This window comes from Brevundimonas aurantiaca (assembly GCF_014199955.1).
GTDB lineage: Bacteria > Pseudomonadota > Alphaproteobacteria > Caulobacterales > Caulobacteraceae > Brevundimonas > Brevundimonas aurantiaca.
The window spans coordinates 55,161-109,808 of the sequence record NZ_JACHOQ010000006.1; the positions used below are offsets into that span (position 1 = coordinate 55,161).

At 69.1% G+C, this 54,648-nt stretch carries 59 protein-coding genes (2 of these 59 running past the window's edge); 19 read left to right on the forward strand and 40 right to left on the reverse strand.

Going from position 1 to position 54,648, the window contains the following annotated elements; genetic code table 11:
- The 4 genes from GGQ93_RS12240 to GGQ93_RS12255 all read right to left on the reverse strand — a co-directional run.
- Positions 1-1,140, reverse strand: the 5' portion of a protein-coding gene (locus GGQ93_RS12240; RefSeq protein ID WP_183217320.1) for an efflux RND transporter permease subunit. The gene continues 2,010 nt to the left of window position 1, outside the view; 1,140 of the gene's 3,150 nt are visible here — the first part of the coding sequence; it begins with the start codon at positions 1,138-1,140; its stop codon lies off the left edge, out of view.
- Complete coding sequence (locus tag GGQ93_RS12245) at positions 1,137-2,471, reverse strand: efflux RND transporter periplasmic adaptor subunit (RefSeq protein WP_082854040.1); 1,335 nt, start codon at positions 2,469-2,471, stop codon at positions 1,137-1,139. Before GGQ93_RS12245 ends, GGQ93_RS12240 begins: the two co-directional genes overlap by 4 nt.
- Positions 2,468-3,799, reverse strand: coding sequence for a TolC family protein (locus GGQ93_RS12250; protein ID WP_153921617.1), 1,332 nt, complete (start codon positions 3,797-3,799; stop codon positions 2,468-2,470). The genes GGQ93_RS12245 and GGQ93_RS12250 overlap by 4 nt, the downstream gene beginning before the upstream one ends.
- Before the next feature lie 112 nt (positions 3,800-3,911).
- Entirely contained in the window at positions 3,912-4,274 is a 363-nt protein-coding gene (locus GGQ93_RS12255; protein ID WP_153921614.1) for a hypothetical protein, read from the reverse strand.
- 334 nt (positions 4,275-4,608) lie between these two features.
- Between GGQ93_RS12255 and GGQ93_RS12260 the strand changes: the two genes are divergently transcribed.
- Entirely contained in the window at positions 4,609-5,754 is a 1,146-nt protein-coding gene (locus GGQ93_RS12260; RefSeq protein ID WP_221233700.1) for a type II restriction enzyme NmeDI-related protein, read from the forward strand.
- Between the two features lie 42 nt (positions 5,755-5,796).
- Here GGQ93_RS12260 and GGQ93_RS12265 read toward each other — a convergent pair whose 3' ends face one another.
- The 4 genes from GGQ93_RS12265 to GGQ93_RS12280 all read right to left on the reverse strand — a co-directional run bounded on the left by GGQ93_RS12265 (position 5,797) and on the right by GGQ93_RS12280 (position 8,273).
- Entirely contained in the window at positions 5,797-6,525 is a 729-nt protein-coding gene (locus GGQ93_RS12265) for a PepSY domain-containing protein (RefSeq protein WP_183217324.1), read from the reverse strand.
- 13 nt (positions 6,526-6,538) lie between these two features.
- Positions 6,539-6,967: a DUF411 domain-containing protein gene (locus tag GGQ93_RS12270; RefSeq protein WP_183217326.1), complete on the reverse strand. Its 429-nt coding sequence runs from the start codon at positions 6,965-6,967 to the stop codon at positions 6,539-6,541.
- Positions 6,968-7,065: 98 nt separating this feature from the next.
- The gene (locus tag GGQ93_RS12275; protein ID WP_183217328.1) at positions 7,066-7,533 is read right to left on the reverse strand and encodes a YybH family protein; all 468 of its coding nucleotides are present in this window, start codon (positions 7,531-7,533) and stop codon (positions 7,066-7,068) included.
- 89 nt (positions 7,534-7,622) lie between these two features.
- The gene (locus tag GGQ93_RS12280; protein ID WP_183217330.1) at positions 7,623-8,273 is read right to left on the reverse strand and encodes a DUF2231 domain-containing protein; all 651 of its coding nucleotides are present in this window, start codon (positions 8,271-8,273) and stop codon (positions 7,623-7,625) included.
- Positions 8,274-8,390: 117 nt separating this feature from the next.
- On the opposite strand from GGQ93_RS12280, the gene GGQ93_RS12285 reads away from it, so the two are divergent.
- From GGQ93_RS12285 to GGQ93_RS12305, 5 genes are all read left to right on the forward strand, one after another.
- On the forward strand, positions 8,391-8,672 hold the full coding sequence (locus GGQ93_RS12285) for a hypothetical protein (RefSeq protein WP_224764324.1): 282 nt from the start codon (positions 8,391-8,393) through the stop codon (positions 8,670-8,672).
- Complete coding sequence (locus GGQ93_RS12290) at positions 8,672-9,109, forward strand: Spy/CpxP family protein refolding chaperone (protein WP_221233702.1); 438 nt, start codon at positions 8,672-8,674, stop codon at positions 9,107-9,109. The genes GGQ93_RS12285 and GGQ93_RS12290 overlap by 1 nt, the downstream gene beginning before the upstream one ends.
- Before the next feature lie 74 nt (positions 9,110-9,183).
- Complete coding sequence (locus tag GGQ93_RS12295; RefSeq protein WP_183217334.1) at positions 9,184-9,696, forward strand: RNA polymerase sigma factor; 513 nt, start codon at positions 9,184-9,186, stop codon at positions 9,694-9,696.
- Positions 9,697-9,804: 108 nt separating this feature from the next.
- On the forward strand, positions 9,805-10,146 hold the full coding sequence (locus GGQ93_RS12300) for a hypothetical protein (RefSeq protein WP_183217336.1): 342 nt from the start codon (positions 9,805-9,807) through the stop codon (positions 10,144-10,146).
- A gap of 25 nt (positions 10,147-10,171) precedes the next feature.
- Complete coding sequence (locus GGQ93_RS12305; protein WP_066551038.1) at positions 10,172-10,582, forward strand: copper resistance CopC family protein; 411 nt, start codon at positions 10,172-10,174, stop codon at positions 10,580-10,582.
- 160 nt (positions 10,583-10,742) lie between these two features.
- On the opposite strand, the gene GGQ93_RS12310 is transcribed toward GGQ93_RS12305, so the two are convergent.
- The 6 genes from GGQ93_RS12310 to GGQ93_RS12335 form a co-directional block, all read right to left on the reverse strand.
- Positions 10,743-11,480 (reverse strand): HAD family hydrolase, encoded by a 738-nt coding sequence (locus tag GGQ93_RS12310; RefSeq protein ID WP_183217338.1) that lies wholly within the window; start codon positions 11,478-11,480, stop codon positions 10,743-10,745.
- Between the two features lie 139 nt (positions 11,481-11,619).
- Positions 11,620-13,143: a copper resistance protein B gene (locus GGQ93_RS12315; RefSeq protein WP_183217340.1), complete on the reverse strand. Its 1,524-nt coding sequence runs from the start codon at positions 13,141-13,143 to the stop codon at positions 11,620-11,622.
- Positions 13,140-14,942 carry a copper resistance system multicopper oxidase gene (locus tag GGQ93_RS12320; RefSeq protein WP_153921608.1) on the reverse strand — a complete coding sequence of 601 codons (1,803 nt, stop codon included), beginning with the start codon at positions 14,940-14,942 and terminating at the stop codon, positions 13,140-13,142. Before GGQ93_RS12320 ends, GGQ93_RS12315 begins: the two co-directional genes overlap by 4 nt.
- Positions 14,943-15,079: 137 nt before the next feature.
- The gene (locus GGQ93_RS12325; RefSeq protein ID WP_224761373.1) at positions 15,080-15,571 is read right to left on the reverse strand and encodes a DUF305 domain-containing protein; all 492 of its coding nucleotides are present in this window, start codon (positions 15,569-15,571) and stop codon (positions 15,080-15,082) included.
- Positions 15,572-15,620: 49 nt separating this feature from the next.
- Complete coding sequence (locus GGQ93_RS12330; protein ID WP_054765328.1) at positions 15,621-16,301, reverse strand: DUF305 domain-containing protein; 681 nt, start codon at positions 16,299-16,301, stop codon at positions 15,621-15,623.
- Positions 16,302-16,574: 273 nt separating this feature from the next.
- Entirely contained in the window at positions 16,575-18,929 is a 2,355-nt protein-coding gene (locus GGQ93_RS12335; protein WP_153921602.1) for a heavy metal translocating P-type ATPase, read from the reverse strand.
- A 98-nt stretch (positions 18,930-19,027) separates the two neighbouring features.
- Here GGQ93_RS12335 and GGQ93_RS12340 point away from each other — a divergent pair, with 98 nt between their 5' ends.
- Together GGQ93_RS12340 and GGQ93_RS12345 are read left to right on the forward strand one after the other, a co-directional pair.
- Positions 19,028-19,303 (forward strand): metal-sensitive transcriptional regulator, encoded by a 276-nt coding sequence (locus GGQ93_RS12340; RefSeq protein WP_153921599.1) that lies wholly within the window; start codon positions 19,028-19,030, stop codon positions 19,301-19,303.
- 290 nt (positions 19,304-19,593) lie between these two features.
- Positions 19,594-20,754, forward strand: a complete 1,161-nt coding sequence (locus GGQ93_RS12345) for an acyltransferase family protein (RefSeq protein ID WP_183217342.1) — start codon at positions 19,594-19,596, stop codon at positions 20,752-20,754.
- Here GGQ93_RS12345 and GGQ93_RS12350 read toward each other — a convergent pair.
- Positions 20,717-21,103, reverse strand: coding sequence for a DUF7662 domain-containing protein (locus GGQ93_RS12350; protein ID WP_183217344.1), 387 nt, complete (start codon positions 21,101-21,103; stop codon positions 20,717-20,719). The genes GGQ93_RS12345 and GGQ93_RS12350 overlap by 38 nt on opposite strands.
- A gap of 162 nt (positions 21,104-21,265) precedes the next feature.
- On the opposite strand from GGQ93_RS12350, the gene GGQ93_RS12355 reads away from it, so the two are divergent.
- The 3 genes from GGQ93_RS12355 to GGQ93_RS12365 all read left to right on the forward strand — a co-directional run bounded on the left by GGQ93_RS12355 (position 21,266) and on the right by GGQ93_RS12365 (position 25,769).
- The gene (locus tag GGQ93_RS12355) at positions 21,266-23,398 is read left to right on the forward strand and encodes a TonB-dependent receptor (protein ID WP_152950399.1); all 2,133 of its coding nucleotides are present in this window, start codon (positions 21,266-21,268) and stop codon (positions 23,396-23,398) included.
- A 7-nt stretch (positions 23,399-23,405) separates the two neighbouring features.
- Positions 23,406-24,449 (forward strand): PepSY-associated TM helix domain-containing protein, encoded by a 1,044-nt coding sequence (locus GGQ93_RS12360; protein ID WP_183217346.1) that lies wholly within the window; start codon positions 23,406-23,408, stop codon positions 24,447-24,449.
- 183 nt (positions 24,450-24,632) lie between these two features.
- Positions 24,633-25,769 carry an acyltransferase family protein gene (locus GGQ93_RS12365; RefSeq protein WP_183217348.1) on the forward strand — a complete coding sequence of 379 codons (1,137 nt, stop codon included), beginning with the start codon at positions 24,633-24,635 and terminating at the stop codon, positions 25,767-25,769.
- Between the two features lie 29 nt (positions 25,770-25,798).
- On the opposite strand, the gene copD is transcribed toward GGQ93_RS12365, so the two are convergent.
- The 3 genes from copD to GGQ93_RS12380 form a co-directional block, all read right to left on the reverse strand.
- Entirely contained in the window at positions 25,799-26,719 is a 921-nt protein-coding gene (gene copD, locus GGQ93_RS12370) for a copper homeostasis membrane protein CopD (protein WP_153921584.1), read from the reverse strand.
- A 4-nt stretch (positions 26,720-26,723) separates the two neighbouring features.
- On the reverse strand, positions 26,724-27,086 hold the full coding sequence (gene copC / locus GGQ93_RS12375; protein ID WP_066551017.1) for a copper homeostasis periplasmic binding protein CopC: 363 nt from the start codon (positions 27,084-27,086) through the stop codon (positions 26,724-26,726).
- Positions 27,087-27,431: 345 nt separating this feature from the next.
- Positions 27,432-28,193, reverse strand: a complete 762-nt coding sequence (locus GGQ93_RS12380; protein ID WP_183217350.1) for a glutaredoxin family protein — start codon at positions 28,191-28,193, stop codon at positions 27,432-27,434.
- 69 nt (positions 28,194-28,262) lie between these two features.
- On the opposite strand from GGQ93_RS12380, the gene GGQ93_RS12385 reads away from it, so the two are divergent.
- The 7 genes from GGQ93_RS12385 to GGQ93_RS12415 all read left to right on the forward strand — a co-directional run bounded on the left by GGQ93_RS12385 (position 28,263) and on the right by GGQ93_RS12415 (position 34,501).
- Positions 28,263-28,673: a MerR family transcriptional regulator gene (locus GGQ93_RS12385; RefSeq protein WP_183217353.1), complete on the forward strand. Its 411-nt coding sequence runs from the start codon at positions 28,263-28,265 to the stop codon at positions 28,671-28,673.
- A 146-nt stretch (positions 28,674-28,819) separates the two neighbouring features.
- The gene (locus GGQ93_RS12390) at positions 28,820-28,951 is read left to right on the forward strand and encodes a metal-sensitive transcriptional regulator (RefSeq protein ID WP_183217355.1); all 132 of its coding nucleotides are present in this window, start codon (positions 28,820-28,822) and stop codon (positions 28,949-28,951) included.
- 8 nt (positions 28,952-28,959) lie between these two features.
- Positions 28,960-29,889 (forward strand): CDF family Co(II)/Ni(II) efflux transporter DmeF, encoded by a 930-nt coding sequence (gene dmeF / locus GGQ93_RS12395; protein ID WP_183217364.1) that lies wholly within the window; start codon positions 28,960-28,962, stop codon positions 29,887-29,889.
- An 82-nt stretch (positions 29,890-29,971) separates the two neighbouring features.
- Positions 29,972-31,909, forward strand: a complete 1,938-nt coding sequence (locus GGQ93_RS12400; protein ID WP_183217366.1) for an FTR1 family protein — start codon at positions 29,972-29,974, stop codon at positions 31,907-31,909.
- Positions 31,910-31,969: 60 nt separating this feature from the next.
- Positions 31,970-32,704, forward strand: a complete 735-nt coding sequence (locus GGQ93_RS12405) for a class I SAM-dependent methyltransferase (RefSeq protein ID WP_224764321.1) — start codon at positions 31,970-31,972, stop codon at positions 32,702-32,704.
- The gene (lspA, locus tag GGQ93_RS12410; protein WP_183217368.1) at positions 32,697-33,251 is read left to right on the forward strand and encodes a signal peptidase II; all 555 of its coding nucleotides are present in this window, start codon (positions 32,697-32,699) and stop codon (positions 33,249-33,251) included. The genes GGQ93_RS12405 and lspA overlap by 8 nt, the downstream gene beginning before the upstream one ends.
- A complete protein-coding gene (locus GGQ93_RS12415; protein WP_224764320.1) occupies positions 33,248-34,501 on the forward strand; it encodes a cytochrome P450 in 1,254 nt (417 codons plus the stop codon). The genes lspA and GGQ93_RS12415 overlap by 4 nt, the downstream gene beginning before the upstream one ends.
- Before the next feature lie 319 nt (positions 34,502-34,820).
- Here the strand turns inward: GGQ93_RS12415 and GGQ93_RS12420 are convergent, their stop codons facing one another.
- The 6 genes from GGQ93_RS12420 to GGQ93_RS12445 all read right to left on the reverse strand — a co-directional run bounded on the left by GGQ93_RS12420 (position 34,821) and on the right by GGQ93_RS12445 (position 42,256).
- A complete protein-coding gene (locus tag GGQ93_RS12420) occupies positions 34,821-35,420 on the reverse strand; it encodes a cation efflux transmembrane domain-containing protein (protein ID WP_221233708.1) in 600 nt (199 codons plus the stop codon).
- Complete coding sequence (locus GGQ93_RS12425) at positions 35,420-38,641, reverse strand: efflux RND transporter permease subunit (RefSeq protein ID WP_183217370.1); 3,222 nt, start codon at positions 38,639-38,641, stop codon at positions 35,420-35,422. Before GGQ93_RS12425 ends, GGQ93_RS12420 begins: the two co-directional genes overlap by 1 nt.
- A gap of 12 nt (positions 38,642-38,653) precedes the next feature.
- Positions 38,654-39,841, reverse strand: coding sequence for an efflux RND transporter periplasmic adaptor subunit (locus GGQ93_RS12430; protein WP_183217372.1), 1,188 nt, complete (start codon positions 39,839-39,841; stop codon positions 38,654-38,656).
- The gene (locus tag GGQ93_RS12435; RefSeq protein ID WP_183217374.1) at positions 39,838-41,091 is read right to left on the reverse strand and encodes a TolC family protein; all 1,254 of its coding nucleotides are present in this window, start codon (positions 41,089-41,091) and stop codon (positions 39,838-39,840) included. The genes GGQ93_RS12430 and GGQ93_RS12435 overlap by 4 nt, the downstream gene beginning before the upstream one ends.
- Positions 41,092-41,144: 53 nt before the next feature.
- Positions 41,145-41,495 (reverse strand): hypothetical protein, encoded by a 351-nt coding sequence (locus GGQ93_RS12440; protein WP_183217376.1) that lies wholly within the window; start codon positions 41,493-41,495, stop codon positions 41,145-41,147.
- A gap of 110 nt (positions 41,496-41,605) precedes the next feature.
- A complete protein-coding gene (locus GGQ93_RS12445) occupies positions 41,606-42,256 on the reverse strand; it encodes a cation efflux transmembrane domain-containing protein (protein WP_183217377.1) in 651 nt (216 codons plus the stop codon).
- Between the two features lie 76 nt (positions 42,257-42,332).
- Between GGQ93_RS12445 and GGQ93_RS12450 the strand changes: the two genes are divergently transcribed.
- Positions 42,333-42,797: a MerR family transcriptional regulator gene (locus tag GGQ93_RS12450; RefSeq protein WP_183217379.1), complete on the forward strand. Its 465-nt coding sequence runs from the start codon at positions 42,333-42,335 to the stop codon at positions 42,795-42,797.
- A gap of 101 nt (positions 42,798-42,898) precedes the next feature.
- Here GGQ93_RS12450 and GGQ93_RS12455 read toward each other — a convergent pair whose 3' ends face one another.
- The 16 genes from GGQ93_RS12455 to GGQ93_RS12530 form a co-directional block, all read right to left on the reverse strand.
- Entirely contained in the window at positions 42,899-43,312 is a 414-nt protein-coding gene (locus GGQ93_RS12455) for a helix-turn-helix transcriptional regulator (protein WP_183217381.1), read from the reverse strand.
- Complete coding sequence (locus GGQ93_RS12460) at positions 43,309-43,488, reverse strand: hypothetical protein (protein ID WP_183217382.1); 180 nt, start codon at positions 43,486-43,488, stop codon at positions 43,309-43,311. Before GGQ93_RS12460 ends, GGQ93_RS12455 begins: the two co-directional genes overlap by 4 nt.
- A 10-nt stretch (positions 43,489-43,498) precedes the next feature.
- On the reverse strand, positions 43,499-43,783 hold the full coding sequence (locus GGQ93_RS12465; protein ID WP_260171212.1) for a hypothetical protein: 285 nt from the start codon (positions 43,781-43,783) through the stop codon (positions 43,499-43,501).
- Positions 43,780-44,394: a lytic transglycosylase domain-containing protein gene (locus GGQ93_RS12470; RefSeq protein ID WP_183217384.1), complete on the reverse strand. Its 615-nt coding sequence runs from the start codon at positions 44,392-44,394 to the stop codon at positions 43,780-43,782. Before GGQ93_RS12470 ends, GGQ93_RS12465 begins: the two co-directional genes overlap by 4 nt.
- The gene (locus GGQ93_RS12475; protein ID WP_183217386.1) at positions 44,388-44,897 is read right to left on the reverse strand and encodes a S26 family signal peptidase; all 510 of its coding nucleotides are present in this window, start codon (positions 44,895-44,897) and stop codon (positions 44,388-44,390) included. The genes GGQ93_RS12470 and GGQ93_RS12475 overlap by 7 nt, the downstream gene beginning before the upstream one ends.
- Positions 44,894-46,069, reverse strand: coding sequence for a TraB/TrbI/VirB10 family type IV secretion system protein (locus tag GGQ93_RS12480; RefSeq protein WP_183217388.1), 1,176 nt, complete (start codon positions 46,067-46,069; stop codon positions 44,894-44,896). Before GGQ93_RS12480 ends, GGQ93_RS12475 begins: the two co-directional genes overlap by 4 nt.
- Positions 46,066-47,070 carry a TrbG/VirB9 family P-type conjugative transfer protein gene (locus GGQ93_RS12485; RefSeq protein WP_183217390.1) on the reverse strand — a complete coding sequence of 335 codons (1,005 nt, stop codon included), beginning with the start codon at positions 47,068-47,070 and terminating at the stop codon, positions 46,066-46,068. Before GGQ93_RS12485 ends, GGQ93_RS12480 begins: the two co-directional genes overlap by 4 nt.
- The gene (trbF, locus tag GGQ93_RS12490) at positions 47,049-47,702 is read right to left on the reverse strand and encodes a conjugal transfer protein TrbF (RefSeq protein WP_260171213.1); all 654 of its coding nucleotides are present in this window, start codon (positions 47,700-47,702) and stop codon (positions 47,049-47,051) included. The genes GGQ93_RS12485 and trbF overlap by 22 nt, the downstream gene beginning before the upstream one ends.
- A 31-nt stretch (positions 47,703-47,733) precedes the next feature.
- Entirely contained in the window at positions 47,734-49,152 is a 1,419-nt protein-coding gene (gene trbL, locus GGQ93_RS12495; protein ID WP_311734609.1) for a P-type conjugative transfer protein TrbL, read from the reverse strand.
- A 5-nt stretch (positions 49,153-49,157) separates the two neighbouring features.
- Positions 49,158-49,895, reverse strand: a complete 738-nt coding sequence (locus GGQ93_RS12500) for a TrbJ/VirB5 family protein (RefSeq protein WP_183217394.1) — start codon at positions 49,893-49,895, stop codon at positions 49,158-49,160.
- Positions 49,846-52,269 (reverse strand): conjugal transfer protein TrbE, encoded by a 2,424-nt coding sequence (trbE, locus tag GGQ93_RS12505; protein ID WP_183217396.1) that lies wholly within the window; start codon positions 52,267-52,269, stop codon positions 49,846-49,848. Before trbE ends, GGQ93_RS12500 begins: the two co-directional genes overlap by 50 nt.
- 7 nt (positions 52,270-52,276) lie before the next feature.
- Complete coding sequence (locus GGQ93_RS12510) at positions 52,277-52,555, reverse strand: VirB3 family type IV secretion system protein (protein ID WP_183217398.1); 279 nt, start codon at positions 52,553-52,555, stop codon at positions 52,277-52,279.
- On the reverse strand, positions 52,555-52,875 hold the full coding sequence (locus GGQ93_RS12515) for a TrbC/VirB2 family type IV secretion system protein (RefSeq protein ID WP_183217400.1): 321 nt from the start codon (positions 52,873-52,875) through the stop codon (positions 52,555-52,557). Before GGQ93_RS12515 ends, GGQ93_RS12510 begins: the two co-directional genes overlap by 1 nt.
- Before the next feature lie 271 nt (positions 52,876-53,146).
- Entirely contained in the window at positions 53,147-54,103 is a 957-nt protein-coding gene (gene trbB / locus GGQ93_RS12520) for a P-type conjugative transfer ATPase TrbB (protein ID WP_183217402.1), read from the reverse strand.
- Position 54,104: 1 nt separating this feature from the next.
- The gene (locus tag GGQ93_RS12525; RefSeq protein ID WP_224764446.1) at positions 54,105-54,515 is read right to left on the reverse strand and encodes a hypothetical protein; all 411 of its coding nucleotides are present in this window, start codon (positions 54,513-54,515) and stop codon (positions 54,105-54,107) included.
- A 10-nt stretch (positions 54,516-54,525) separates the two neighbouring features.
- Positions 54,526-54,648, reverse strand: partial view of a type IV secretory system conjugative DNA transfer family protein gene (locus GGQ93_RS12530; RefSeq protein ID WP_183217404.1) — the end only. Its footprint extends 1,752 nt past the window's final position; 123 of the gene's 1,875 nt are visible here — the last part of the coding sequence; its start codon lies off the right edge, out of view; the stop codon is at positions 54,526-54,528.

The window sequence follows — 54,648 nt, forward strand, 5'->3', positions numbered from 1 at the left end:
GATCAGGAAGGCCGCCAGCACGCCCAGCGGCAGGGTCAGGATGGCGACCAACGCCGACCGGGCGTGCCAGAGGAACAGGCCGCAGACCAGGGCGACGACAATGAACTCCTCGATCAACTTGCCGCTCAGATTGTCGATCGCCCGGTCGATGAGCTGCGAGCGATCGTAGGTCGTCACCACTTCGACCCCCGGCGGCAATCCGGCTTTGAGCGTCTGGAGTTTCTCGGCGACAGCCGCGATCGTGGCGCGGGCGTTTGCGCCGGATCGCAGGATGACGACGCCGCCGGCGACCTCGCCTTCGCCATTCAGCTCCGCTATGCCGCGCCGCATCTCCGGGCCGATCTGGATGGTCGCGACGTCCCCGAGGCTGATCGGCACGCCTCCAGCCGCCGTGCGGAGCGGCACGGCCCGGAAGTCGTCGAGCTCGGTCAGATAGCCGTTGGCGCGCACCATGTATTCGGCCTCGGCGAGCTGGAGCACCGAGCCGCCCGTCTCGCCGTTGGCGCGCTGGAGAGCTTCGACCACCACCTGATGGGTGACGCCGTAGGACGCGAGCCTGACGGGGTCGAGCACCACCTGGTATTGCCGCACCATGCCGCCCAGACTGGCGACTTCGGCAACACCCGGCACGGTCTTCAACTCATAGCGGAGGAACCAGTCCTGCAGACTGCGCAACTGGGCCAGATCGTTTCGGCCACTGCGGTCGACCAAGGCGTACTCATAAACCCAGCCTACGCCGGTGGCGTCCGGACCAAGTGCCGGTTGGGCGGTCGCGGGAAGTCGCGCCTGCACCTGGCTCAGATATTCGAGGACCCGGGAACGGGCCCAGTAGAGGTCCGTCCCATCCTCGAACAGCACATAGACGAAGCTGTCGCCGAAGAAGGAGTAGCCCCGAACCGTTCGCGCGCCGGGCACCGACAGCATGGTGGTCGCCAGAGGATAGGTGACCTGGTTCTCGACGATCTGGGGGGCCTGCCCCGGATAGCTGGTGCGGATGATGACCTGTACGTCCGACAGGTCCGGCAGGGCGTCGATCGGCGTGCTGCGAACCGCAAACAGGCCGGCGGCCAGCAGAGCGAGCGCGGCCATAAGGACGAGAAAACGTCCCTTGACCGAGGCGCGTATGATCGCGGCGATCATTGCCCCGACCTCTCGCGCGGCGCGGGCGCGGCCATGGATGCGCCCGTCTGGGCGGCGGCGGGCCGGCCGGCCGTCGGCGACGCCGGGGCGCGTGCGGGTCCGGAAGTTTGGCCGATCGGCCGCGCCGTGACGCCTGACAAGCTGGCTTCGGAATCGATCAGGAACTGCCCCGACGCGACGATTCGTTCGCCTTCCCTGAGACCGGCGAGGATCTCGGTCTGTCCGCCGGCTTCCCGTCCGATGCGGACCTCGGCCGGTTGATAGCGGCCCTCCGGCAGGGCGAGCATGACGATGTCACGTTCTCCGGTCCGGATCACCGCCTCGGTCGGCACGAGCAGAGCCGAAGTCGAACCGCCGCCGAAGGTGATCCGGCCGAACATGCCCGGCCTGAGACGCCCTCCCCGATTGGCCATTTCGATCCGCGCGGTGATCGTGCGACTGTCGCCGACGAGCTCCGGCAACAGGGCGGTCAGGCGACCCGTGAACCGCTCGCCCGGGAACGCGGCCAGGGCCACCTCGACGGACTGCCCGGCTCTCAGCTGGTTCGCGAGCGCCTCCGGGATGGCGGCGTTGACCCAGACGGTCGACAGGCCGTTGATCTCGGCCAGGGTCATGCCCTGGGCGACGCTCATGCCGGCGCGCACGCTCAGCGTCTTGATCACGCCGCCAGTGGGCGTCGAGATCGTGATCGTGTTCCGCGCCCGCCCGCTGCGTTCCACAGAAGCGATTACGCCCTCGGACATGCCCAACAGCACCAGTCGCTGCCGCGCCGCCTGGATCAGGGGCGTATTGCCGGTGCGTCGCACGGCGAGATATTCGGTCTGGGCTCCGCCCCAGGACGGAATGAGCAGATCGACCAGAGGGGCGCCCGCGGCGACCACGTCGCCCGGCGCGCGGTTGTAGACGCGCTGGACGAAGCCGTCCGCGCGCGACTGGACCACAGCGATGTCGCGTTCGTTGTAACCTATGATCGCCGTGGCGCTGAGATCGCCCTCCAGGTCGCCACGGCGGGCCGTGGCATATCGGACCCCCAGATTCTGGGCCAGCGCCGGATCGATCCGGACGCCGGGGGTGGCGCTACTTCCCCCCTCATCGGCATACTTGGGGATGGTGTCCATGTTCATCGACGATTTTCCAGGCCCCGGATATCGTTCGTTCGGAACCATGGGATCGTACCAGTAGAGGATCTCGCGCTCCCCTGCCCCCTCGGCGGTCTCGCCGCCGGCCCCATCCAGGCGTGGAGCGACGACGATGCCTGCCCCGACGCCGACCCCGACCAAAAGAAGCGCGCCCATGGCGACGCCCAGGCGTTTGTTGCGAAGGGCGTTCATCGGTCGTCGTTCCCATAGGTGAGAGTGATCTCGACCACCTGACGCTTCACGGCGGCCTCGCGATCGAGCGCGTCGAGCCGGGCGTTGGCCACGGCGGTGAAGGCTTCGAGAACTTCAACGATGCCCGCCCGGCCCGCCGCATAGCTCGCGGTTTCGAGATCGGAACGCTGAAGGACACTGGGCAGAACGACGTCGCGCGACCGGATCCATTGATCGTGAGCGGTCACGTATTCCGCCAGGGCGCTTCGCAGCGACGCGGTCAACACGCGCTCAGCGTCCTCACGCTCGGCGGAGACCCGCAGCGCATCAGCGGCGCGCGCGGCGATGACCGGATCCTGCCTCCGACCGGGAAAGATCGGCAGCCGCACGCTCGCTCCGACGGAGAACAGATCGCCGAACCGCTCATCGCGGCGGGCATAGCTGGCTTGGAACGACCAGTCCGGCCGGCGTCCGGCGCGGGCCAGATCGACCTCGGCTTCGGCGCGGCGCGCGGCGGCTCCATAGGCCCGCACGGTCGGCAGCTGGGCGATGCCGCTCTGTAAGGCGACCAGGTCGAGATCGTCCTGCGGCGGCGGTCCGACCGTCTCGGGATCGGCGTCGCCCGTCCACCGGGCCAGTTCGGCTCGCGCCTTCTCGATGTCGGCGGCGAGACTGCTGCGGCGATCGTCAAGATCCGCCTTGAGCTGAACGGGACCGAGAGCGTTGGCGGGCCGATAGGCGCCGGACACGACTCCGGCCGGGGCGGCGTCCCAGAGGGGTTGCAACGTCGCCAGCAGCTCGTCCAGCGCTGCAAAGCGGAGTTCGGCATAGAACAGGTCGATCCACGCGAGGCCCGCGGCGACCCGGACCTCTCGTCGGGCGACGGACTCCTCAGCGCCGGCGACGCCGATCGCCGCCTCGGCGATGTCTCGCTCGGCGCGACGACGCGCGCGGCTGGGCACTTCCTGCTCGACGCCGATCCTGAGCATGGTGAAGTCTTCATCGAATTGCCCCGCGAACGGCCCGTTCACCGGATATCCGTCGAGACCGACGGAGAGCCGGGGGTCCGGCAGGCGCCCGGCAGCGGGCGCGGCGGCCCGAGCCGCGTCGACGCCCAGAGCGCTGGCTCTCAGGCGCGGCGCCTCGCTGGCGGCGCGGGCCAGAGTCTCGTCGAAGGTCTGGGGGTCGGCACGAGCCGGCGCGGCGCAGAGTCCGAGCACCAGGAGTGCGGCCAGCGGCCAGGGCCGGTCAACGGGGCACGGCCAGCAAGGCCGCCGCAAGCGTCGCGGCAAGGGAACCGCCGGGAGACGGCGCACGACGGAAAACGCCGTGCCGAAGCGAATGATCATGAGAAATCTCGATAACCGCCGCGTCCACCTCGCGGCGAGACGCAGGCGCAGACCTTAGTCGATCGGCGGACGCCGCAAAGCGGGGCGCGGCGTTCCGATCAGCGAAAGCAGTCTACGACAGCGGTTTGGGCGGACTCTTCAGCGGAAGCGGACCCGCGCCTTCCAGCGCGACATCGACCTCGGCGAACGATGTCGCCCCCGATCCGAGCGGATGCTCGAACGCCGGCGCGGGCGGCATCGGCGAGGCGACGGCGGCGCAGCCCCTCTTGGCGATGCAATCCGGCGTCATCTTGCTGCACGGGCCTTCGGCGTCGTCGACGGCTTCGTCCGTCATGTCCATCATCTCGGCGCAGTCGGCCTCCGGCATGGCCGCCGTCGCCTCGAACACCTGAACCGGAGTGGCGTGCGCCGACGACTGGCCGATGAACCCGGCCACCGCGAGGGCGAACAGAAGGACGCGGACGATATTCCACATGGCGGCCGACGATAGGCGCTTCGAGGCCCTTCGAGTCAATACGCGACCCAGCCGGACGGCACGCGGACCGCTTCGGTCGCGACCATGACGAACGCCCTTCATCGCCGTCCGTCGGGAGCACGATCGACCGCAGAACAGCCGCTCTGGTGGCGCTTCAGCGCAGACCCGCTTACGCTGGGGTGGAAGATTCAGGATCTGAGGGGATGGCGTGCCGGACAGACTTCGAGACCTCATCGCGCAATGGCGTAACGATCCCTCGGCGACCTACCAGACCTGGTTCCTGTGGGATGAACGGCTGAAGAATTTCCGGTCGATCCGCCGGGGCATCGGCCAGGTGGTCGAGGAGATCGAGACGGGCCGCTTCGGTGTCGCCTATCGCGGCTCGTCCCTGGAGACCATCGTCCATTCCGTCGCCGAGCAGCGACAGATCTTCAAGGGCGCCGACCACGCCTTTCTGTGGAAGCCCAAGTTGAGGATCCCCGACATCTACGAGAACCCGGCGAACCAGCGCGCCTTCGGCCGCCTGCTGCATCATTGCAGCGGCTGTTCCACAGCCGACGAGCTTCTCTCCGGCATCCGCACGATCGATCAACTCAAGATCAAGGGCCTCGGGCCGGCCGTCGCCAACCTGATCTATTTCCTGCACCCCACGCATGCGCCCCCGTTCAACACCGCCATCGTCAACGGTTACAACGCGATCACCGGCTCGAAGGTGAAGCTCGGCAGCTGGGAACATTATCTGGCCATGCGGGAGGGCCTCCTGGCGCTGAACGCCCGATATCGTGACCTTCTGTCGAACGATCTGGGCGCCCTCGCGGGATTCCTGTTCGATGTCGGCTCCGGGCGGTATCCGGCGCCGCCCCCCGACGGTGACGCGCTTTCGCGCCAGGGGTGGGAGGAACGGCTCGCCCAGGCCCGCGCGGAAGCGGTGAAGTTCGAGAAGGCGTCGGCGCAGCAACGCGAGACGGATCGCACGCACACGGAAATCCAGGCCTGGCTTCGTGATCTGGGACGCGCGCTCGGCTATCGGGTCTGGATCGCCGCCAACGACCGGAGCCGGCTCCATGACGGCGCGCGTCTCGGCGAGGGCTGTCTCGATCAACTTCCGACGGCGCTGGCGAACGGCGCTGGCGCCGAGTCGATCCGTCTGATCGACGTCCTCTGGCTCGATGCCTCGCCGGATCGCGTAGCGGCGGCCTTCGAAGTCGAGCACTCCACCACCATCTATTCCGGCGTGGTGCGCATGCTGGATCTGGCGCTCTCGGGTGAACTCCACACGTCCGCCGGTCTCTTTCTGGTGGCGCCGGACAGCCGGGAAGGCGATGTCCGGGCCCAGCTCCAGCGGCCGGCTTTCAGCCGGATCTCGGACCTGGACGTCCGATATCTGCCCTATGGGGAGTTGGATCGGCACCGGGGATCGATCGCGCGCTTCGGCTCCGACCTGCGAGGCCTGACCGAAATCTCTCACCGCCTGACCTGAACACGCGCCCGCGCCCGGGCGTGACACCGGGTGCGAGCCGCATCATCTCGGACCGCCCGCCCGCCGAGACGCCCGGAAAGCCTTCAGATCACGCGCCAAGCGGATCCACAGCAGGATGATCCCAGTAATCACGATGCTCAGGGTGAGGACGGTCGTGACGATGATCAGCGGATGGTTGAAGTTCTCGCCGGTCTTCCAGTCCATGATGTGGAGCCGCCAGAAGAAGTCATAGAACCGCCAGACGCCCGAGCGGCGCGTCACGACCTCTCCGGTGGCCGGCGACAGATAGAAGGTCGTCCGTTCGCGGTCGGCGAAATCGACCCTCCAGAGCGGTCCTGTCCGGCCGGTCTCCTGAGGGGCCGCGGCCAGCAGCACGGCGTCGGACACTCTCGCATCGCCTTTGTAGCCCGTCCGCGCGAACGCCGAGGCCTCGCCAGCGGACATCGGCCCGAACGGAAGGCCAGTGACGGCAGACACGACGACGGGCTCTCCGTCCGCCGGTTTCAAAGTCCAGGCGGGCCCGCGCGGCGTCGTGCGCAGTTCCGCCTCGACGGGGGCCACGCCCGCGCGACGGGCCACGGCCGCGAGCGTCGGCAGACTTTCAAGCTCCACGGGACCGGACTTGGATTCGGCCGCCCGATGTTCGCTGCGCACCGTCTCGATTGGAATGACGGTCATGACGAGGCCGCCGCCGACCCAGAACAGGACCTGCAGCCCAACCACGAGCGCGACCCATTTGTGAAGCTGGGACGACAGCCTGAGAACCTTCATGGCGCGAAACCGACTAGCCGTGACGCGCGAAGACGCGTGTGCCGCCGCCTTCGAGAATCAGCAAGGTCTCATAGGGTTCGCGCTGGCCGTCCGGCGTCTCCATGCCCGGCGACCCCAGGGGCATCGCCGGAACCGCCAGGCCCACGGCTTTAGGACGCTCGGCCAAAAGCCGTCGCACGTCCTCGGCCGGCACATGGCCCTCCAGAACATAGCCCTCGATGAGGGCGGTGTGACAGGACGCGAGGGCTTCGGGCACGCCTTGGGTGCTGCGGATCGAGCGGAGACTGGGAAGCTCGCTGATCCGCGCCTCGAAGCCCGCGGCGCGCATGTGATCCACCCAGGCCGTGCAACAGGCGCAGGTCGGCGTCTTGTAGACGGCGAGCTCGTTCGACGCGCGACCGACCGGGGCGCAGGCTGCGACCGCGAGGGCGCCCGTTCCCATTGCGATGAGACTGCGGCGTGAGAGTGGAATGGATTGGAATCCCATGAGACCTCAAGAAAACGATGTACAAACGGCACTTGACCGTCGCGCGGTCGCGCTCAGGCCGCCGGACGGAAGGGCCGCGCCGAAGAATGATAGATGTCGAACCTCCACTCGTCACCTCGCTTGCGCAGGACGCTGGTCGCCGCGCCGCGGCGTTCTATGGGGGCTCGCGCGCTATCCTTGAAGGTGATGTGATAGGTGTAGGTCTCGCTCACGAAGGCCGTATCGCCATCGACCTCGATCTTCATTTCGTGGTCCCGGAAGTCGAAGCCGGCGAGATCGTCGAACTCAGGACCCAGATGGTGCTCAAGATAGTAGGCGAACGATCCCTCCACGCCGCCGTTCTCGAAGATTTCGGAGTCGGACCAGAACAGGGCCGGCGTCTGCGACACATCCATCCGCTCGATGGCGGTCTTGTAGGCGGTGACCACGGCGCGGACCTGTTGTTCGTCCGCGGTCTGGGCCTGCGAGGCGGTGGCGAGGAGAGCGGCGACCGCCAGTCCGGCGAAGGTTGAACGAAACATCGTGGGCGAGGCTCCTGTTTGCCGGCCGCGAAAGGTGTGTCGGACGGGCGTGGGTGAAAAAACGAGAAGGTTGAACGACGGCGCGGCCTTCAGAACATCAGATGTCTCATGCCGTGGGTCAGCATGCCGCCCAAGAGGCCGTTGATCACGACGGCGACGGCGGTGAGCGTCAACAGGCCGATGTAGACTCTCTCGCGCCCGGGCCCCGGCCGGCGGACCCAGTGCTCCTTCGCCCACCAGCTGAGGAGGCCCAGCGCGGCGATCGAAGTGCCGAGCCATCTGTGAGAGGCGTGGGTCGCGTCGTCCCGTCCCGGCATCCCCATGGCGAACCAGCCCAATGCCACTGCGCCGACCGCGGAGATGGCCGCCAAGGCGATGATGACGCGCGTGCCCTGGGTCAGGACCGGACGCCGGAGGGTCAGGGCGGCGATCTCGAGGAGGGCGGCGACGAGGAACAGGGCGATCGGAAAATGCACCGCGGCCGGGTGCATGGCGCCGAGCCAGCGGTACAGGCGCTGCGGCATGGGTTTCGGACCCTCGTCCGCCATCATGGCCCCGTGGTCCATGTCGGCCGCCATGCCGGGCATGGCCATCATGTCCGATTGCGGCCCCTCGGCGGTCGATGCGGCGCTCTGGCCGCGAACCGCCGGGGCGTCATGATCCTCGTGCGCGAGCGCGGGCGCGCTCACCGACAAGGCGAGCGCGAGTCCCAATGCCCGGAAAAATCCGCGTGATGTCATAAACCCTCTCCACTCCTGTCCCTTCTGCTATCTACGCAGCGCGAGGTCCGCCCCCTCGCCCGAGGGATGTCACGGTCTTGGCCGTAGTAGGATGTAGGGGCGCAAGGAGAGTGTTCGATGTCGCTTAAACTGGATGACATTCTGGCCGAGTCCGCGATAACGCCCATCGGCCGGTCGCTCGACGGGCTCGAACCGCTGGTCTGGAGCCGGGTCGAGACGCTTCGCGGCGAAAGACTGGCCACGCAGGTCCGTCTCGGCGCGGTCGCCGTGGCCCTCGCCACCGGTCTGACGGCGGGCGGCGTCGGCGCGGCCGCCGCGCCGAGCCCGCCCGGAGAGATGGCCATCTTCACGGTCGATGCGGGCCTGTCGCCTCTGGTGAGACTGGAAACCGGGCGGTGATGCGCGGCTGGCGCGCGATCGTCCTGACGGCCGTGCTGGCGGCCGTCGCCAGCGGCGCGGGCACCTGGATCAGCGCCAGCTGGGTGCTGAGCCGGCGCGAGCCGCCGTCCCTGCACGACATCGTGCACCTCGATCTCAAGCTGTCGCCTGACCAGTTGACGCGCATCGAGGCGGTCGAGGCCCGGTTCGCCGCGCGTCGGCCCGCGCTCGAAGCCGATGTCCGCGCGGCCAACCTCGAGCTGGCGCGCGCGATCGAACAGAGCGACGGCGACGGTCCCCCGGTTCAGGCCGCGGTCGACCATTTCCACGTCGCCATGGGCGCCCTTCAGAAGGAGACGATAGCCCACGTCTTCGAGATGCGGTCGGTGCTGACCCCTGCCCAGGCCGAGGTCTTCGACGACCGCATCGTGGCGGCTCTCGCGCCCGACGAAGGCTAGCGTTCCGGGTGGAGAGTCCAGCGAACCTGTCAGCGCGCGCCGCCGGCGGCGATCGGGCTGCCTTCGGCGCGTTGATGCAGCAGACCAAGACGGCCCTGTTCCGCTTCGTCCGGCGCTATGTCGGCGACGAACAGGATGCGTGGGATCTGCTGCAGGAGACCTATGCGGCGGCCTGGATCAATATCCGCCGCTATGACCCGGCCCGGCCCTTCGAGGCCTGGATCCGGACCATAGCGCTCAACAAATGCCGGGACTGGAGCCGCCGCCGGTTCGTCCGACGCCTGATCCGGGGCGACGTCGATCTGGCATCGCCGGAAGCCTTGGCCGTGGCGAACGGCGACGAGCCGGCGGATGAACGGATGGAGGCTGGCGACCGACTCGCCCGTCTGAACGAGGCGATCAGCCTTTTGCCGCCGCATCTCAAGGCCCCGCTGCTGCTCACCGCGATCGAGGGGCGCAGCCAGGCGGAGGCGGCCGAAATCCTCGGCGTGACCGTCAAGACGGTGGAGACGCGCGTGGCGCGCGCCCGTCGCAAGCTGTTCGACGTCCTGGGCGGTCCGGGCGACGTCCCGCCGGCTCCGAAATGACGCGGATGAGGGCCGGACGACGAGGGCTGCGGCGCTCGCCCGCGTAAACCAGTATGAAGGCGTCGAGGGAAATACCTGACCGTCGCCCTCTTATCAGGAGCTTGCCACATGAGATTGCCGATCCTCGCCGCGGCCGCGGCGGTCACTCTGGGGGCTTGCCAGCCGGCCTCCGAGCCTCAACCGGTGGACGCCGAGCCGGCGCCGGACGCGTCAGCGATGGCTCCGATGGAAGCCGTGCCGGCCGCAACCCCCGAGCCGACGCCGCCGCAGGCCGCCACGCCCGCCCCTGCGGCATCCACCCCGGCCGCGCCTGCCAAGGCATCGGCGTCCCGCCCGGCCCCTCGGCCCGCGCCCGCGCCCGCGCCAGAGCCGACACCGCCGCCTGCCGATCCGATGGCCGGCCATGACATGTCGAAGATGGACGGCATGACCATGCCGCCCAAACAGTAGTTCGCTTGAAGTCCAGGAGTTTTCGATGAACCGTTCAATACTCGCCACTCTCGCCGCCCTCGCGGCCTTCGCTCCTCTGTCGGCCGCCCAGGCCCAGAGCCAGTCGCATGCCGGCATGTCGGCGCAGGACCACGCCGCCATGCAGGCGCCGGCCAATGGCGTGGCGACCACTCCGGCGGACAACGCCATGCTGTCCTCCGCCCCGACCACCTTCTCGGCGACTTTCCCGCACGCCATGGTCCTGACGTCCCTTCGCCTGACCGGCGGACCGTCGAACCAGGCGGTCGATGTGGCCCTGTCAGCGGAGGCTGCACCCGCGGTCACGGTCAGCGCCCCGCTTCCGGCCCTCGCGCCCGGCACCTACGCCGCCGCCTGGACCGCGAAGGGCGCCGACGGCCATCAGATGAACGGCGTCGTCCGTTTCATGGTTCACTGAGGAGGCGGCCTCCCGCCTCCTGAGGGGCCGAAACCGAAGTGGGGAACGCCGCGCGGCGAGCCGCGCGGCGTTTTTCTTGCGCGATCGGATCGTCGATCTGGCGCACCTCGATCGCGGGCGGCTTAAAAGCGACGCGGCGGTATCCCGCACGCCGAACCCTTCATTCACGCTGAGTGTGAAGCGCAGGCAGACAACGCGCCAGGCCCGTCAAGGTCCTGACCACCACGTCGGCGTCGCTGCGACGGGGTTCGGCCTCAAGGGCCCGTTCCGGATCATACAGCACGGTCCGACAGCCCAGAGCCTTGGCCGGACGGATGTCCCATTCGAGGCTGTCGCCGATCACGCAGACCTCGGGGGCCTCGACGGCCAGGGCGGCGAACGCACGCCTGAACGCGTCGGGAAAGGGCTTTCCCACGCCGACTTCGCCCTCGATCTGAACGTGATCGAAATACGGTTCGAGACCGAACCGTTCGATCTTGGCGCGCTGCAACGGTCCGGCGCCGTTGGTGAGAAGCGCGAGGCGATAGCCCGCGTCGCGCAAGTCGAGCAGCAGGGCCTCAGCCCCCGCCTCGAGCCGCATCTCTTCGTCCCGCCGCCGGCTGAAGGCGTCGGCGAGGCTCGAGACCGTTTCGCAAGCCGGTGCGGGATGGCCTTCCCGAAGCAGGGTCTCGAAGGCCGCTGTCGCGATGAGGCGCCGCGCGTGTCGTGGGTCGGCGCGACCCAACTCATGACACCGCGGGTCGCGCCAGAACGCCTGCCCGGCCCGCGTGAGCGCCTGCGCCGCGATATCCGGGGCGAGGCCGCCCAGCTCGGCTTGCATCATCAAGCAGACGCTCCGCCAGGCCAGATCCGGCCGGCGGTAGGCCGAGAGCAGGGTGTCGTCGAGGTCGATGACCACGGCCGAGAGGGGCCGCGGCCTCACCGAGACCTCCCCGCCCTTTCCGGCCGCCGAGACCGCGGACGCCGCGCCTCGGCGACGATCACGGCCGCCTATCGGGGGCCAAGGGTCAGACGAGGCCCGCCGCCGTCGACCTTCGCTAGAACCACGTCCGGATGCCGACGACGAGGCGCGTGTCTTCCGAGCTTTGCCCGTCGGCTTCGAGGAAGTCCGCCGTGTTGCCGAAGCTCTTGGTCCATTCCAGGCCGACATAGGGGGCGAACTCCTTACGGAACTCGTACCGCAACCGAGCCCCGATCTGGAGCGACGTCAGGCCGGATCCGATCCGAAGCTCGGGGATGTCCTCGGCCGACAGCACGACTTCGGCTCGGGGCTGCACGATCCAGCGATTGGTGATCCGCTGATCGTATTCGGCCTCCGCCCTCGCCGTGAGTTCGCCCTTGTTGGAGAGGAAGGCCGCCGCATCGACCTCGAACCAGTAGGGCGCGAGGCCCTGGACGCCCACGACCAGATCGGTTCGGTCGCCTTCCGGACGGTAGGTCTGCCGCAGACCCGTCTGGAAGTCGAAGAACGGCCGGAACGCCCGGCTGTAGAGGGCCTGGATCTCGGCTTCCTCGACCTCGCCGTCGAAGTCGCCCTCGACTTCCGACTTCCACCAGAAGCGGTTGATGTCGCCGCCGGTCCAGCCCTGCGCGTCCAGCGCGTAGCCTTCTTCGCCGTCTCCGAAACTCGCTTCGAGCTGGTCGATGATCACCGCGGTGGTCCGCACGTCGCCATTCTCGACGCGAAGCTGTTCGCGGGCCGCCGCCATCTCCGCGGGATCGAACAGGGTATCGGCGGCGTGAGCGGGGCCGCTGGTCGCCCCGGGCGGAAGGGGCATTTCCGGAGGGCGTCCCGGGTTGTCCGCGCTGGTCGGCACGTCGGGCGGCATCGCCATGGTCGACATGTCATGACCCGGGGGCATCTGCCCCATGGTCGACATGTCATGTCCCGCCGGCATGGCCGGCGCTGGCGCGGTCTGGCCCATCGTCGACATGTCGTGCCCGGCGTGGGGATCCCGCTGACCGGCGGCGGCCGGCTGTTGGCCGCTCTGCATGGTCGACATGTCGTGGCCCGCCGGCATGGCCGGCGCGGGCGCGGTCTGGCTCATCATCGCCATGTCGTGCCCGGCGTGGGGATCCGGCTGACCGGCGGCGGCCGGCTGTTGGCCGCTCTGCATGGTCGACATGTCATGTCCCGCCTGCATGGCCGGCGCGGGCGCGGCCTGCCGCATCGTCGACATGTCGTGCCCGGCGTGCGGGTCCGCCTGGCCGGCGGCGGCCGGCTGCTGGCCGCTCTGCATGGTCGACATGTCATGTCCCGCCGGCATGGCCGGCGCCGGCGCGGTCTGGCCCATCGTCGACATGTCGTGCCCGGCGTGCGGATCCGCCGACGCCGGCGCGCGCTCGGGCACGGCGCCGGTCGGGCAGACCGGCGCCCCGGACGTTCCGACGCGGGACGGATCCGCCGTCGGCGCGCCGCGCCGGACGCAACCGGCGGGCAGCTGGACGGCGGGCTGGGCGGCGTTTACCGCCGCGCCGTGCCCTGCGTGGCTCTGCGCGAACACCGGGGCGGCCGAGGCCGCGAGGAGCAGAGGGACGAGACCCACGGACCGACGGATCATGACGAGGCTCCTGTCATCGGGCGGACGGTGACGACGTTGAACATGCCCGCGTGCATGTGCATCAGCATGTGGCAGTGGAAGGCCCAGTCGCCCGGTGCGTCGGCGGTCAGATCGAAGGTCACCTTGCCGCCGGGGGCGACGTTGACGGTATGCTTGAGCGGCTGATGCCCGGCCGGTCCGCCCGTGACCAACTCAAAGAAGTGGCCATGCAGGTGGATTGGGTGAGCCATCATGGTGTCGTTGACGAGGGTCACCCGCACTCGCTCATTGCGCTCGAAACGGATGGGCTCGACCAACTCACTGAACTTGCGGCCGTCGAAGCCCCACATGAACCGCTCCATATTACCGGTCAGGTGGATTTCCATCGTGCGCGACGGGGGGCGCTGGTCCCTGTTGGGGACTAGCGACACCAAGTCGGTATAGACCAGCACCCGGTGCGGGACGTCTTCCAGCCCCATCGGCCGTTCACCCAGGCGATTGGCCGGATCCATGGCGATGGCGTCTACGCCGACGCCAACCGCCATGTCTGGCGGAGCGTTTTCAGGGTCGCGCATGTTCATTCCGCTCATGGACATGCCGCCCATGTCTCCCATCGGAGCCCCGCCTTGCGTCGAGGCTCCATGATCCATGCCGGTCATCGCGCCATGATCCATTCCGGACATGCCGTCCATCGAACCGTGATCCATTCCGCCCATGCCCATGTCGCGCATGGTCAGATTAGGAACCTCCCGAAGCGGCGGGACCTCGGCCGTCATGCCCAGACGCGGCGCCAGGGTCGCCCGGCCCATGCCTGAGCGGTCGATCGCCTCGGACACGATTGTGTAGGCACGATCTTCCGTCGGCCGGACGATGACGTCGTAGGTCTCCGCCACCGAAATCTGGAACTCATCGGTCTCGACCGGGCGCACGTTCTCGCCGTCGGCCTGGACCACGGTCATCGACAGGCCGGGGATGCGGACGTTGAAGATCGACATGGCCGAGGCGTTGATGATGCGCAGTCGCACCCGTTCGCCGGGTCGGAACAGGCCGGTCCAGTTCTCCTGCGGGCCGTGTCCATTGATCAGATAGGTGTAGGTCGTCCCATTCACGTCGAGGATGTCGCGCGGGTCCATCCGCATCTGGCCCCACATGCGCCGTTCCTCCAGGCTCATGCGGTCCTCGCCGGAGAAGAGGCCCGCCAGGGTCGTGCGCTGCCGGTTGAAGTAGCCGGGGCTCTTCTTCAGCTTGTCGAGGATTTCGTGCGGATGCATGAAACTCCAGTCCGACAGGACCAGCACATGCTCGCGGTCGTAGGCGACCGGATCGGCGCCGGCCGGATCGATGACGATCGGCCCGTAGTGGCCGAGCGCCTCCTGCAGGCCGGAGTGGCTGTGATACCAGAAGGTGCCGGACTGCCTGATCGGAAACTCGTAGACGAAGGTCTCGCGCGGCTTGATGCCTGGGAAGCTGATCCCGGGCACCCCGTCCATCTGGAAGGGTAGAAGAATCCCATGCCAGTGGATCGAGGTGTCTTCGTCCAGGGTGTTCGTCACCGCCAGACGGACGTTCTGGCCTTCGCGCAGCCGCAACACCGGCGCCGGCAGCACGCCGTTGATGGTCGTGGCCGTCGCGGTGCGCCCGTTCACGGTGAAGGGCGTCTGACCGATGGTCAGATCGATATTCGGCCCAGTCAGGGTAGGCAGGTCCGACCGCAGCCCCGGCGAGCCCGTCTGCGCCCAGGCGGGCATCAGGCCCTGCAAGGCGGCGAGACCGCCGCCCGCGACGGCGCCGCGCAGCAGCAGTCGACGATCCAGCTTCATAAGATACTCCTCAAAGTCAGAACCGCGCCTCGGCGAGGCGACGATCTATATGGTTTTACGCAGGCGACCCGGTCGGCCCTCGCGACACGCTGCCGCAGAGCCGACCGGGCCGGAAACTCCCGTCGCCTAGCGCTGGATCAGCGCCTCGCCAGGATGGCTTTCATCTGGGCGATCTCCCTCTCCTGGGAGCTGACGATCTCCTCGCACAGACCCAGCACTTCCGGATCCGTCAGCGAGGCCTGCTGACACATCAGGATGGCGCCGGAATGGTGCGGGATCATCGATTTCAAGAACTCGGTGTCGCCCACCGCCGCCTGGGTCCGCATGCCGTAAAAGCTCACCGCGAACACCAGGGCGGCGGCTCCGCCGATCAGAAGGTTGGTCCGTTTCGACGGATACATCGATCGCATGAAGATCAGCATGAGGATGGCCATCGGCGACACCATCATCAGCGTCATGTAGACGTTGTTGAGGTTGAAATAGAAGTGATTGAGGGACGCGATCATCGTGTACATCACCAGGTACATGATGATGAAATCCACGATGAGCTCGACGCCGAAGGAACGGTAGCTCCCCTTCATCGAGTCCATCGTCTTCATCTTTGAGTCCATCGTCTTCATCTTTTCCATGGATCGGTCCTTTCGCGACAACGCTCTTCAATCACATTCCGATCGCCAATCAGGCAGCGCCGGCCGGATGGGAGTCCAGCCAGGCGCGCAACTCGGCGATGTCGGCGGTCTGCATCTCGATCGTTTTCTGCGCCATGCGCCGGATGTCGGCGTCCTGACTTTCGCGCAACACCACCTGGGCCATGTCGAGGGCGCCCTGGTGATGCGCGATCATCTTGCGAGCCCAGGTCTGGTCCGTGTCGGCCCCGGTCGCGGCCATCATGGCGTCCTTCATCTCGGCCTCGGCCGTCGCGTATGGATTTTCCGCGCTTCCGCCTGGAGCCGCCGCGCCGGCGGCGGCGCCCACGTTCGTTTCAAGCCAGCGCCGCAGCTCGGCGATGTCGCCGGGCTGCATCTCGATGGTCTTCTGGGCCATGCGACGGATATCCGCGTCCTGTGTGTCCCTCAGCACGATCTCGGACATGTCCAGCGCGCCCTGGTGGTGAGGGATCATCTTGCGGGCCCATGTCTCGCCCGCATCCGCGCCCATGGCGGACATCATGGCCTCGTGCATCTTGGCCTCGGCGGCGGAGAACGGAGTCTGCGCCATGGCCATCGGCTCCTGCGTCTGAGCCGAGGCTTCGGCCTCCGTGTTCGCCGGCGGTTCCGCCGACGGGCTGCAGGCCGCCAGAACGAGAGCGGAACAGCCGGCGACCAGGAGAGACGTGCGGGTGAAAGTCGGGATGAGCATAGGGCGTCTCCGCTTGAGGGGGTCGCCGGCGGATCGCCGGACGGCCAGACGAACGATGCGTCCGACAACGCTGCGGCGGGTGCGAGTTTGGTCCCTTGCCCCGACTGCCCACGCCGGACATCGTCCAGCGTAATCCAGCCCCGGCGCCACGGTTCCGCCGTGATTAAATATTCCCGAACGCCGTTGGATCAGGCGAGGGATCGGTCGCCGGAATGCGTATTGGCGCCCCCCGCGGCTCTCGTCTGCGACGGCTTTCTGGCCAGGGGACATCCATCAGAGTCGGACGGCCCGGAGCCGCAGCGCGTTGGCGATAACACTGACGGAGGACAGGGCCATCGCCAACGCCGCCAGGGCCGGCGACAACAGAAGGCCGAAGACCGGGTAGAGCAGTCCCGCCGCGATCGGAATGCCGAGGGTGTTGTAACCGAAGGCGAAGACCAGGTTCTGACGGATGTTGCTCATCACCGCCCGGGACAGTTTGCGCGCCCGGACGAGGCCCTGGAGATCGCCTCCCAGCAGGGTGACGCCGGCGCTTTCGATCGCCACGTCCGACCCGGCCCCCATGGCCACCCCCACGTCGGCGGCGGCCAGGGCCGGGGCGTCGTTCACACCGTCGCCGGCCATGGCGACGATCCGACCCTCCGCTCTCAGCCGCTCGACGACCGCCGCCTTGTCCTGAGGCAGGACCTCGGCCTGGACGTCGTCTATGCCGAGCCGGCGCGCCACCGCCTCGGCCGTCGTGCGGTTGTCGCCGGTCATCATCACCAGACGCAGCCCCGACGCCTTCAGATCGCGGATGGCCTCGGCGGTGGTCGCCTTGACCGGATCGGCGATGCCCAGCACGCCGGCCGCAGCCCCGTCCACGGCCACGAAGATGGCGGTCGCGCCGTCTTGGCGAAGCGCTTCGGCCTCGACCTCCAGCGTCCCCACGTCGACGCCGATCTCGGCCAGATAACGGCTGTTGCCGAGCGCCACGCGGCGGCCGTCGACGACCCCGGTGACGCCGCGCCCGACGGGGCTGTCGAAGTCCGACGCCTCGGACAGAACCAGATTTTGGTCGCTCGCCGCCCGAACGACGGCGTCCGCCAGCGGATGCTCGCTGCTCCGCTCAAGACTGGCGGAAAGTCTCAGAAGCTCGGCCTCGTCGAACCCATCGGCTGGCCGGACGGCCGTCACCGAGGGGCGCCCCTCCGTCAGGGTGCCGGTCTTGTCGAGCACCAGGGTGTCGACCTTTTCGAAGCGCTCCAGCGCCTCGGCGTTCTTGATCAGCACTCCGGCGTGGGCTCCGCGCCCCACCCCGACCATGATGGAGATGGGCGTGGCGAGCCCCAGGGCGCAGGGACAGGCGATGATCAGGACCGAAACCGCCGCGACGAGCGCGTAGGAAAGCCGCGGTTCGGGGCCGGCGAGCCCCCACACGACCGCGGCCAGAACCGCGATGCCGATCACCGTAGGGACGAACCAGCCCGAGACTTTGTCGGCTAACCGCTGGATCGGGGCGCGGCTGCGCTGGGCCTGGGCGACCATCTGGACGATCTGGGCCAGCAGGGTGTCGGCGCCGACCTTGTCGGCCCGCATCACGAACGATCCCGTCTTGTTGAGCGATCCGGCGACGACCCTGTCGCCGATGTCCCGGGTCACCGGCATCGACTCCCCCGTCACGAGGGACTCGTCGAGGGTCACCCGCCCATCCAGAATCTCGCCGTCGACCGCCACCTTCTCGCCGGGACGGACGCGCAGCCGGTCTCCGACCGCGACCAGGTCGAGGGTGACGTCCTCGTCCCCGCCGTCGTCGCGAACCCGCCGGGCGGTCTTAGGGGCGAGGTCGAGCAGCGCGCGGATGGCCCCTGACGTCTGCTCGCGCGCCCGAAGCTCCAGGATCTGGCCGACCAGCACCAGGACGGTGATGATGGCCGCCGCCTCGAAATAGACCGGCGCGCTGCCGTCCATCCGCCGGACCGCCGCCGGGAACAGATGCGGCGCCAGCACCGCGACCACGCTGTAGATCCAGGCCGCGCCGACGCCGATGGCGATCAGGGTGAACATGTTGAGGCTGCGGTTGCGGAGGGACGCCCAGCCCCGCTGGAAGAACGGCCAGCCGGCCCACAGCACGACCGGCGTCGCCAGGGCGAACTGGATCCAGTTGGAGGTCTGTCCGGGAACCCGCATCGCCAGCCCGGTCAGATGGCCGCCCATTTCAAGCGCGAAGACCGGCAGCGTCAGAACCGCGCCGATCCACAGGCGGCGGGTGAAGTCGATCAGTTCGTGATTGACCGGCGCCTCGGCGGTGACCGTCTCCGGCTCCAGCGCCATGCCGCAGATCGGACAGGAGCCAGGTCCCTCCTGGCGCACCTCCGGATGCATCGGGCAGGTGTAGATGGCGCCAGGCACGACGGGGGCGGGTTGCGGCTTGTCTCCCAGGTAGCGCTCCGGATCGGCCTCGAACTTGGTCCGGCAGCCCGCCGAGCAGAAGACATAGTCTTGGCCCTCATGGGCGGCCCTATGCGCCGCGATCGCCGGATCGACGCTCATGCCGCAGACCGGATCGACCGCCGTCGCCCCGTTGCCGGCCGGCTTGGCCGAACAGCAACTGTGACCGGCGGGATGCGATTGGGAGGGCGTGGACATGGCTGACTCCTAGAATGCTGGTCCCAGATATACCCTATTGGGGTATAGCACAAGAGACGGTCCGGGAGTAGAATCGAACGACCAGAGCGAGGAATTGGATGCAGACGGAAACCAAGCCCAAGGTGATGAACCGCCTGAACCGGATCGAGGGACAGGTGCGCGGTATCGCCCGGATGGTCGAGGAGGATCGCTACTGCATCGACATCCTGACCCAGCTCCAGGCCGTGCGGGCGGCGCTGTCGCGCGTCGAGAGCGAGGTTCTGAAGGACCACATGGATCACTGCGTCATCGGCGCGATCGCGGGTGACGATCTCGCCGACCGTAAGGCCAAGGCGACCGAACTGATCGAACTTCTCGGCCGCGCATCCCGCTAGTCAGGGACGGATTCCCGGCGTCCGGTCGCCAGCCCGGCGGTCGGCCTGGACATCCTCTCGTCCGGCTGAGGGACATGACGCTTCACGTCTCGGGGGCCGGCCCTCACCCAGAGTCGCAGCGGTCCAGGCTGGCGAACCGGCTGAGGTCGTTCCGGAGCCGCAAGCCAGGCGTGGACGTCCCGTATGACCGGCCGGTCCCGTCGGCGTCGCGCATGAGGGATGTTACCGCGCGGTGCGTATCTCAATATGGCGGCCGGTGCTGATCCGCCGCCCTTGGGGGGCCATCGCGAATGACATCCATACCGCCGACCCGAGACGGCTACCCCGCCGATCTCAGGGCTCTGACCAGTCTGCGCGCCTTCCTCGCCGTGGGGGTGGTGCTGTTTCACTATCAGCTCCAATGGGATCCGGCCCTGGGCTTCAGCCCGATCATCGAGCGCAGCCGGCTGGCGGTGGACGCCTTCTTCATGCTGTCGGGCTTCATTCTGGCTCACGTCTACGGCCCGGCCTTCGCAAGCGGCGGTTTCAGCTACCGGCGTTTCATCGTCGCCCGGCTGGCGCGTCTCTACCCCTTGCACGTCGCCGTTCTGACGGGCGCCCTGGTCATGGTCCTGGGCGCGACCGCCGCGGGCGTTCGCTTCGACGGCGAGGGCTATGGGCTGCTGGCCTTCTTCCAGACGCTGTTTCTCATCCAGGCCTGGTTTCCAACCGATGCGGAGTTGAACTGGAGCGGGCCGAGCTGGTCCCTGTCGGCGGAATGGTTCGCCTATCTGCTGTTCCCCGCCTACGCCTGGCTGGCCCTGCGCCTGCGAATGCGGCCCTGGGTGCTGCTGGGGATCGGGGCCGCGGCGTTCGTCGTCATCGACGCGTTCTACGTCCAGGCGTTCGGCAAGGTTCTTCCGCGAGCCGAGGACTCGCTCGGCATTCTCCGGATCGCCCCGGAATTCCTGGTCGGCATGGCGCTTTACGGGCTGGGCCATCGCTGGCGCTGGAGCCGGCCCGTGGCCGCCGCGGCCGCCTTGTTCACGACCGTCCTGCTGCTGGGCGCGATGCAGCTGTCGCTGGACGACCGCATCATCGTCGCCCTCGCCGCCCCCGTGATCCTGGCCTGGTCCCTGCTCGCGCGGGCGGATTGCGAGGGCCCCCTCGCCTCCCCGGCCCTTGTCTTCGCCGGGGAAGCGTCCTTCGCCCTCTATCTGGTGCACATGCCGGTGATCGTGGCCTGGAAGGGCGTCGTGGCCGAGCTGCGCGGCGTCGACAGCACCTTCCGCATTACGCCGGTCGAGCTGATCGGACTGTTCGTCGCCACATCGCTGATCGCGGCCGCGCTTCATCTGCTCGTCGAAAAGCCCGGCCGGACCTGGATAAGGCGCCGGTTCGACAGTCGTCGCGACGAGCCCGCCCCGGCCGCGCTCAGCCCGCCGGCGCTCCGTGAGCCTGGCGACCGCTGAGCCGACCGGTCTCTTCGCCCTCCGCGACGGCCGTCCGCTCGCTGGCGATGACACCGCCGTCGAGAACCGGCCGATCCCGACCTCCGATCGACCCGTCGCGCGGACCTCCTTCGCGGATAAACCGCACCGTCTCCGTTCGGAGATGCGGCTCGGCCACGAAGCCGGCGTCCGCCAAGGCGAGATGCTGTGGCGTCGCGGGCGCGCCGCGCTCAGGTTTCCACCAGCCCTCCGTCGCCGCAGCCTTCGGGAGAAGGCCGCTGATGATGCGTTCGATATCGCGGAACGTCAGCACCACTTCGGTCCGCCTTTGACGCCGCAGATAGGTTGCGAGGGGCGCGTATTTGGCCATGAACCTCTTTTCCTCTCGCCGCCCCGCAGGTCAAGCGCTGCTCGGCCCCTGCGATAGCGACGACGTAGCCAACGCTAGGCTGGCTAGATGCGAGTGCGATTGACTCGCAAGAAGCCTTGTGGTCAGACTCCCTCCCTGCCGTTTCCCCCCCCGAAGTGCTCCATGTCCCCTCGTCTCCTCGCTACCGTCGCCCTCCTGCCGCTGCTGCTGGCCGCGCTTCCCGCCGCGGCCCAGGAGGCGGCGACCCCGGACGCGACGCTTCTGGACGAGGTGGTGGTCACGGCCTCCCGGATCGAAACCCCGCGCTCCGCGATCGCCGCCACGGTCGAGATCATCGACGCCGAGGCCATCGTCCAGCAGACGGCGCTGGCCGCCTCGGCCGTCGACACTGTGGCGGCCCTGGCGCCCTCCTTCTCGCCGACGCGGCAGAAGCTGTCGGGCTTCGGCGAGACCCTGCGCGGACGCTCGCCGCTCTATCTCGTCGACGGCGTGCCGCAGTCGACGCCGCTGCGCGACGACAGCCGCGACGGCTACACCATCGATCCCTTCTTCATCGACCGGGTCGAGGTCATCTTCGGCTCCAACGCCATCCAGGGCATCGGGGCCACCGGCGGGGTGGTCAACTACGTCACCGCCCGCAAGCCGTCCGAGGCGGAGGGCCTGACCGGGCGGATGATGGCCCAGGTCACCACCGACGACGAGCTACAGGGCGACGGCGTCGGCGCCAAGATCGCCGCCATCGGCGGCCGTGACTTCGGCGCCTTTGACCTGACCTTGGGCGCGGCCTTCGAGACCCGCGGCGCCTACTATGACGCTGACGGCAGCCGCGTCGGCTTCGACGGCGCCCAGGGCGAGGTCCAGGACTCGCAAGCCGTCTCGCTGCTTGCGCGCGGTGGCTGGGACCTGGGCGGCGATCGCCGGCTGGAGGGCTGGGTCAACCGCTTCGATCTGGAAGGCGACGGCGACTATGTGACCGTGGCGGGCGACCGGGCGACGGGCGTCCCGACCACCGCCGTGCGCGGCGCGGCGCCGGGCCGGCAGCCGTCCAACGCCGTGACATCGGCGGCTCTGAGCTACACCGACCGCGACCTGTTCGGCGGCGTCCTGCGGGCTCAGGTCTTCGCCCACGATTACCAGGGCGTATTCGGCGGCGGCAGTTTCCCGGACTTCCAGGACCCCCGCATCGCTCCGGTTGGGACCCTGTTCGACCAGTCGGCCAACAATTCGGAAAAGCTGGGCTTCAAGATCGACTGGCAGGGCCAGGTTCCTGGCCTGACGGGCCTCAAGGCCCTGGTCGGCCTCGACGGCCTGCGTGACCGGACCTATCAGGAACTGGTCCTGACCGGGCGCAACTGGGTGCCGGAGACCGCCTACGAAAGCCTGTCGCCCTTCCTGCAGCTGAACCAGTCGGCCTTGGCCGGCCGCCTCAGCCTGTCGGCGGGCGTGCGGCATGAGTCGGCGAAGCTTAAGGTCGACGACTTCCAGACCCTGTACGCCTACGGCCCTCAGACGGTGGCGGGCGGCGAGCCGGGCTTCGAGGAGACGCTGTTCAACGTCGGCGCCGCCTTCGAGGTGACGCCGGCTCTCCTCGTCTACGGCTCCTTCGCCCAGGGCTTCACCATGCCGGATGTCGGTCGGGTGCTGCGCGGCATCAACCGCCCCAATCAGGACGTCGACACCTTCCTCAACGTCGAGCCGGTGGTGTCGGACAACACCGAGGTCGGGGTCGAATACCGCGGCGCGCGCGTCGAGCTGTCCGCCGCCGTGTTCCGGTCCGAGGCCGAACGCGGCTCGCTGCTGAACCGGCTGCCCTCGGGCATCTTCGAGGTGCAGCGCCAGGCCACGCGGATCGATGGACTGGAGCTGAAGGGACTATGGCGCGCCACGGACGCCCTGACCCTTGGCGGCAGCTACGCCGCGCTCGACGGCCAGAGCGACAGCGACGGCGACGGCGATCTGGACCGCGACCTGAACGGGGCCAACATCTCGCCCGACCGGCTGCTGCTGTGGGGCGAGTACGAGACAGGCCCGATCGCCCTGCGCCTTCAGGCCCAGACCTATCTCGCACGCGACTTCGACGGCGAGCCCGCGGCCAACGGCTTCGAGGGCTATACGGTGCTCGACGCCGTGGCCCGCTACGAGGCGGGCTTCGGCACGGTGTCGCTGGGGGTGCAGAACCTGTTGGACGAGCAGTACATTTCCTATTTCTCGGACACCCAGGGGCCGACCGACAATCTGCGCTATTTCGCCGGTCGCGGGCGCACGGCCACCGTGACCCTGACGCGGAGCTTCTGAGCCGGTGATGGGCGCGATCCGCACGCTCCACGCCTGGGCCGGGACCGCCCTCTCGATCCTGGCCATGGTGTTCGGCCTGACGGGATCGTTGCTGGTGTTCGAGGACGACTGGATCCGCGCCACCGTCCCCGCCGCGCGCGCCGAGATCGATCTCGATGCCGCCCGTCTGGGTGCGGCGCTGGACCGGCTCGAGGCGGCCGAGCCCCGCCTCACCTCGGTGGTCCTGCCGGGCGGGGCGGTCGGCGTTCACCGGCTCTACCTGGCCGACGACGGTTTCGCTTACGTCGACGCCGACGGCAAGGTGGTGGACCGCTGGCGCGGCGCGGCGCGAGCCGAGACCTGGATCTTCGACCTTCACCACGAACTGCTGGCCGGTCACACCGGCAAGCTGGTCGCCGGAGGCGCCGGCCTGGCCCTCGCGCTGATGATCCTGACCGGCCTGGTCGTCTGGATTCCCGCCTGGCGCGCCACCGGCTGGCGGGTCTGGCCCCGCTCGGGGGCCCGGCGCGAGCTGATCGGCAGTCATCGCAATCTCGGCCTGATCTTCGCCATCCCGCTAGTCGTCTTCAGCCTCACCGGAGCGGCCATCGTCTTTCACGGCACGACCCAGGCCCTGCTGGGGGCCGTCCCGGCGCCGCCGGCGCCGGTGGTCGGGACGGGAGACGTCGACTGGGCTCGCGCCCTGGCGGAAGCCCAGGCCCGCTTCCCCGAAGCGACCCCGCGCATGGCCGTCCGCCCCGCCGAGCCGGGCAAGCCCGCCACGATCCGTTTGAAGCAGCCCGGCGAGTGGCACCCCAACGGCCGCACGACCGTGACCATCGATCCGGCCACCAGCCGTGCGGTGGCGACCTCCGACGCCAACGCCCTGCCGAACGGCGTGCGGGCCTACAATGCCTTCTACCCCCTGCACGCCAGTTCGGTCGGCGGCTGGCTCTATGACGCGGTGACGCTGCTCAGCGGCGTCGCCATGGCGGCCCTGGGGGTGATCGGCGCCTGGGCCTTCCTGGGAAAACCCCGACGGCGCTCGCCTCGGTCAAAACCGACCCGCTGAGGCAAGACGCGCGACGGAACGGTAGGGTTCGCCTGATCCTCGGCCGTGCCCTCCCGGGCGTCGCTCCAGGTCTGATGCCCTCAGACGGACCCCGCGCGAGCCCATATGCGACCACCAGCGGCAAGGCCTCGTTCACCGTGTCGGGCAAGCCTTCCTTGGCGCCTGTGGGGGGATGATGGCTCGATGACGGAAGATCCAGCACCTCCTGAGCCCCGACGCCCGCCGCCGATCGCGCGCGGCGGCTGGCTCGACCTTCTGCGTTTCGTCGTCGGGGCGATGATCGTCCTCTATCACTTCCGCGAGGCCGCTCCGATCCCCTTGCCGCTCTTCCATCCGGTCTTCGACCGCGGGTATCTGCTGACCGACTTCTTCATCATCGACTCCGGCTACGTTCTCGCCCGCGTCTACGGCGAGCGGCTCGCGGACGGGCGAATTCCGCTTTCCGTCTTTTACCGTCAGCGTTTCCTGAGGGTGGTTCCGGCCCACATGGCCGTCAGCCTCGCCCTGGCGGGGCTGGTGCTGGCGGCGGCGATCCTGGGCCAGACACCCAGCCACCCGGAATGGTTCGACTGGTCCCGGTTTCCCGCCCAGTTCTTTCTGGTGCAGGCCTATGGGGTGCCGGGCGGAGAGGGATGGAACGCGCCGACCTGGACGCTCTCGGCACTCCTGGGCTGTTACGTCAGCCTGCCCTTCCTCGCTCGCGCGGCGCGCGGCTTGTCCCCATGGCTGATCCTCGCTCTCGGGGTCGGTGGGCTGCTCGCCGCCAACCTGGCCGCCCACGCCGCCTTCGGGTTGCCGATCTACGAGATGCCGTTGCGCCTCGGCTTCCTGCGGGCCTTTCCGCTGTTCGCCCTCGGCGTCGCCGTGGCTCTGTTCGCCCGGCAGGTCTATTGCCCGCCCCGTCTGGCCGCCGGTCTGGGCGGTTCCGCCGTGGTCGCTGTGGCGGGTCTGCAGGCTCTGGGACCCCATAATCTGGCGACCCTCGGCCTCCTGACCGTCATCATCTTCGCCACCGGGGCCTTGCCGGTTCGGAGCCCGTCCAGGCTGGTCGAGCACCTCGCTTTGATGGCGTTCGCGATCTTCCTGACCAACGAAGTGATCCGGATCGTGTGGTTCGGCGTGCTCGACGCCGTCGATTGGCGGAGTTGGAGTCCGTCAGTGCAATGGACCGCCTGGGCGGTCGGCCTGGCCGCGGCTTTCGGCGGCGCCGCCGTCTTCCGCTACGCCTTCGACCGACCGACCCAGGCCTGGTTCAATCGTCCGCAGTCGGGGTCGCGATCGACCTCCCCCGCGGCCAAGTCTCCCGTTCCCGCGCTGTAGGCCGATCCTTCACAAAAGCTCGGCGAGGTTCACATCATGGCGGCGGGGGGCGCCTGGGTGCCCATGATCGCCACGATCAGAAGCAGCAGGGCCGCCAGCACGGTCTCCAGCGCCAGGCTGCGCCGCAGGCGGCGCAAGGCGAGCGGACGGGCGTGATCGTCTTCGAGCGCCGATCCGAGATGCGGGGTCAGGACAAAGCGGTTCGAGGCCGCTAGGGCCAGCATGCCGGCGAACAGGACGAGTTTCAGGATCAGAAGAACGCCGTAGGGCGTCGTCAACAGGCTCCCGAGCCGGCTGAACCCGATCAGATAGGCGCTGTTCACCAGACCCGTGATCGTCAGCAGGACGACGGCGAGCGTTCCCAGGCCGGCGAAGCCCTCCAGGGCGGCATGGGTCACCGGCGCGCCCGCCGCGTGTCCGTGGCGAGCCCGCAGCATCAGGAACAGCGCGACCAGGCTGCCGAGCCAGAGTCCGGCGGCAAGCGCGTGAACGACATCGGCGATCAGATGCGGCCAGCGGCCCGCGCCTTCCGTCGCCGCCCCGTGACCGGTCCAGGCCAGGCTGGCGCCGACCACGGCGCCGACGACGGTCAGCGCGATCCAGCCGCCGCGTCCCGGTTTCAGACTGATCAGCAGAACGGCGGCCAAAAGGGCCATCGCCGCGCGAACCAGGAAGCCGACGCCCAGGCCCGTGCCGAATGCCACGTAGGACAGCGACTCCGGCTTCAGCGCCTCGGTCAGCGATCCCGCCATCACGGCGGTTTGGACCACGAGGTTGGCGAGAGCAGCCAGGACGGTCGCCACGGCGGCGACCAGCAGCGTCGTTCGCGGCCACCTTTCGGCGGCCGCGTCCGACATGGGCATCCTGAACGCGAAGAACAGGGGGACGCCAAACAGCAGGACGGCGCCGATGTACTGCCCCAGCCTCAGCAGGACGACCGTTGTCTCCATCTGATCAGCGGACCGAGAAGTTGGTGGACCCCGTCATCCGGTGCCCGTCCGGAGACGCCACCCGCCAGTTGACCACGTAGGCCCCGGCCGCCAACGGCCTCGCCGGAGCGCCCGAGATCGTCTTGCCGTCCTCGGACACCCGTGTCTGGACACGGATGGTCGCGCCCGCCGCATTGACGAGATCGAAACCGGAGAAGGCCGGCGCCACGCGCTCGCTGAAGGTGAGGCTGATGGTGCGCGGCGCCGCGACCGCAGCGCCGGCGGCCGGCGTGGCGCTCACGAGACGCGCGTGTGCATCCGCCTGACCGGCGACCAGGGAAAGCGCCGCGACGGTCGCGGCGAGCGATGCGATTTTGAAACGGGTCAACTCAAACTCCTAGGAAGGGACGCCCCTACTGTCTCTTACGCGGCGCGGAAAGCGGCCCCTCAAAAGTTCAAGGATCGCCGAGCGACACGAGCGTCCGCACCCTGACCGGAAAGCGTCCTGAGACGACTTCGAGCCTATGCTGGTCGCTGGGACGCCAGTTTGGCCATGCAGCAGTTTGATCACTGAGAGTGCTCAAACCACGGACATTGGAAACCCCGCGGTCATCTGATGTCGGGTCGTTCGCCTAACGCCGTCCTGGTCGTCGCACCACCGGAGTCGGTCACCGCCGCTGGGTAGGCGGGGTCGCTCATCGAACGGATCCTGCGCCGCGTCATGGTCGGCGGGTCACATCGCCATCGCGCCCGCCCGACCATATTCCATGACCAGCATCCAGACCGCCATTGCGATCATCATCAGGTTTTCAGTCAAGGACAGGAAGCCCAGCGGAACATTGCTGTCGCCGCCGACGCAGGCGCATTTCAGCTCACGCTTGTCGAGGTAGACCGCCTTGAACACCGAGATCGCCCCGATGCCGCCGATGAACAGGGCGACCGGCGCGGACAGCCAGGTCAGGACGCCCGCCACCATCAGGGCGCCCGCCCCGAACTCGGCAAAGGGATAGACCTTGCCATAGGGCACCCATCGCTTGGCCAGCAGGTCGTAGTTGAGGAACATCGCCGAGAAGCTCTCGACGTTCTGCAGTTTCAGCATGGCCAGCGCCATCATGGACAACGCGATGAACCACTCGCCCGCGCGCACCGTGAAGGGCGTGCCATCGACCGCCAGACCGAGCATGGCCGCCATGACGGCGGTGGTCAGGAACACCACGAGCACCGGCGTATAGGTCGTCGCCTTCGGATCGCGGACCTTGAGGCCGAAGAAGCGGCGCAGGTCGTCGTGCCCGCCGATCCGCTTGCCGTCAATGAACACCTGCGGCGTTGTCTTAACCCCGTGTTCGGCCTTGAAAGCGTCGGTCTGCTCTCGGGTCGTCAGCCAGTGATCCTCGACCTCGTAGCCCCGGCTCTTCAGCAAGTGACGGGCCTTCAGCCCCCACGGACAGGTGTGCTCCGGCATCACCATGCGATAAATACTGGCGGTCTTGGTCATCTGGGTCTCCTCGATCTTCACAATCCAAGGCGCACACCCTAGGTTCCGTACTATGATACGGAGTCAAGCATGAAGGTTCGGACGATCGCCGGACTGGCGCGAGAGGGCGGCGTGGGGGTCGAGACCGTGCGTTTCTATCAACGACGAGGTTTGATCCCGACGCCGGACCGCTGGTCCAGCGACGGGACCGGCGGGATCCGCCGCTATGGCGAGGACGATGTGCGCCGGCTCAGGTTCATCCGGTCGGCCCAGGTCGCCGGGTTCACGCTCGACCAGATCAAGGAACTGCTCTCCCTGGACGCGGGCGAGGATCGCGTCAGGGCGCGCGAACTGGCCGCCGAACGACTGACGGCCCTGGATCGCACCATCGCCGATCTCGAGCAGGCGCGATCCGCCCTGATGCGCCTGGCCCAGGCCTGTCAGTCCAAGGACACGGGGCCTTGTCCGATCATCGCAACCTTTCAGGGCGAGCAAACCTGAACTTAAAGTCCGATGTCTTTCGACTTCAGAGTCCCCCGGGCCTTCGCCCGGCTCGTTCGGCCACCGACGATGCCGATCGTCGATGACGAAGGCCATGACTCCGCCCCTCCCCCGGATGGCCGCAGGTCGCCGCCGCCCGCGGCGCATTGGGCGGCCTGTTCGAGGAACTACTCGAAGACCACCTCCGTCAGCACGTCGTCGGCTTCCACCTGAGCGACGCGGACCGGCAGGCCTGCGCCGAAGAACTGCCCGCCCTTATCCGCCGCTACGCCCGCTGAGACCCCAGATGACCACATTCGACACCGACCATTTGACGCACGACCACCGCTTTCTGGGGGCGTCGCACGACGCCAACGCCCGCAAGACCCTGTGGGTGGTCGCCCTGACCGCGGTGATGATGGTCGGCGAGATCGTGGCGGGGACGGTGTTCGGGTCCATGGCCCTGCTGGCCGACGGTTTCCACATGGCGACGCACGCCGGCGCGCTGGCTGTCGCGGCCGGCGCCTATGCCTACGCCAAACGCCATGCCGACAACCGCCGATTCAGCTTCGGCACCGGCAAGGTCGGCGATCTGGCCGGCTTCGCCTCTGCCCTGGTGCTCGGCATCGTGGCCCTGGGGATCGCGGGCGAGTCGGTGGGCCGGCTCTTCGATCCTCGCCCGGTCGCCTTCAGCCAGGCCACGCTGGTCGCCGTCCTGGGCCTCGCCGTCAATCTGGTCAGCGCCCTGCTCCTCGCCGGCGGCGGTCATCACCATCATCACCACGGCCATCACCACCTCCATGATGAGCATGACGATCACGACCAAAACCACCGGGACAACAACCTGCGCTCGGCCTATTTCCACGTCCTGGCCGACGCCCTGACCTCGGTGCTGGCGATCATCGCCCTGGTCGCCGGTCGTTACCTCGGGTGGGTCTGGCTCGATCCGCTGATGGGCATCGTCGGCGCGATCGTCATCGCGCGCTGGTCATGGTCCCTGATGCGCGACACCGCCGCCGTCCTTCTCGACACCACCGACCATCACGTCGAGGACGAAGTCCGCGAGCTGGTGGAAGGCCCCGGCGACGCGCGGATCACCGACCTGCACGTCTGGCGCGTCGGTCCGGAAGCGCATGCGGCTATCGTCAGCGTCACGGGCACGGTGGCTGCAGAGACTGTCCGCACACGTCTTCGACCTGTGCATGAGATTGGGCACCTGACTGTCGAGTGTCGGTAGAAGCTCCAGGGCCTCTTGATCCTCTAGCGACTTGAGCATGCATGCTGCTAATGAGAGCCAATCTCACGAACAGGATGCCACCATGTCGGCGACGCTTCGTCTCCTCCTCGTACTCGCGCTTCTGCTGGGCGCCGCGATGCCCCAGCGCGGCGCGGCCCAGGAGGCGACCCCCGGGGCGGAAACCGCTTGGCGGCTGCTGGACTACATCGCCGTCGACTATCCGGGCGCCGTCTCCGACGGCCGGGTGATCAGCGAGGCGGAGTACGCCGAGATGCGCGAGTTCTCGACCTCGGTGCGCAGCCGCATCGCTGCGCTTCCGGCGCACGAGGCCCAGTCCCGGCTACTCGCCGGGTCGTCCGTCCTGATCTCGGCGGTCGAGACTCGCGCGGCGCCGGAGACGGTCGCGCGACAGGCGCGAAGCCTCGCCGAGGATCTCCTCGCCGCGTATCCGACGCCCCTCGCGCCGCAGTCTATCCCTGACCTGCCGCGCGGCGCGGCGCTCTACGCCGAGCAATGCGCCGTCTGCCACGGGGCGACCGGCCGGGGCGACGGACCGGGGGCGGCCGGGCTTGAGCCGCCGCCGATCGCCTTCACCGATCGCGACCGCGCCCGCGAGCGCAGCCTGTTCGGCCTCTATCAGGTGATCGGCCAAGGCCTGGACGGCACCGCCATGCCCAGTTTCGCCCACTTGTCGGCCGAGGATCGCTGGGCCCTGGCCTTCTACGTCGGCGGCTTCGCTTACGCCGACGACGCGCCCCGCGCGGGCGAGCGCGCCTGGCGCAACGACCCCGACGTGCGCGCCGCCGTGCCGAACCTCGAGGCCCTGACCCAAGCTACACCGGCGACGTTGGCGTCCCGCCTCGGAGAGCCGCGGGCCAATGAGGTGGTCGCCTATCTTCGCAGCCATCCGGAAGCGCTTGCGGTCGGGGGCGCGGACGGGCTCGATCTGGCGCGCCGCAAGCTCGGCGAGAGCCTGGCGGCGTATCGCGCCGGCGACGCGCGGAAGGCCGAGGAGCTGGCTCTCTCGGCGTATCTGGACGGTTTCGAGCCGGTGGAGCCCCTGCTGCGGGCCCGCGACGGCGAGCTGATGGCGCGCATAGAGGCCGCGATGGGCGAGCTCCGCGCCAGCCTCAACCGCCGGGCCCCGACCGATGAGGTGGCCGGACAGGTCACGGCCCTGAGCGGATTGTTCGACGAGGCCGGCCGGGCTCTCGCGCCATCCGAGGCCTCGGCCCTGTCGACCTTCCTCGGCGCCTTCACCATCCTGCTGCGCGAGGGGCTCGAAGCCCTGCTGATCGTGATCGCGATGGTCGCCTTCCTGCGGAAGGCCGAGCGCCAGGACGTCCTGCGCTACGTCCACGGCGGCTGGGTCGCCGCTCTCGTCGCGGGGTCCGCCACCTGGGCGGCGGCGACCTGGCTGATCGCCATCAGCGGCGCGAGTCGCGAACTCACCGAAGGCGTCGGCTCGCTGGTTTCCGCCAGCGTGCTCCTATCCGTGGGCGTGTGGATGCACGGCAAGGCCCAGGCCGGCGCGTGGCAGGCCTACATTCGCGACAAGTTGTCGGCCGCCCTGTCGAAGCGTTCGGCCTGGTTCCTGTTCCTGCTCGCCTTCATCGTCGTCTATCGCGAGGTTTTCGAGACCATCCTCTTCTACGCCGCCCTATGGAGTCAGGGGACCCAGGGCGCCCTGCTCGGCGGCGCGGCGCTGGCGGTCGTCTGCCTCGCCCTGATTGGCTGGGGCCTGCTGATGTTCAGCAAGCGGCTGCCGATCTCGCAGTTCTTCGCCTACAGCGCCCTGCTGATTGCGGCCCTGGCCGTGGTTCTCGCGGGCAAGGGCATGGCCGGACTTCAGGAAGCGGGAGTCGTGGACATCCGTCCCCTCGCCGCCCTGCCTCGCGTGGAAATCCTCGGCCTCTTCCCGACCTGGGAGGGCCTCGCGGCCCAGTTACTCGCGCTCACGGCGGTCGTTATCGGCTTCTGGTGGGCGGACCGGAAGAGCCGGGCCGAGGCCGAGGTCTAGGACGAGCGCGGCGAATGATCGAAAACCCCCATTGATCCTCCAGTGACTAGAGGATGCAGCATGAAGCCTGATCCTGGAGGCTTCATGACTCGACCTGCATCCCCGGCTGAATTCACTCCGGCCCTCGGACATCCCAGCCTCACCGGCCTGTATGACGCCGCGATCGCGCTGATGACGCGCGAAACCGTCTGGCGGGCGGCTCTCGTGGCGCAGCTCGCGCCGCGCGACGGCGAAATCATCGTCGACGTCGGCTGTGGCACCGGCACGCTCGCGACCCTGATAAAGGTCGCAGCACCCGGGGCCGAGGTGATCGGCATCGACCCCGATCCGGAGGTGCTGGACCGGGCCCGCGCCAAGGCCCTCGGGCGCGGCGCTGACGTGGCGTTTCTTCAGGGCTTCGCCGGCCAGGTCGCGAACCTCGTCGGCCGGAACCGGGCGGACAAGGTCGTGTCCAGCCTTGTGTTTCACCAGGTGCCGATCGACGGCAAGCGCGCCGGATTGGTGTCTATTCACGCCGCCCTCCGGCCCGGCGGTGAACTGCACATCGCCGACTACGGTTGGCAGCGAACGGCGTCGATGCGGCTTCTCTTTCGCCAGGTCCAGGCCCTCGACGGAGTCGAGAACACCCGGCTGAACGCCGCCGGCGGGCTGCCCGACCTGATCGCGGAGGCCGAATTCGAGGGCGTCGAGGAACGGGCGGTGATCGCGACCGCCACGGGTTCGATCTCCCTGTATCGGGCCGGAAAGCCGCGCAGCTGCTCTGCGCTCACCATCCAGGAGACTGGGCATGCCTGATCGGAACCGCGCAGCCGCCCCCTCCGCCGTTCGGCAGTTTGGCGGACGAGCGGTCCGACTGGCCGCCGTGGTCCTCGCGATCGGTGTGGCCGGGGTCGATCAGCTTGCCAAGGCATGGGCCCGCACCCTGACCGCGCCGGTCGAGATCGCGCCCTTCCTGAACCTCCACCTGAGCTTCAATCGCGGCGTCACCTTCGGCCTCTTGTCGGCGGACGGCGAAGCCGGACGCTGGCTGCTGGTGGCGCTCACCGGCGCCGTCGCCGCGGCGGTTCTGGTCGCCGCCTGGCGCACGCGACGCCTGGCTCCGGCGCTTGCGCTCGGCGCGGTCGCCGGCGGCGCCCTCGGCAACATCGCGGACCGCATCCGCCTGGGCGCGGTGACGGACTTCATCGATCTGCACCTCGCCGGCCGCCACTGGCCTACGTTCAATCTGGCCGACAGCGCGATTGTGATCGGCCTCGCGCTGGTCCTCTTTGACGCATCGCGGCGATCAGCGCAGACGGAGGCTCCACCTTCAACGCCTGGCGAAAGGCGGCCACGGCCGTGAGCATTCCCCGAATTCCCCCGCGGGACGTGACGCTCCCGCTCCTGGCCGATCCATATCGCTTCGTTTCGAAGGAGAGCGCTCGACTCGGCTCGGATGCGTTCCAGACCCGCCTTCTGTGCAGAGGCACGACATGCCTCAAGGGCGAGAAAGGGGCCGCCCTCTTCTACGACGCGGAGCGCTTTCGACGCGAGGGTGCGATGCCATCGCCCATCCGCAAGACGCTGCTGGGCGAAGGCGGCGTCCAGGGCTTGGACGGCGAGGCTCACCGACACCGCAAGGCGATCTTCATGGGCTTGACGCAAGCTGATCGCGTCCGGGCCCTGGGAGCGCGCGTTGAGGCGGAATGGATTGAAGCCGCCGAGCGTTGGCTGCGCGCCGGCGCCACGATACGTCTGTACGACGAACTCGCCACCATGCTGACGCGCGCGGTGTGCGCCTGGTCGGAAACCCCGCTGCCCGAGGCCGACGTCCAGCTGCGGGCCGGTCACCTCAGGGCGTTGTTCGACGCCGCAGGAGCGCGCAATCCGCGCCATTTCTGGTCTCGGCACGCCCGACGCAGGGTGGATCGCTGGCTGAAAGGCGTGATCGAAGACGTTCGTGAAGGTCGGCATCGACCCGCGGAGAATACGGCGACGTTCGCGCTGGCTCACGCGCGGGATCCAGGCGGAACCCCTCTAGCGGCCGAGGTCGCGGCGGTCGAACTGGCCAACATCCTACGCCCGACCGTGGCGACCGCTGTTTACGTCGTGTTCCTCGCCCATGCCTTGCATACGCAGCCGGAGGCGGCGCGGGCCGCGACCCAGAGCTTGGCGGCGCGTGACGCCTTCATCGAAGAGATTCGCCGCTTTTATCCGTTCTTTCCCTCGCTCGTCGCGACAACCCGGCGAGACTTCGTCTGGGAAGGCCTGAGCTTTCCCGAGGGGCGTCAGGTGATCCTCGATCTCTACGGGACGAACCACGACGCCAACGCATGGCCGGACCCGGAAATCTTCCGGCCCGCCCGGTTCGCGAACCGCCCACCAGGCGCGTTCGATTTTGTACCTCAAGGCGGGGGCGATCATCTGACCGGGCACCGCTGCCCAGGTGAAGGCATCGTCCACGAGATACTGATGCGCTCGTTCGACGTCCTCACCACACGCCTTCGCTACGAGGTCCCAAAACAGGACCTGCGTCTGAATCTCCGTAGGTTGCCGGCCCTGCCCCGGAGCGGGTTCTTCCTACGACCGCTGGACTTGGCCCGTTCCGGGTGAGAACGAACTGCAGGCCGGTCGGCGGCCGTAGTGATCGCAAGGTTTCAAGACGCCGATACGCCGACCTTCGCGCCCGGACTCCGCCCTATCGCCGGACATCGCCCTTCCAAGCGTGTTGAGACGCCCGCGCGATCTCGCGCCGCCATGCCAAGGGCAGGCGGCCGGGCGGGTGGGTCTTACGGCGTCTCGCAGGATCGACAGGTTGACCTCGCGGACCGCGATCGGGTGTGTTCGAGGGCCACCCGAGCTTCGGGACGGACCCGGCAAGGCTCTCCTGAACCAGGTCGGCGTTAGGCTCGGCCTTGCGGCGTATCCGCCATCAGGCCGCCTCCTGCCCGCCTCCGGAGTCCTCGTGAGCGTCCCTCAGGATTTCGAGCCCGCCCTTGACCGCAATGCCGGCGACGATCAGCCCGACGACGAGGTCGGGCCACGCCTGATCGAGCCAAAGCACGAGCCCGCCGGCGACAAGGATGCCGCCGTTCGAGGCGAAGTCGTTCAGGCTGAAGGTCTCGGCGGCGCGCATATTGACGTCATCCTTGCGGGTCCGTCGCAGGAGGCCGAGACAGATCAGGTTCACGACCGCGGCCACCAGCGCGAGCGCCATCATCGTCCAGCCGATGGGTTCTGTCCCGAACCACCAGCGCCGCCCGACGTCGATCAGCACCCCGAGGGCGAAGAGCAACAGGAGGACGCCCGAGGTGCGGGCCGCTCCGCGCTTCCAGGTCGCCGCGCGCCCGACGGCCAGGAAGCTGATGAGGTAGACGGCGGCATCTGAGGCGTTGTCCACCGCGTTGGCCAGCAGCGCGCTGGAGTCGGCGATCCAGCCGGCGACGCCGAGCCCCGCGAACAGCAGGGCGTTGAGAATCAGAACCACGAGCAGGGTTCGGCGTTGCTGGCGGTCCTCTGACGTCATCTTCATCAATCGTCCATTCCTTCCGAGGCGCGGTGTCGGACCGCCTTGGCGGCGAAAGTCGGCAACACCAGCAGAGTCAACGCGGTGGCGGTCAGAAGGCCGCCGATGACGACCGTCGCCAGGGGCTTCTGCACTTCGGCGCCCGCTCCGTGCGCCAGGGCCATGGGGATGAAGCCGACGATGGCGACGAGAGCGGTGGTCAGGACCGCGCGCAGACGGCTCGACGCCCCCTCGATCGCGGCCTCGCTGGGCGGAAGCCCGGCCGTCAGACGCTCCCTTATGGCCTGCATCAGCACCAGGCCGTTGAGGGTGGCGACGCCTGACACCGCGATGAAGCCGACCGCGGCCGACACCGAGAAGGGCATGCCGCGCAGCAGCAAAGCCAGCGCCCCGCCGATCAGGGCCAGCGGCACACAGGCGAACACCAGCCCGGCCTCAGCGAAGGAGCCGAGCGCCAGGAACAGCAGCACCCCGATCAGGACGAAGACGATCGGAATGACGATGCTGAACCGTTGCTCGGCGCGCTTCAGGTTCTCGAACTGGCCGCCCCAGTCCAGGTAGACGCCGGCGGGAAGATCGATCTGCGAAACACGGTCCTGCGCGTCCGAGACGAAGCCGCCGAGATCGCGTCCACGCACGTTTGCCTGCACCACCATGCGTCGGCTGCCGTTCTCCCGGCTGATCTGGTTGGGCCCCTCGGCGGTCTGAATGCGCGCCACCGAAGCGAGCGGAATCACGACGCCGCTGGAAGACACGATCGGCAGAGCCGCGAGGGCCGCGGGATTGTTGCGCGCGGCGTCCGGAAGGCGAACGACGACGTCGAAACGCCGGTCTCCCTCGAAGATGCGGCCGGCCTCGGCGCCTCCGACGCCTGCCGAAACCGCCTCGCTGATGTCCGCGGCCGACAGGCCGTAGCTCGCCGCCGCGAAGCGATCCACGCTGATCGTCAGGGTCGGAAGGCCAGAGGCTTGTTCAACACGCACATCGGCCGCGCCTTCCGTTTCCCTGAGGGACCCGGCGACCTGATCCGCCACGCGCTGGAGCGTCGCGAAGTCGTCGCCGTAGACCATGACGGCGAGATCGGTGCGGACCCCCGAAATCAGTTCGTTGAACCGCAGTTCAATCGGCTGACTGAACTCGAAATTGTTTCCGATCTGCTGGCCGGCGACCTCCTCGATCCGTTCGATCAGGGCTTCCTTCTCCAGCCCCGGATCTGGCCAGTCCTTGCGATCCTTCAATACGATCACGCTGTCGGAGATGTTGGGCGGCATCGGATCGACCGCCGCCTCGGCGGTGCCGGTTCGCGAGAACATGGTCTCGACCTCCGGCTGGGCCTTGATGGCGCGCTCCAGCGCCATTTGCATCGCCAAGGACTGCTCCAGCGACGCCGAGGGGACCCGCAACGCCTGCATGGCGATGTCGCCTTCGTCGAGGGTCGGGATGAATTCCCGACCCAGAGCCGTGAAAGAGACGGCGCCCACCGCCAGAGCCGCCGCCGCGGAAATCAGCACCACCTTGGGCCGAGCGACGGCCGCCTGGATCGCGGGTTCGATGCGCCGGCGCGCGAAACGCAGAATCCATGTCTCGTGGTCCGCGACCTGGCCGTCCGGTCCTAAGTGAACCGTCTTGGGATCACGCACGAGCAAGGCGGTCATGGCAGGCACGAAGGTGAAGGAGAAAATGAAGGCGCCGACCAACGCCAGCATGACCGTTGCGCCCATGGGCTGGAACGTCTTGCCCTCGACGCCCTCGAGCATCAGCAGCGGCGCGAACACGAGGAGGATGATCAGTTGTCCGAAGGCCGCCGGTTTGACCATCTGCCGGGCGGACTGGACCGCGACCTCGAGCCGCTCATGCCGGGTCAGCATGCGTCCGAGCGCGGCCCGGCGCTGCGTCAGCAGCAGCAGCGTGTTTTCAATGACGACAACGCCGCCGTCGACCATCAGGCCGAAGTCCAGCGCCCCCAAACTCATCAGATTGCCGCTGATCCCGAAGCGGTTCATGCCGATGACGGCGAACAGGAACGACAGCGGGATCATCAGGGCGGTGATGGTCGCCGCGCGGATATTGCCCAGGAGCAGGAACAGGATCACCACCACCAGCAACGCCCCCTCGGTCAGGTTGCGCGCCACCGTGGCGATGGTGGAGTTGACCAGTTCGCTCCGGTTGAGCACCGGAACCGCGACGATTCCAGGCGGCAGGCTGTCGTCCACCTCGGCCAGTCGTTCGGCGGCCGCTTGCGCCACCGTGCGACTGTTGCCGCCGGCGATCATCAGGGCTGTGCCAAGCACGGCCTCGTGGCCGTCGCGACTTGCTGCGCCCAGCCTCAGCCCCTGTCCTATCTCAACGGTCGCAACATCGGCGACCCGGACCACCAGACCGCCTCGGTTCACGACGGGCGCCTGAGCGAGGTCTTCGACAGTGCTGGCCAGCGCGTCCGTGCGTACGACGAGGGCTTCGCCCGCACGCTGGATATAGCCGGCTCCCGCTTGTGTGTTGGCGCGCTCCAGCGCCTCCGTCAGATCCCGTAATCCCAGGCCGTAGCTTGACAGACGGGCCGGATCCGGCCGCACAGCGTATTCCTTGACGTAGCCTCCGATCGTATCGACGCCGGCCAAGCCTTCCGTGCCACGCATCTGCGGCGCGATGATCCAGTCCTGCACCGTGCGGAGATAGGTCGCCCGCTGCTCCGGCGTGGTCAGTCGTTCGCCCTCGGGCGTCAGGTAGACGCCGCCCGCCTGCCAGCCCGGCTGCCCCGGCCGCGCGAGATTGCGGCTGTTGAGCGGCACATAGTCGACCGTCCACATCAGCACCTCGCCGAGGCCTGTGGTGATCGGCGACAGGCCGGGTTCGACGCCCTCGGGAAGGCCTTCGCGCGCGGCGGCGAGTCGTTCGGCGACCTGCTGTCGCGCGAAGTAGATATCGGTCTTGTCCGTGAAGATGGCCGTGATCTGGCTGAACCCATTGCGAGACAGCGACCGGGTGCTCGTCAGGCCTGGAATGCCCGATAGGGCGGTCTCTAGAGGATAGGTGACCTGTCGCTCGATCTGCTCGGGCGCGAGCGCCGGAGCCACGGTGGTGATCTGAACCTGCCGGTTGGTGATATCGGGAACCGCGTCGATCGGAAGCTTGGTCAGCTCGAACAGACCGAAACCGGCGACGAGCGCGACGGCGATGACGACGAACCAGCGGAACCGGACCGACGCCGCGATGATGGCGTTGAACATGCGCGTCGCTCCCTAGTCTTCGTGCTCGGCCTCGCCCTTGGCGAGTTCGGCCTTGAGGAGGAAGGCGTTGGCGCCCGCGATGCGTTCGGAGCCATCAAGCCCGCGCAGGATTTCCGTGCGATCTCCCGCCTGGCGGCCGACCAGGACCGGCGCGGCCCGGAAGCCCTCGGCCGTGCGGACGAAGACGACGGTGGCGCCCTCGACGGTCTGGACAGACTCCGACGGCACGGTCAGCCCACCGGCGACCCCGCCGGTGACGATCGATCCGCTCACGGCCGAGCCGGCCGGCGGCAGGCCGACGCTGGTCGGCCGGGCCCGAATGACCGTTGCGCCGCTCTGTTCGCTGGCGTCGACCGCGACGCCGGTCACCACTGCCTCGAACTCGCCGTTCGAGCCTTGCACATGCACCTGGGCGCCGGGGCGCACCTGGGCGGCCAAGGCGGGCGGCGCGTTGAACACGATCTCCACGCGGGCGGGATTGGTGACCTCGGCGACTACCCCGCCCTGAGCGGCGAACCCGCCGGGTCCGACCTGGACGCTTGTTACGACACCATTGATGGGGCTGGTCACGCTTAGCCGACCTGACGCATTGGGCGATCCGGCGGCGGAGGCGCGGGCCCGCGCCGCTCGGGCGGAGGCCTCGGCGCTCAGGGCCTGCGCCCGCGAGGTTTCCACATCCTGGCGGGCGACGACGCCCGCCTCCTCCAGGTTCTGGTCACGCTGATAGGCCCGTCGCGCGGCGTCGGCCGAAGCGGCGGCCGCATCGGCGTCGGCGCGGAAGGTGGCCGCATCGCCACTGACCAGGACGGCCAAGGGCTGTCCGACCCGGACGGATTGTCCAGGCGCCACCAGAACCCGCTCGACGCGCCCGCCCACCGAGGCGGCGACAGCCGCCCGCGCGTCGACCATCGGCTCGACGCGGCCGGCTAAGAGGGTCTCGCCACCGCCCCCGCCGGTCACCGCCACGACGGCGATGCTCGCGGCCTGAATCTGCGCCGGGGTCAGGACAACGACGCCCTCCCCTCCGGCTTCCTCCTCATGACCCTCTTCGCCTTCGGAATGCCTGGCCTCTCCGCCTTCGGCGGCCGCTGGCTGGGGTCGGGGACTGAAGACCGAATAGAGGCCGATGCCTCCGACGAGGACGGCGGCGGCGGCGGCCCCGCCCAGGAGCCAGGACTTGGGGATGGACTTGCGGTTCATTGCGACGTTCCAAAGGGGGCGCGGCCTTGGAGGCGCGCCAGATCGATTTCAGCGCGGACCCGCGCGAGGCGGGCGTCCACGGCAGCGTTGCGGGCGGAGATCAGGGCGGCGCGCGACGAGCGCAGCTCCAGTTGCGAAATACGGCCGGCCTCGAAGCCGATCCGGGACAGTCGGTAAGCCTCCTCGGCCGCTGTGACTCCGGCGTCGGCCGCGCCGACCCGACTGACCGACGCGCGAAGACGGGCCTCGGCGGCCTCGCGGTCGGCTTGCGCCTCCTGCCGCGCGCCCAGAAGCCGGGCGTCCGCCGCGCGGAACTCGGCGCGCGCCGCGTCGATGTTGCCGCGGTTTTGGTCGAACAGGGGCAGCGGCAGGCTAAGGCCGAGGGTGAAGGCGGTGGCGTCTTCAGCCTCGTAGCGACGCACGCCGACCGAGGCGCGTACGTCGGGACGGCTCCGCACGCGCTCGGCCTCGATCCGGCGTTCGGCCGCCTCGCGTTCGGCTTCCGCAACCCGGACTTCCGGAGTCGAGCCCGGCGCGGCGACGGCTCCTGCGGGCTGGCGATCAATCAGGCTCGCTTCTATCGAGGTGACCGGCGCCGACAGCATGGCCACTGCGGTCAAGCGGGCGAAGGCCGCGTCGCGCTCCGCCTGGGCTTCGTCGAGCGCCGCTCGTGCGGCGGCCGCTTCGCTTTCTCCCTGGATGCCGCGTAGCAGGGGTTCGCGACCCTGCTCGACCAGCGTCAAGGCGGCGCGCGTGTCCGCGATGGTCACCGTCAACGCCTCATCGGCGAGGGCGAAGCGACGTTCCGCGGCCTCGGCCTCGGCATAGACGAGGGCGAGACGGCCCGCAGCTTCGACGGAGGCGAGGTCGCGCCGCAGCGCGGCGGTCCCCGCCTCAGCCCGCGCGACCTCGACTCGCGCGCCGCGCCGACCCCACAGTTCCAGATCCTGGCTCAGCGACAGGGTGGTCTCGGCATTGCCGTAACCTTCGAACGGTCCGGTTCCGAAGGCGTTTTCCGCCTCCAACCCCAGTTCCGGGTTCGGCCGCACGCGAGCCTGGCGCACCCGGGCCTCGGCCGCGTCAAACAGGGCGTCGGCCTCGAGGGTCGCCGGCGTCTGGCCCAGGCGCGCGAGCAAAGCTTCATAGCTGGGGGCCGGATCAGCCCAGGCGGGGCCGGTCAGTGCGGTCGCGATCGCGACCAGTGCGCAGCCCGCCGCGAATCGCGGCCGACGGCGATGGGGGGATGGCATGTCCTGTTTCCCGAATGGTTGACGTGGAGGGCGCGTGGTCTCGCGCGATCCCGTCAGCCTTGGGGAGGTCGATCCAATCCGGCCGGAGCCGATGAGCCGAGCGGATCCGTCGCCGGAACGCGCATCGTTTCCTGGTGAGGAGCCGGGACTACGGACACGTCAGGAATGTCCACGGCGGTGACGCCGCTATGGTGGCAGTGCCCGTGCGCGCAGATGGCGTGCTGGTCCGTACGACCGGTGTCGTCGGGGTCCGAGGGGACGTCAGCGACGCTCTCGGCGGCATGGGCGCTCAGGGACTCGGGCGTGCAGGTCGCGGCCTCGACGGCCGAAACCATGACGAACAGGGCCAAGACCGACGCCAGCAGCGCCGTCATCCAACCTCGTCCGGCGGATTTCAGTCCCATGCCACCCCATAACACGGTCCTGCGCCGCCGCAATCGCGACATCGTCGCAGGGAGATTTTCCTGCCGCGTCCGACCACGCCGGTCCGGGCTCACCGTGATCGTTAGCCTGCTCACGCGGCGTCTCGCAGTTCCTGTTGCGACTGGCGGATGATCGACCAGGCCGACTGCAGGAAGACCAGGGCGAGGACGCCCCCCGCGATGAGGTCTGGCCAGCGCGAGGCGGTCAGCCAGACCAGGCCGCCGGCCGCCGCGACCACCAGGCTTTCGATCAGATCGTTGCGCGTGCACAGCCAGACCGAGCGCACGTTGGCGTCGCCGTCTCTGTGGCGCACGAGCAGGAGGGCGGCCACGCCGTTGGCGAGGAATCCCAACATACCGAGACTCGTGATCACCGCTCCCTCCGGTGGAGCGCCCGACAGGGCCCGCCATACCGCGAAGCCCAGGATGAACACCGCCAGAAGCGCCAGGCTCGCGCCCTTGAGCAACGCCGCGCCCGAGCGCACCCGGACCGACTTGCCGATGGCCCACAGGCTGATGGCGTAGGTCGCGCTGTCGGCGAGGAAGTCGAGGGCGTTGGCGCCGAGGGCGGCCGAACCCTGGATCACCGCGCCGCCCGCGACCGCCAGGAAGGCCGCCGCATTGATTGCGATCACCGACAGGAGGATGCGGCGATAGGCGGGCGAGGCGCCGTCGAACTTCACCGGCGCGCCGCAGCCGCAGCCCGCGGCCGGGGGACGGTCCGAGATCAGGGGTTCGGTCATGGCGGCTCCAACGATCCTTGGATGACCCTTGTGCATTCTCTAGCCTCTAGAGGATCAAGCGCCTATTTCCAGAATCATGTCAGCCCGCCCCGCCCTCTATCCGCTTCGCACGATCGGCAAACTGTCGGCCGCCACGGGCGTCAAGATTCCGACCATCCGGTTCTATGAACAGATTGGTCTCATGCACGAGCCGCCCCGCACCGCGAGCGACCGCCGCCTGTATGACGACACCGCCCTGCGACGACTGTCGTTCATCCGCCATGCCCGCCAGCTGGGATTTGACCTGGACGCCATCCGATCGCTGCTTGATCTGTCCGATCATCCGAACCGGCCCTGCGCCGAGGCCAACGTCATCGCGGAGCGGCACCTTGCGGACGTCAGCGAGAAGATCGCCCAACTTCAAGCGCTGCGGAAAGAATTGGCGCGCATGACGACCGAGTGCGCTGGCGGCCAGGTGTCGGCGTGCAAGGTGATCGAAGTGCTGCATGACCATAGCCCCTGCGCGGACGGGCATGGCGGAGCATCTCACAGCCGATTCTGAATCTGAGCCGAAAACGAAGATTGGAGCCATGCACTGGCTGGATCGACATCCGTAACCGAACTCGCTTGACCTTTGGCGCGCCGGTTCTCGGCGCACCCTTCTCAGAATCCGAAATCGATCTGCTCGGGCGAGGCTGACGGTTTGCGGCGGCTCCGGCGGGACGGCTCGACCATCGAGGCCGTCTGACTTCCGGTCGCGCGCGACGCCTGCGGCGGCGCTCCGGGTGCGGGAGCCGATCGCGGCATGCCCGGCAGACGCGGCGTGCGGGCGGGTTTGCGGACCTTGAAGGGCGCGCCGCCGGCGCTGCGGGCCGTCTTCCAGGCCGTGAGCTCACTCTCCCACCAGCCGACCCGGCCCGGAGACAGCTGAACGGGTTTCGGGAAGTCCCCCGCGCGCTGGAGGCGCCAGGCCGTCGAACGGCTGAAGCCCACCAGATCATGCACCCGGTCCCAGGACAGCAGGCGGTCGGAACGACCGCCCGCCTCGACCGGCTCCCCATCCACGATGAAGCTCATGACGATCCTCTTGGGAACCGGTCGGCCTCGGCGCCCAGGATGGCGCTCAGCAGCTCTGCGTCATTCGCCGCATCGACCACGTCTCGACCCGACCAGGCCAGCAGGACCGCCTTGAGCGCGAAGCTTGCGGCGGGATCGGCCAGGACACTCGCGATGGTCGGGCGATCGGACGCCATCCGCTCTCCCCTATCCACGACGACGCGCCTGCGCCGCCGCCGGCGCGCCCGTCCGCACGGCGGTGATCTGCCGTTGCGCCCAGTCGCGCAGCAGGTCTCTCGGATAGAAGGGTTTGGATCTGATATGCCGGCACGGCGGGCCGCCGGATCCGGTCGACCACATCCTCGCCAGGCTCGCCGGCTTCAGCCGTATGCCGAGTTCGGCGAGATAGACCGAGGCCTCGTTCCGGGTCAGCAGATCGGCCTGCGGAGCGGGGCCTTCGAACGCGGCTAGGACGTCGGGCTCCGTCATCATCGTCCCTCCGGCCGGCATTGGCGCGCGTTTCGCGGCCCCTGCCCCGCGGTCAGGGCCAGATAACAGTCGATGACCAGCGATACGTACTGGCGGGTTTCGGTGATATCCGGAATCCGGCCCAGGCGAGCGACCCGCGACGGCCCCGCATTGTAGGCCGCCAGGGCGAGCCGGAGGTCTCCAAAGCGGAGGATCTGCCGCGCGAGATAGTCGGCGCCGCCCCGCAGGTTTTCGGCGGGATCGAACCGATTCCTCACGCCCAGCTCGACGGCCGTCGCGGGCATGAGCTGGGTCAGCCCGCCGGCGCCGACCGGCGAGACCGCATCGGGCCGGTAGCCCGACTCCGTCAGAACCAGGGCGTGCAACAGCTTCTCGTCCAGACCATGCGCGGCGGCCGCACGCGCGATAGCCTCCTGAAACGGTTGATCCAGCGGCATGAGCCGAGGCAAACCGATTTCGCCGTCGACAGGGGCGGGATCGGCTTGCGCAGGCGCGCGGCCGAAGAGGTCGCCGCCCGCCGCGCGCCAATCCACCGCCTGCGCCGCGGCCGATCCGCTCCCCGTCAAAAGACAGGCGGCGCCGGCGACGAACGCCGCGATCGTGTGTCTCACCATGTCAGAACCTCCCGATAGACGCCGCTCACCACGGTCCGATCCACCGGCCCGAAGTAGCGGCTGTCGAAACTCCCGGCCGTGTCACCGAGCAGAAACAGTTCACTGGGCGCGAGCCGGCGGCATCCCGACCAGTTGGGAAGCGGCGCGCCCCGCCGGTCCCGGGCGAATACGGCGTAGTCACCGACGGGGGTCCGCACGCGCCCGTCTCGCGCGCAGACCGCGTCGCCGCCGACCGCGCCAACCCGTTTGATCAGGACGACCTCTTCGGGCATGCTCAGACTGGCGAGGTAGGCCCGACCTTGTTCCGGCTGAGGTACGGCCACAATGGCCCCTCGCTCGATCCCACCGCCGAGGCTGCGGGCGTAGAGGCCTCGCGGAAGACTCGGGCTCTCGTTGATCAGGGCCAGGGCGGGACCCTGCCGGGCTGCGAGCGCCAGGCCTCCCAAGGCGATAAGCGCGACGCCCGGCCCGATCCAGCGGCGAAGGGTCGGCGGCGATCTCATGGGCGATACGGCTCCAGGATCAGGTCGCGCGTGACCATCACGCGCACCGGCGCGCCGGCGCGCAGACGGATCGAAGGCCGGACCTCCAGTTCCCGGTCGATCAGGCGTCCGCCGACGCGGGCCCCTTCGATCGACGCCGCGTCGCCGGCGTCGCCCAGCAGGCCGCCGGAGCCGTCGTCGTCGCGGGCGATCTGGCCCAGGGTAGTGATCGCCCCGGCGAACAGGGTTCCGACCAGGAGCGGGAACAGGCGTCGGTCGACCGATCCCCGCACTCCGACGGCGCCCTGGGCGTCGACCCCGGGCTCGCCGGCGAGGACGAGGCTCTTGCCGTTCGGCAGGATCAGCCGTTCCCAGGTCAGGAAGGCGCGGCGATCGCCGTAGGCGCTCTCGCCATCGTGTCGACCGATCAGGCGGGTCCCCTGGGGAATGACCAGGTGCCTCCCGCTGACGGAGTCGTAGATGTTCTGGGTCACGCTCGCGACGACCGGCCCGGCGCGAGCCGTGTCCACGGCCGTGAGCAGGGCCGCGGGTATCATCGCCCCGGCCTTCAGTTCGTAGGGAGACAGAGGCGCGGTCAGGACATGGCCGTTGTAGGTCGCGCCGTAGTCGGCCGCGCGACCCGGGTCCTGGGAGTCGCCCCGGGACTGTGGGGCGGCGTCCGCCGAGGCGACGCCGCCATCCTGCGCGGGGAAGAACAGGCCGGAACGCGCCGCCAGGTCGACGGGGCGCGGGCCGCGCGGCGCGATCGGCTGGGCCGGGCGATAGACGGGCGGCTCCGCCGGCGAGGCAAGTGAGTCCGCCGCCGGCTTCGGATTGGGCGGCTCGCCGCCGACGCGCGGTTCGGGCAGGCGATCATAGGTGGCCGGCTGATCGGTCACCGCCTCGGCCGGGCGGACCGCGCCCCGGACATCATCCACGCGCGCCTCGGCGGCGCGGTCGCGGGCGTTCTCCCGCAATTCCGGCTGCACCACGAAGGCCCAGGCGAGCGATCCCGAGACCAGAAGGGCGCCCCCGATCACTATGGTCTGGACGACGGACCTCCTCAGCCTCACGGCGGATGGCCGCGGCGCGCGGACAGACAGACCTGGCGCGGCCTCCTTGGGCGCCGATGTCCCGTGGCGTCTGGCGGCCTCTCCGGAAGCCGACGGTTCAGAATGCAGGTGTTCGGTCATGGCCGCGTTCCTTCCAGACGGCGGATTCGGACGATCTGCGGCCGTCGGTCGCCGAGCCGCAGCTCGGCGCGGTCAAAGACCCGGTCGACCACGTACAGGCCGCCGACCTGGCGGTAGTTGGTCAGCTGGGGCTCGCCGTCGGCGGCGATGACGAACAGAGCGGGAGCCTCGTCGACCTGGAGATCAGGCTCGAAGGCGATGAAGGTGCGCCGCCCGTCGTTGAATACGGCGTTGGGGGTCCAGCGCGGCCGGCGGCCCTGCGGCTCCACCCGATAGCGGGCGTCCAGCGGCCCCTCGGGCATGACGACGGGATCGGGAACGCGCGTTTCCGCGCGAAGGGCGCCTGCGTCCGACGGCGCGAAGGCCGGCGTCGGCGTGTCCCAGGCCACCGCCGTGTTGAAGGCGTCGGGACCGCCGCTCTTCAGGTCGATCAGATAGACCCGCTGGTTGGTGGTCAGGACCAGGTTGGTCTCCAGACTGCGTTCGAGCGGCTTGAGCATCACATGTGTCCGGCGCTGCGCTCCTTCCCCGGACACGGCTTCGCCGATCTGCCAACGCACGGTGTCGCCCGCCGCCTTGGCGGTCAGGGTCTCGCCCTCGCCGAGCGTCAGGGTCGTGACCCGCAAGGGCGCCGTCCAGACTTCGAAGACCCGGCCCGGCGACCAGACGAAGACCTGCATGCCGCCCTGGAAGGCATCGGACCGCGACGGCGCGGCCGCCGCGTTGTTGGCGGCCGCGATCGCCTCGCGGCCGGTCGCGGCCGGGGAAGGATTCGGGACGCCGGCGTTCTCGTCGACGACCGCCAGATAGGGTCGGGCGGTCGGACTCAGGGGCGGCGGCGGCGCGGGCTCGGCCGCCCTGTCGGTCGGCTCCGGCGCAACGGACGCCGCAGGCGTGGTTGCGTCGATCAGGCTGACGGCGGGCGTCTCGCCCCGGAAGACGGCGCAGCCGGACAGGAGCAGGCCGGCGCCCGCCAGGATCAGGAAGCGTCGGGAGTCCATGAGATATCCTCGATTTTCAGGCCCAGGGGGTTGCGCATCAGTTCCGCCTCCGTCCTCGGCGGCTGAACCCCGGTCGTGATCAGAGCGCGCCACCGCTCCGTTCCGGCCTGCTGGCCGTTGACGAAGCGCGTCTCCCGCCACTGCAGGTCAAAGGTTCGCTCCGACCGTTTGACAACGTTGAGGATTTCGACGTTGACGGCTTCGCGGCCGACCTCGGCGAAGGGGTCGTGCGACTGAGCCCAGGCGTTCAGAAAGGCGGCCGCCCGCGGGCTCAGCAGGTCGTAGGCCCGCAGCCAGTTCTGGCGGATGACGATCGGATCGATCGACTTGGAGCGGACTTCGCGGATGAAGGTCGCCAGGGCGTGGCCGATCTGGGCCTCTGTGGGTTCATAGCGTCCGCCGATGGCGGTGATCCTCTGGGTTTCGCCCCAGTCGGAGACCTCGACCACGAACGGCTTGACCACGGCGCGCTCGGCCTGAACCCACCAGCCGACCCCCAGGAAGGCGGCCAGCCCGAGGTTGGCCAGCGCCATCCGCCGCCAGTTCCGGGCGTGCGCCAGAGACAGGCCCATGCGGTCGTCCCAGAGCTGGCCCGCCCGCTGATAGGGCGTGGAGTCCGGAGCCGCGGCCATTGCCCTCTTGGGTCGGAAGAACGGATGCATGTCAGGTCTCCTCGGTCTTCAGGTTCGGCGACAGGACGCCGCTGGTCTCGCTGGACGGCAGCAGTCCGCGTCCGGCGTTGGCGATGAAGAAGGCCTGCAGCGCCGCCGCGCGCGCCGGCGGCCGACCGGCGCGGGCGCCCTGCCCGGCCATGGCGCGCTGGAACCCGGCGCGGGCCGCCTCGGTCTCCCGCGCGATCGTCGCGGCGGGCCGTCCGCCGCGGGGATCCCAGGCCCCTTTCGCCGACGTCGCGCCCGACAGAGCCGATGGACCGTCCCCCGCGCCGCTCACAACCTCGGGATCCCACGCCCGGGCGGGCTCGGCGACCCCGGCGGGCGGGGCGCCTTGCGGGATCGATCGTGAGGAGGCTCCACCGGCTCGTGGCGAAGGATTGTCGTTGGACGGCGTCGGCGGGTGTGGTCCTCGGCCGGGTCCCGGCGTCGGCGGCGCAGGCGAAGCGGGAGGCCGGCCGCTTCCAGCGCCCGCCGCGGCCCTGGCCGGCCCCCCCAGGCGGGACGCGCCGCCCGCAGCCATCGCCCCGACGCCGGCGACGGCCGCCCCGGCCAGGGCCCCCGCGCCGCCGACGGCGAGACCGCCCGTCACCGCCGCGCCGGCGCCCAGCGCCGGCCCGCCCGTCACCAGGGCGGAGGCCAGGTTAGGGATGAAGATCGCCAGCATGGCCAGCAGCAGCGCGACCACCAGAATGGTCAGGGCTTGGTAGATGTCGGGGTTGGCCGAGGGCTGAAGCTGATCGAAGATCGTCCGCGCCCCGGACACCACGATGGCCAGGGCGAGGACCTTGAGACCGGACGAGACGACGTAGCCGAGCGGCCGTTCGGCCAGGAAGGCGGTCTTGTTCCAGATGCCGAACGGAAGCAGGACGAACCCGCCCAGGGTGACGATCTTGAACTCCAGCAGGGAGACGATGATCTGCAGCGCCAGCACGGCGAAGGCCAGCATGATGCCGATCATCGCCACGCCCAGGATCAGGGCGTCGGTCAGGTTGCCGACCACGTCGAGCGGGTTGTCGACCGGCGCCGGGGTCTCGCCCAGGGCTTTGACGATCTCCCAACCCTGCTGCAGCACGGCGCCGGGGTTCAGGAACTCCGCGCTGGACAAGGAGCCGCCGCCCGCCGTCAGGCCAAGTTCGAGGAAACCGGCGTAAATCGTTTCAGACAGTTGCTGCCAGTCGTTGATCAGCCACGCGAAGGCGCCGATCAGCAGGATCTTGCCGAAACCCGCCGCCAGAACCTCCCGATTGGAGGATAGCGCCCACTGGATGCCGGTCACCGCCACCACCAGGACGATCAGCAGGCCAAAGACGCCGTTGACCGCGCCCTGGAGGGCGTCGAATCCTGCGGAGACGGTGTTGGAGAACACCACCATCAGCTCATTGGGCGTCTCCATGCTGACCGTGCCCACGACAGTCAGTCCCTGGCGCGCGAGAACGGATCGAAGGCCGGCGCCGTAGGCGTCGATCCGGTCGCGCCCCAGCGGCGGCGGCGCGCCTCGTCGCCGGAGGCCCGGTCCGCGGCGTCGCGCGCCGTCGCCTCGGCCATGAGGCGGGACTGCGCCAGCATGATGGTGCGCAAGGCGGCCAGATCCTCGGCCAGGACCGCCAGCAACTGGTTGGTGGACTGCACGGCGGCGGTCTGGCCCTGGGCGGCCTGACTCGCGCCCAGGGCGCCGGCGATGCGGCCGGTCCGCCCCGCCCCGAGCCGCTCGAGTTCGGCGGCGGTGCGGGCAAGATCCTCGGCTGTCCGACGGGCGTTGGCCGTGCGGGCCTCGCTCTGCTCCAGCAGGCGCAGGGCGTCCGTCCCGGTCAGGTCGTCCGGATAGAGGCTCTCGAACTGCCGCTCCAGGCCGCTGACCGAGGACGCCACCCCGCGCACGGTGCGCGCCAGCTCGGCCATGTCGCGCAAAGACTGATGGCTTCCCGTGAGATGGCTGTAGGGCGACGCCGCCAGGCTGCGCGCCTCGTTGGCGAGGCTTTCCAGCTGCCGGGCGGCCTGAAGGGCGTTCTCCAGATGATTGCGAGGATCGAACACGACCTGCTGCGCCGCGGCGGGTGCGGCCGTCGCCAGGGCGACGGCCGCGAGTGCGGGCAGGACCGCCCTACTCCGCCGCGAGCGGTCGGGCGAAGGCGTCGAAAACGGAATCCACATTCTGCACTCCCTTGGCTTTGAGGAATTCACGCGCGAAGGCGGTCTCGCCGGATCGAGCGAGGACGTCGTCGATGAGGGTCTGGTCTTCGGGCGAACCCGCCCCGCACAGCGCCAGGGCCACGCCGGTGAGGCGCAGATCGAACAGCCGCCGCCCGCGCGGCTGGCGCCAGTAGTAGGCGCGCTTGGGCGTCGCGAAGGCGATCAGCTCGAGCTGGCGCCGGTTCAGGCCGAAGCCCCGGTAGAGGTCCGCCGAGGACGGCTCCATGGCGCGTGGATTGGGCAGGAAGACCTGCGTCGGACAGCTTTCGATGAGGCTGGAGGCGATCGAGGACGACGCGACGTCATCGAGGCTCTGGGTGGCGAACACCACGGCGACCCGCTTCTTCCGCAGCGTCTTGAGCCATTCCCGGATCTTGGCCGCGAAGGCCGTCTCGCCCAGGAACAGCCAGGCCTCGTCCAGGACGAGAAGCGTCGGCCGTCCGTCGAAACCCTGCTCCAGCTCATGAAACAGCGCCGAGAGCACAGGCGCCACGCCGGACGGCGTGGCCATGAGGGTCTCGAGTTCGAAGGTGTCGAAACGGCTCGACCGCAGCGCCGCCCCGTGGCCGTCCAGAAGGGCGCCGTGGGGGCCGTTCAGGGTCAGCGGGCCCAGGGCGGCCGCCACCGCCCTGTCCTGCACAAGGGCGCAGAACACCGTCAGCGTCCGCTGCCCGACCGGCGCCTCCGCCAGGGCGGTCAGCGCCATCCAGATTTCTTCCCGGATCCGGGGCGTGGGATCCAGGCCGGCGAGGCGCACCGTTTCGGCGATCCATTCCGACGCCCAGGCGCGCTCGTCGTCACGCTCGATCCGGGCCAGGGGTTGCAGGGACAGTCCCGACCCCGGCTCTAGCGACCGCCACCGTCCGCCCGCCGCGAGCGTCGCCGCCCGGGCGGAGCGGCCCTTGTCGAAGAAGACCACCCGGGCCTCGGGATACCGGAACCACTGGAGCGCCAGGAAGGACAGAAGCGCGCTCTTGCCGGAGCCCGTCGGCCCCACGACCATGGCATGACCCACGTCCCCGACATGGAGAGCCAGCCGGAACGGTGTCGAGCCGGTCGTCCGGGCGGTCGCCAGGGGAGGTCCTTCGAGGCAGGCGTCCCACGGCGGACCCGCCCAGACGGCGGACACCGGCAACAGGTCGGCCAGGTTCAGCGTCGACAGCAGGGGCCGCCGCACATCGGCGTAAGGTTCGCCGGGCATGGAGCCGAGCCAGGCCTCGACCGCATTGAGGTCTTCGATCCGGGCGACCAGACCCTGGGCGTTGAGGGCCGCCTCGATGGCCCGGGCCTTGGCCATGGCCCCCTCCTCCGACCCGTCGAGGACCGAAACCGTCAGGGTCAGATAGCCGAAGGCGCAGGCCTCGGCGCCCAGCGCCGCCAGGGCGCCGTCGCATTCCTCGGTCTTGGAGGCGGCGTCCGTGTCGAGAAGGGGCACCTCCTCCTTGGTGATGGCCTCGCGCAGCAGGACGCCGACGCCCTTGCGCTTGGCGAACCAGCGCTTGCGCAGCTTGACGATCTCCCGCTCGGCGTCGGGCTTGTCGAGCCCCAGCCAGCGCGCCGTCCAGCGATAGTCGAACGGCAGGGCGCCAAGCGCATCCAGGAGCCCGGGCCGGGTCACCGACGGCAGGCCTCGCACCGAGACCACCTTGAGCCAGAGGTCGCCCAGACGCGGCGCGACGCCGCCGGTCAGGCCGGCATCCGCCAGCCAGCCGTCCAGGAACATCGGGGATTCCGGCGGCCGCACCGGAAAGGGTCTCGGGGACACGCAGCCGTGCAGCCAGGTCAGGAGGTCCGCGTCGTCCAGCCGCGCGATCTCGGGCAGGCCGTCGGCGAGCAGGTCCAGGGTCGTGTCCACCTCCCGCCCGAAGGCGGCGAGGGCCTGGCGCCAGTCCTGACCGGCCTTCTGCAGGCCATCGAACAGCCAGCGCTCCAGGCGCCGGGCTTCGTCGGCCGGCGGCAGCCAGGTCAGCGCAAGCCGGAAGTCGGTTTCGAAAGCCGGGTCGGCGCTCTCGAACCGGCTGCGGCGCTCCGCGTCGAGGAGCCAGGCGACATCGATGTCGAAGTCGCTCTCGGGATAGGGCGCGGCCACCCGGCGGCGCGCCTCGACGTGCAGGCACCAGCCCGACCCGAGCCGCCGCAGGGCGTTGTTCAGCCGGGCTCGGACGGCCATCAGTTCGTCTTCGGTGGAGGACTCCAGGTCCGGCCCCCTGAAGCGGAATCCGGTCAGGAACGACCCGTCCTTGTTGAGGACCACGCCCGGGGCGACCAGCGCGGCCCAGGGCAGATGATCCGCCAGGGCGGCCGGACGTCGGCGATGTTCGTCGAGGAACCGCATGGCGCCCTCAGCCGTCCAGGTGTCCCGGCGTCGCCAGATGGCGGCGCAGGACGTCGAAGAAGCGGCGATCGGACCGGGCGGCCCACAGCCCGATCGCATGGGCCGCCGCCCACCACGCCAGGCCGAGCCACCAGATCCTCAGCGCCAGGCCGAGAACGAGGGCGATGGTCCCCATGGCGATCGCGTAGTCGCGCGGCATGCCGGCCATCAGCACGGGCTCGGTCAGGGCCTGGGCCACGGGCAGATCCCAGCCTTCGGGCGCGCCTGTGGGACGAGCTTCGGCCATCATCCGAGCTCCGCCCCGCCGGCGAAGCCGAAGAAGTCGAGGAAGAAGGTCGAGGCCGCGAAGGCGATCGACAGGCCGAACATGATGCCCAGGCCCCGCCGCATCGACGATCCGTTTTCGCTCATCGCGATCCCGGCGCCGAAGATCACCACCGCCACCACGGCGGCGGCCTGGACCACGGGCCCGGTGATCGACTGCACCACCTGCTGCAACGGCCCTTCCCAGGGCATTCCCGAACCGCCGGCCAGGGCCGGTCCGGCCAGCATCAGGCCGCAGGTCGTCATCGCGCCGAACAGGCGGCGCCCAAGTCTCCGTCGCATGGTTTGCTTCCCTTGTGTTCAGCGCGTTTCAGCGCGCCGCGACTCATTGCAAGCAAATCCATGCACAGGCTGTCAACAGTAAAAATACGCTTAGAATCTATGACTTACGGATGACTTACACACGACTTACAACAACTTGCAGACCGACTTGAACAACGTCAGCCAAACCTTACCGCCACACATCAGTTCAACTCACCTCTGGATCACCCAAACCCCTGATCCATAGACGGAAACAGCCGCCGCCGGCTTTCGGCCTATTTTTCGCGTCGGATCAGCCGATGATCTCGATGTCATAATCGTCGCCCGAGACGCCATTGACGGCGAGGACAGCGTCGAGACGGCGCCCCTCCCGGATCCGGCTGATATGGGCGATCAGATCGACCGCCTGACCGATCGTCCGCCTCGGCGGCGTGGCGACGACCTCCATCGCGAGGTCCTCGATGCGGCGCAGCGCATCCTCGGCGGAGTTGGCGTGCAAGGTGGACAGGCCGCCGGGATGACCCGTGTTCCAGCTCTTCAGGGTTTCCAATGCGGCCGCGCCGTCCCGCATCTCGCCCACGACGATCCGGTCGGGTCGCATGCGCAGAGCGTCCCGGACCAGGTCGACCACGCCGATGGCCACCGGAGCGCGGCGCGTGAGCACCGCCACCGTATCCCAGGCGGAGCACTGGAGCTCCGGCGTGTCCTCGATCAGGAAGACCCGATCCTCGGCGAAGGCAGGTTCGGCGAGGACGGCGTTGGCCAGGGTCGTCTTGCCCGAGCCCGTCCCCCCGGAAATCAGGATGTTGCGACGGTCGGCGGCCGCCGCCGCGAGGGCGTCGGCCTGGCGGGCCGTCATCACCCCGTCGCGGACGTAATCCGCGAGCCGCCAGATGACGCCCGGCCGTTTGCGGATCGAGAAGGCCGGCGCGGAGGCCACGGGCGGAAGAAGGCCTTGGAACCGCTCCCCGGTGGACGGGAGGACGCCGGATAGCCGCGGATCATCGCGCGTCACCGTCTCCCCGACATAGTCGGCGATCAGTCGAACGGCGCGTTCCCTCGCCTCCGCCGACAGGGTCGCGCCGGTGTCCGAACGCCCCTCCCCCGCCCGGTCGAGGATCACCCGGCCGTCGGGATTGGCGAGGATCTCCACGACCCGCGGGTCGACAAGCGCCGCCAGCACGGTGTCTCCCAGAGCGTGCCGCAGGGCCTCGAGCTTGCGTTCGGCGATCAGGGGATGGGGGGCCATGTCAGGTCGGCGGGTCGCGGCGATCCGAGGCGCGTTCGGGCCGCCCCGAGACGATCCGTGCGGCCGTATCGTCGAGCATACGCTCGATCCGGCGATCCACCGCGGCCTGGACGGTCGGATCCTGGTCGATGACCGCGTCGGGGAGCCGGACGAACAGCGCCCGAGCCACCTCGACCACCAGCTCCTGAATGATCTGCATGTCCTGACGGGTCGAACGCATATGGCCGCGCAGGGCCTGCTCCAGGGTCAGGAGGCGGTCCTCCGGATCCGCGCGCGGGCTGGACTGCAGGCCGCGGGCGATGGCGTGGCCGGCCGCCTGGCTGACCGAGACCCTCCCGGATCGCGCTTCGCGGCTCAGGCCGGCGATCACCTTGGGGTCGCTGAGATAGACCTGCACGCGGCAGCTCTGCACGGGCGTTCGCCTAGCCATCGGCATCTCCTTTCAGATGATCGAGCGCGGCGTCCTGCGCGGCCATCTCCTGGGCGACCCGGCCATAGATGTCGGCCGCACGGGCGGCGACCTTCTTGTCATCCATGGCGGCGAC

Coding starts and splice junctions, on each gene's coding strand:
- GGQ93_RS12400 (WP_183217366.1), top strand. CDS start 29,972: ATGTCGGCGACGCTTCGTCTCCTCCTCGTACTCGCGCTTCTGCTGGGC.
- GGQ93_RS12425 (WP_183217370.1), bottom strand. CDS start 38,641: ATGTTCAACGCCATCATCGCGGCGTCGGTCCGGTTCCGCTGGTTCGTC.
- GGQ93_RS12420 (WP_221233708.1), bottom strand. CDS start 35,420: ATGAAGATGACGTCAGAGGACCGCCAGCAACGCCGAACCCTGCTCGTG.
- GGQ93_RS12440 (WP_183217376.1), bottom strand. CDS start 41,495: ATGGGACTGAAATCCGCCGGACGAGGTTGGATGACGGCGCTGCTGGCG.
- GGQ93_RS12350 (WP_183217344.1), bottom strand. CDS start 21,103: ATGGCCAAATACGCGCCCCTCGCAACCTATCTGCGGCGTCAAAGGCGG.
- GGQ93_RS12455 (WP_183217381.1), bottom strand. CDS start 43,312: ATGAGCTTCATCGTGGATGGGGAGCCGGTCGAGGCGGGCGGTCGTTCC.
- GGQ93_RS12435 (WP_183217374.1), bottom strand. CDS start 41,091: ATGCCATCCCCCCATCGCCGTCGGCCGCGATTCGCGGCGGGCTGCGCA.
- GGQ93_RS12270 (WP_183217326.1), bottom strand. CDS start 6,967: ATGGGAACGGGCGCCCTCGCGGTCGCAGCCTGCGCCCCGGTCGGTCGC.
- GGQ93_RS12330 (WP_054765328.1), bottom strand. CDS start 16,301: ATGCTCATCCCGACTTTCACCCGCACGTCTCTCCTGGTCGCCGGCTGT.
- GGQ93_RS12245 (WP_082854040.1), bottom strand. CDS start 2,471: ATGAACGCCCTTCGCAACAAACGCCTGGGCGTCGCCATGGGCGCGCTT.
- GGQ93_RS12475 (WP_183217386.1), bottom strand. CDS start 44,897: ATGAGATCGCCGCCGACCCTTCGCCGCTGGATCGGGCCGGGCGTCGCG.
- GGQ93_RS12250 (WP_153921617.1), bottom strand. CDS start 3,799: ATGATCATTCGCTTCGGCACGGCGTTTTCCGTCGTGCGCCGTCTCCCG.
- GGQ93_RS12510 (WP_183217398.1), bottom strand. CDS start 52,555: ATGGCCGAAGCTCGTCCCACAGGCGCGCCCGAAGGCTGGGATCTGCCC.
- trbF (WP_260171213.1), bottom strand. CDS start 47,702: ATGGCCGCGGCTCCGGACTCCACGCCCTATCAGCGGGCGGGCCAGCTC.
- GGQ93_RS12430 (WP_183217372.1), bottom strand. CDS start 39,841: ATGAACCGCAAGTCCATCCCCAAGTCCTGGCTCCTGGGCGGGGCCGCC.
- GGQ93_RS12460 (WP_183217382.1), bottom strand. CDS start 43,488: ATGGCGTCCGATCGCCCGACCATCGCGAGTGTCCTGGCCGATCCCGCC.
- GGQ93_RS12325 (WP_224761373.1), bottom strand. CDS start 15,571: ATGGAAAAGATGAAGACGATGGACTCAAAGATGAAGACGATGGACTCG.
- GGQ93_RS12285 (WP_224764324.1), top strand. CDS start 8,391: ATGTCGCTTAAACTGGATGACATTCTGGCCGAGTCCGCGATAACGCCC.
- GGQ93_RS12485 (WP_183217390.1), bottom strand. CDS start 47,070: ATGGACTCCCGACGCTTCCTGATCCTGGCGGGCGCCGGCCTGCTCCTG.
- GGQ93_RS12275 (WP_183217328.1), bottom strand. CDS start 7,533: ATGTTTCGTTCAACCTTCGCCGGACTGGCGGTCGCCGCTCTCCTCGCC.
- GGQ93_RS12300 (WP_183217336.1), top strand. CDS start 9,805: ATGAGATTGCCGATCCTCGCCGCGGCCGCGGCGGTCACTCTGGGGGCT.
- GGQ93_RS12515 (WP_183217400.1), bottom strand. CDS start 52,875: ATGCGACGGAGACTTGGGCGCCGCCTGTTCGGCGCGATGACGACCTGC.
- GGQ93_RS12380 (WP_183217350.1), bottom strand. CDS start 28,193: ATGACCAAGACCGCCAGTATTTATCGCATGGTGATGCCGGAGCACACC.
- GGQ93_RS12445 (WP_183217377.1), bottom strand. CDS start 42,256: ATGACCGAACCCCTGATCTCGGACCGTCCCCCGGCCGCGGGCTGCGGC.
- GGQ93_RS12470 (WP_183217384.1), bottom strand. CDS start 44,394: ATGGTGAGACACACGATCGCGGCGTTCGTCGCCGGCGCCGCCTGTCTT.
- GGQ93_RS12480 (WP_183217388.1), bottom strand. CDS start 46,069: ATGACCGAACACCTGCATTCTGAACCGTCGGCTTCCGGAGAGGCCGCC.
- GGQ93_RS12360 (WP_183217346.1), top strand. CDS start 23,406: ATGGGCGCGATCCGCACGCTCCACGCCTGGGCCGGGACCGCCCTCTCG.
- GGQ93_RS12365 (WP_183217348.1), top strand. CDS start 24,633: ATGACGGAAGATCCAGCACCTCCTGAGCCCCGACGCCCGCCGCCGATC.
- GGQ93_RS12305 (WP_066551038.1), top strand. CDS start 10,172: ATGAACCGTTCAATACTCGCCACTCTCGCCGCCCTCGCGGCCTTCGCT.
- GGQ93_RS12345 (WP_183217342.1), top strand. CDS start 19,594: ATGACATCCATACCGCCGACCCGAGACGGCTACCCCGCCGATCTCAGG.
- GGQ93_RS12315 (WP_183217340.1), bottom strand. CDS start 13,143: ATGATCCGTCGGTCCGTGGGTCTCGTCCCTCTGCTCCTCGCGGCCTCG.
- trbB (WP_183217402.1), bottom strand. CDS start 54,103: ATGGCCCCCCATCCCCTGATCGCCGAACGCAAGCTCGAGGCCCTGCGG.
- GGQ93_RS12265 (WP_183217324.1), bottom strand. CDS start 6,525: ATGAAGGTTCTCAGGCTGTCGTCCCAGCTTCACAAATGGGTCGCGCTC.
- GGQ93_RS12355 (WP_152950399.1), top strand. CDS start 21,266: ATGTCCCCTCGTCTCCTCGCTACCGTCGCCCTCCTGCCGCTGCTGCTG.
- copD (WP_153921584.1), bottom strand. CDS start 26,719: ATGGAGACAACGGTCGTCCTGCTGAGGCTGGGGCAGTACATCGGCGCC.
- GGQ93_RS12295 (WP_183217334.1), top strand. CDS start 9,184: ATGCAGCAGACCAAGACGGCCCTGTTCCGCTTCGTCCGGCGCTATGTC.
- GGQ93_RS12385 (WP_183217353.1), top strand. CDS start 28,263: ATGAAGGTTCGGACGATCGCCGGACTGGCGCGAGAGGGCGGCGTGGGG.
- trbE (WP_183217396.1), bottom strand. CDS start 52,269: ATGCGGTTCCTCGACGAACATCGCCGACGTCCGGCCGCCCTGGCGGAT.
- GGQ93_RS12340 (WP_153921599.1), top strand. CDS start 19,028: ATGCAGACGGAAACCAAGCCCAAGGTGATGAACCGCCTGAACCGGATC.
- dmeF (WP_183217364.1), top strand. CDS start 28,960: ATGACCACATTCGACACCGACCATTTGACGCACGACCACCGCTTTCTG.
- GGQ93_RS12405 (WP_224764321.1), top strand. CDS start 31,970: ATGAAGCCTGATCCTGGAGGCTTCATGACTCGACCTGCATCCCCGGCT.
- lspA (WP_183217368.1), top strand. CDS start 32,697: ATGCCTGATCGGAACCGCGCAGCCGCCCCCTCCGCCGTTCGGCAGTTT.
- GGQ93_RS12320 (WP_153921608.1), bottom strand. CDS start 14,942: ATGAAGCTGGATCGTCGACTGCTGCTGCGCGGCGCCGTCGCGGGCGGC.
- GGQ93_RS12280 (WP_183217330.1), bottom strand. CDS start 8,273: ATGACATCACGCGGATTTTTCCGGGCATTGGGACTCGCGCTCGCCTTG.
- GGQ93_RS12255 (WP_153921614.1), bottom strand. CDS start 4,274: ATGTGGAATATCGTCCGCGTCCTTCTGTTCGCCCTCGCGGTGGCCGGG.
- GGQ93_RS12500 (WP_183217394.1), bottom strand. CDS start 49,895: ATGTGGATTCCGTTTTCGACGCCTTCGCCCGACCGCTCGCGGCGGAGT.
- GGQ93_RS12450 (WP_183217379.1), top strand. CDS start 42,333: ATGTCAGCCCGCCCCGCCCTCTATCCGCTTCGCACGATCGGCAAACTG.
- GGQ93_RS12465 (WP_260171212.1), bottom strand. CDS start 43,783: ATGATGACGGAGCCCGACGTCCTAGCCGCGTTCGAAGGCCCCGCTCCG.
- GGQ93_RS12290 (WP_221233702.1), top strand. CDS start 8,672: ATGCGCGGCTGGCGCGCGATCGTCCTGACGGCCGTGCTGGCGGCCGTC.
- GGQ93_RS12335 (WP_153921602.1), bottom strand. CDS start 18,929: ATGTCCACGCCCTCCCAATCGCATCCCGCCGGTCACAGTTGCTGTTCG.